Genomic DNA, 57,671 nt, shown 5'->3' on the forward strand with positions numbered 1-57,671 from the left:
GCAGAATATTAAAAGATTTTTTCTCTTTTTCTATAAAACAAGACAAAGTAATCGCTTTTCTTTCAGATTTATTTTTGGAATACCAATACCCTGAAAGTGTTGTGATAAGAAGTGATAATGGAAGTCAATTTATTGCCAAAAGTGTTCGAGAATACCTTGGACTCATAGGAGTTCAGCAAGAATTTACACATGTAGCAACACCCGAAGAAAATGCGCATATTGAAGCCTATCATGGAATATTAAAAAAAGAAGTGTTCCAAAGAGTTGATTATAGAACTTTTGGAGAAATTGAGCTAATATTAAAAAGATATGTAATTTTCTATAATAATACTAGGCTACATGGCCTTTTAGGACGCATTACACCAATAGAGAAATGGAACCAGGACAAGCATCTAATTTTAATGAAAAAATTAACCGCATAAATAATAATCGAAATTTAGAATAATACTCTTGTTTTATAGGGGTCAAAACACTACTTTTCACGTTTCTGCATTTCAGATTCTAAACATCAAACTCAAAAAAAAATCGCTTTTATCGTTAAAAACTTCCTAACAAAAATCTCCAATTTTTGTCACAAAATTTCGATTTTCTGCACAACTAAATGTCTTTTAAAAACCTGATTTTCTTCTGTTTTCCGTTCAACTAGCCACTAACGTTCTGGTACTACAGCGGGTTTGGGTTCTAAATTAAGATTTATTTTTCGGTTATCACTAAACATCCAAATACAAAACCATTTTCCCATTAAGCCAATTGCCCAAATCCGTTGTAGTAGCTGTTAGTGGCTGGGCTTATTCAGCTTTCCAATTCTTCCCATTCATTTTTGTCTGGAATCATTCTTAAATTTCTAAATTCATTAAAGTCTTTAAAAAAATCAGTTCCTGGAAATCCATCAATTTCCTTTTTACCTTTCCAGGTCAAATGAATAACAGCAAACTGCTTTTCAAAGTTTTGATTTCTAACTTCAAATAAAACATCATCATCAGATTTATATTTACAAAGTGCAGAAAATTTAAAATCTGAAAGTTTATGTTTTTCTTGTTTAGGTTTTAAAAAATCAAACATAGATTTTTCTTCCAAACCGATTTCTTTACTTAATTCTTCTTCAAAACCAAATTTTTGATTTATTGTAATATCTTCCCAAGGCTCTTCAACAAAAAGGTTGGAAGAGTTTTGTAGAGAAAAAAAATCTAATACATCTCTGTCAATTCCCGCAATATCAATTCGCTTTGGTTCGGTAGGGAAATCAGGATTATCCTCAAACGTATAACCACCAATTGGATAAAGAAAATAGCCATTCTCTAATTGTACATTAAATCGCAAAGAACTCCATTTTTTATAATCAGGTTTATTTGCTTTCCAAAATTTCCAAACAGATTTTTGTATGTATTTAAAATAATTTTCGGTTGGAACAAATTCTCCAAATATGCAACCCATATTTTCGTCTCCGATTTGTAAGTCGGTTGTTCCTATAAATAGTTTATTTGAATATATTTTTGCTTTCAACGTTCTCTTTTTTTAGCCTTGCCACTAACGTTTTGGGGCTTTGCGAAGGTGGGGAATTAGAAGTACAAATGTTCATATTAGCACAAATGTTGATTAGAATTCCAAATGTTCAAATTTAGCACAAATGCCCCACTTTTGCAAAACCCCTGTTAGTGGCAGTTTTTATAGTCTTGAGTAGATTGCTGATGGAATTCCTTTTAATATTGTTGCTATTAGTCGCCAGCGTTTTGTTATATACGCAGTTTTTCTTCTCTTTTTTATGCTTATCCATATTTGTTGGGCAGCTTTTGTTGGTTCGGCTGTCCAAGGTAAATCTTTTCTTTCTAACATATCGGTTTGAACAAATCCAGGTCTAATGTCAGTGATTATTATATCATTATTTGTCTTGTAAGATTTTTGTTTTAGTCCTTCTAAATAATTAATTTGGAATGCTTTTGATGCAAAATAGCTAGGTGCAACACGGTTTCCTCTTAGACCTGCAATTGAAGTTATTACTGCAATGTGACCGTAAGTTTGTTTCTCAAAAAAATGGTAGAACCAGTTCACGATAAAAGTAAATCCTATGACATTCGTTTTTGCAATTTCAATTTCTCTTTCTGTATTGAGTTGCTCATTATCACCACCTAATCCTGAACATAGAACAACTATGTCAATTTTTCCAAGTTTCTGGCTAATGTTTTCTAATTGCAGTTTTGCTTGCTCAATGCTAGTAATGTCAATTTCTAATGGCAAATATGAGTTTGGACATTCTGCATAAAGATTATTCAATAGTGCCATTCTTCTACCTGCAATAACTACTTTGTGATTGTCTTCCTTTATTTGTCTAGCTAATTCCTTTCCAATGCCTGACGATGCTCCTATTACAACTACATTTTTCATTTAATTTTTAGGTTTGTTCTAAAATTGCCACTAACGGTTCGGGGCTTTGCGATGGTGGGGCAATCGAAGCACAAATCTTCAATTTTGCACTAAAGTTCAACCGAAGAACAACCGTTGAACTTTGCAGTTTCGCCCCACTATTGCAAAACCCTTGTTAGCGGCTGGCATTTTAGTGTGCTGCTGATTTTGAGAAAAAATTCATTACGATAACTCCTGTCACAATTAAAATAATTCCAATAATTGCTGGAATGTCTAACGATTGCTTAAATACCACAACCGAAATTATAGCTGTCAAGACAATTCCTAAACCACCCCAAATTGCATAAGCTATTCCCAAAGGAATGGATTTTAAAGCTTGCGAGAAAAAGAAAAAGCAAGCAATATATGCCACAATTGTTATCGCTGTTGGCAATAATTTTGAAAAACCGTCTGATGCTTTCATAAAGCTCGAACCTACAACTTCAAGTACGATTGCTAATGATAAAAATAAATATTTCATTGTTCTTTTGTTTTAACTGATGCAAAGAAACAAAAATTAAAAAGTGCTTTTTTTGACAAATGTCAAAATCGTTATTTCTTTCTAATACGGCTCAATGTTTCTTGCGAAATACCCAAATAAGAAGCAATATGTCCTAAAGAAATTCTTTGCAAAGCTTCGGGTTGGTTTTTCAAAAGCCAATGATAATGCTGTTCTGCGGTATGTGTTTGTAATAAAAAAGAACGTTCCTCTAAAATTTTGCAATATTCTTCTGCCATTTTTCTACCAATCGTATTCATTTCCTGCGATGATTTGTAGAAACTTTCAAGGTCATTGCTTGAGATATAATATAAAGTGGTGTCTTCTAAAAACTGAATGTTTTCAATTGAAGGTTGGCTAAAAAATAATGGCATTACTGAACCTAAAATTCCGCTCTCAAAACCAAACCAAACATTAATTTCTCTTTCATTGATATTATAAAACGAACGAACAAGCCCTTTTTCAATTACGAATAAATTTGAAACAATTTGTCCTTCTTTGAGCAAAAAATCGCCTTTTTGTTTTATCAGACTTTTAATTTTTTCGTTAAGTTCTGTTTCGATTTCAGAGGTCAGATTTCCGTATTTTTTAAGTTGTTTTATGAGAGGGTTCATTCTTTGTTCGGTGTTGATTTATGCTTGCCGCTAACGGGTTGCGGCTAAAAGAAGTGGCGGCTTTGGAACACTAAACTGTCTAAACGCACAATGTTTATTAGTTGCACAACTGTTTATATTCGCACTTCGCCCGCCATTTTTTTTAGGTGCTGTTAGCGGTTCGTTGTTTTCTGTCTATATGGTCATTACTTGTCCACCGATTTTATCAGTCTATTTGATTTTTTAAAACTTTTAAGAAACAAAATTAAACTAATTAATGTCAATATTGAAGCAATTAAAAAAGGAATTCCTGGAAAATAAATCTCGGATTGTTTTCCCGTAAAGTAAGAAAAACTGCTTGTCATTAACGGTGGTGCAATCAGAGTTGTCAAGCCCATTAAACTGCCTAAAGCACCTTGAAGTTCACCTTGTTCGTTGTCGGGCATTGCAGAAGACATAATACTTTGAACGGCTGTGCCTTGAATTCCACCAACTATGAAAAGTAATAAAGCGGTAAAGAGCAACCATTGCCACGGTGTAAAAGCAAACAGAAAAAAGCCCGTCATCATAAGTACAAATCCTAATACTGCCATTCGTTTGTCGCCCAATTTTTTTGCCAAAATACTGACTAACCATAACTGAACGATAATTGATAGAATGCCTATAAATGCTAATGAGTAGCCAACAAGAGAGGTGCTCCACTTAAATTTTTCAATGGTGAAAAATGCCCAAACACTTTCCATACTGTGATTAGCGATGGAAACAAAAATCATTGATAGCACTAAAGTTTTTATCAATGGGAATTTCTGTAAGTGTTTGAGGGAACCAAATGGATTAGCTCTTTTCCAGTCAAATTTCCTGCGGTTATTTGCTTTTAACGATTCCGGGAAAAAGTAATAGCCGAAAATAAAATTGATAAAACTTAAAATAGCAGCAACAATAAAGGGTGTATGAGTTCCGAATTGTACCAATGTTCCGCCAATTATGGGTCCAATTATAAACCCCAAACCAAAGCCTGCGTTTATAAGTCCGAAATTTTTAGTTCTATTATCGTCTGTGCTAATGTCGGCAACACAAGCAGATGCAACGGAATAGCTTGCTCCTGTTATACCTGCAATTGTCCGCCCAACAAAAAGCCACAAAATACTTGGTGCAAAAGCAAGAAAAATGCAGTCGATGCTAAACCCAAACAATGAGCTTAAAAGTACTGGTCGCCTGCCATATTGGTCGCTTAAATTCCCTAAAACTGGTGCAAAAACAAATTGCATAATTGCATAAGCAAATGAGAGCCAGCCTCCGTATTTGGCGGCTGTGCTGATGTCTGAATGAAGTAGATTAATTAGTAGTTGTGGTAGAACTGGAAAAATTAGTCCAAAACCTGCGGTGTCAATTACGACAACTATTAATACAAATATGAGTGTTGATTTATGATTTGATTTCATTTTTATGAAGCGATAAATTATAGCATTACTCTGAAAAGTATAATGCAGTTTGTTAATAATAAATTCAATTAAGAAGAGTATCAACCATGTACGTCTTCAAACTAAAGTGGACTTTTCCTAAGAGAGTATTTAGTTAATAATTCAAAGATAAATGTTTTTTTTGATTTGTTGTTAATTTTAATTTTTGGTACTCATTTCTTCGGCCAATAATAGCCATTTTCTTTAATCGTTCACGTTCTTTTAAAATCATTTCACCTCTTCCAAAATAGACATCTGCTGGGGTTAAGTTGTTTAATGATTCATGATAGCGTTCATTGTTATAGCGATAAACAAACTTTTCTAAAGCAGCTTCTAATTCTTCGGGAGCAAAGTAATTATCAAGTTTTACCACGTTTTTCATAGTTCTGTGATAGCGTTCAATTTTTCCTTGTGTTTGTGGATGATTGGGTCTGCCATGTACTTGTTGCATTTGATAATTGTCTTTTAAATACGTTTTTAATTCGCTTGCAATATAGCACGAACCATTGTCTGACAAGAGTTTTGGTTTTTGTTTAGTTACCAATTTTGCTTTTTTAATGGCAGTATCCACAGTTCTTTTTACATCATCGGCTTTCATGCTTGAGCAAAGTTCCCAATGCACAATGTATCGGCTGTAATCATCTAAAACCGTACTCAAGTAATACCAACCCCAACCCAATATTTTAAAATAGGTAAAATCCGTTTGCCACATTTGATGAACAAAGCCTGTTTTGTCTGTAAATTCATTACCTGCACTCAGAAAAATATGAGCTGGAGCTGTAATTAAACCTCTTGACTTTAAAATCCGATAAACACTTGATTCTGATAGGAATATCTGTTGTTCATCAGTGATTTTATAGGCTAATTCTCGAGAAGACAAATCAGGATAATCTAAAGCTAATTTTACAACCAAATTCTTCTGCTCTTGTGGAATGCTATTCCATTGCCTGTTTGCTGCTCTTTTGGTTGGAAGCAATCCTTCAACACCATTTTCGCTGTAAGCATGATACCAATTGTAAAACGTACTTTTATTGATTCCAATCTCCCGAAGTGTTCGATTTACGCCAATTTCTGAACGAGTAACCATGTGAATGATTTCTTGTTTTTCGGATACTGTAAGTCGCATATATTTCTTAAACTTTTCAGTTAATCCAGCATGTCCAAGCTTTTTTTTACAATATCGTAGCGTAAAACTAAATCGGCAATCATTACTTTTAAAGACTGATTTTCTTTCTTGAGCTCTGATACTTCATCACTCGTAGCTTCTCTTGTTACATCGCCTGCTAAACGCTTTTTACCTGCTTCCAAAAATTCTTTGTTCCACTTATAAAACTGAGATTCATTAATGGAATACTTACGACACAATTCTGCAACTGACATTTCTGCTCGTAAAGCTTCCATAACAATCTGAATTTTTTGTTCAGAACTAAAGATTCTTCGTGTGTTTCTACGAATGTCTTTGATGAAATTCTCTGCTGTTTTTTTCTTGGGTGTTTTCATAATAATTCAAATTTAAGGATTTTGAAAACACTCTCTTAGTTTTGAACTAAATCAGTCCACTTTTTGCTGACGATTTACATCAACCAGATTTGGTTAAGAAAAAAAGCGTAGAACGCTATGAAAATATTATTGCCTCATAATGGCACAAATATAAACAAAGTTTAAGACGTCAATGTCGAGTTGCGAAAAATAATTAACAAGACCAACGAAGTGTTAGTTTTTTTGTCGGGCGTTTAATGCTTGTACATTTACAATGACCGCTAACGTTTTGCAGCTTGGCGAAGTGGCGGATTTAGAAGCACTTACTTTCAATTTAGCACTAATGTTTATTAGAAATCCGAATGTTCAATTTAGCACTGAACCCGCCATTTTGCCAAACTGCTGTTAGCCGTTCGGTGTTTTGTTTTCCGCTATTTTCCACTCTTTATTCGGTTGTCGTGTTTACAAAGCATTTGACAATTTTCGGCTGTCGTTTTTCCGCCTTCGTGCCAAGGTGTAATGTGGTCGGCTTCCATTTCGTTAATTTCAAATTCAACGCCACACTTTACACAAATTCCCTTTTGTCGTTCAAACGCTTCACGCTTTTGTTTGTCTGTAAATGCTCTAATACTTAAATACTTTTCGTTTCGTGTCAAAACGTATTCGTAAATGCCTGACTTTTTTGTAACGTCTTCGTCTTGCATTAAGGTCGTTATTTCTTCTTCTAATTTTTTAGCGTCAAAATTTTGGTCTTTGTAGTTGTTGTAAAGAAAACCATAATTTATACCTTTCATTTCTTTGCGATATTTTGGAAAAACTACTTTTATCCAATTCATCAAACTTGTAAAGTACAACCACAATTCACTTGCATTTGGCTTGTGTTGATTTTCAGCCATATATTGCTCAATGTTGTCTTTGCTTATCCAGCTAATTACAGTTTCTAAATAATCTTGTCGAATAGGTGAACCTGTTATGTAATCGTTACCAATGTTGTAAGCTGGACAACCTGTTTTACTGAAATACTTTTTAGCTTCTGTTAGCCAAGTTCCTGTATAAATTGCGTTTCGCAATTCTTGTGCAGTTAGTTTTTCGCCTGCAATATTTATGGTTTTGAACCAATCTAATTTTTCTTTGTCGTTACCTTCGCAGAAGTAAACCATAAGTTTGTAGTCCAAAATTTGGTTTTGTTCTACATCAGTAAGATTGTTGAAGTACATTGAGTTTAAAGAAAAACTTCCCGAAACATATTCGCAAAGACTTATTGTTCTTTGTTGTCCGTCCAAAACTTCGTAAGTGTCATCTTCATTTTTTACCCAATACATTACGTTTAATGGAAAATTCTTTTGCACCGTTTCAATTACAGAATCACGCTGTTTGTCTTTGTAAACAAATTCACGCTGATATTTTGGACGAATATTTAGTAAGCCACCAAAACCAACAACGCCTTCTTCGTTGTCGTTAAAATAGCCATTTGCAACTTCGCTTATTTTTATTTCCTTAAGTTCTATTTTCATATTCTTCTATTCTTTATAAATACACGTGCAAAGGTGTTAACTCCTTTAATTATTGGTCTTGCATCTTTGTCGCCTAAAAATGGTATTCCTACAACTTCCTCGTTATAACCTGCTGAAGAAGCCATACCTAAAATTTCAAATTGTTCAGGATTATATTTGTCTAAAAATGATATTGGCACGCCCATAACACCCTTGAAATCCATAGGAATATCTTTAGTTTTATCTACATTTATTGCGTCATAATTATCATAAAATGGATATTCACTTTCATTGCCTAAATAAGTTTTGTATAGTATAATATCCTCGTGTCTTTTTCTATTGTCAATATTAGTAAACCATATTGCTTGAGCTCTCGCTTTAACTTTACCATTGATAATTTTGTAGCCACTACCTTCTTTTTTTGTTTCAGTTAGAACTTTTGAGTAATCAGTTGGTACATCAAACAACATATCAGTACTCATTGGTGTAACTCCAACCCACATTTTATTTTCTTTAATTAATTGAAAACTTTCCTTATATGTTATAGCGTTTTTATTTCCAATTATTAAGAACTTTTTATTAAACTCAATAAGTTGCGTAACATATTCACGAAATAAAGAAAAAGGCGGATTAGTAACAACAATATCGGCTTGCGTTAGCAAGTCGATACTTTCTTGGTTTCTAAAATCACCATCGCCTTTTAATTTATGTATTCCAATTTCTTCTGGATTTGGAACTCTATCGCCATTTTTGTCGCCTGTATATTCAAGCCAAATTGCACTTTCAGAGGAATGTTCACTAAATAAATCACGTTCTTGGTTTTTGTAACAAGTTGTAATTAAGCGTTTCAGTCCTAAGTCTTCAAATTTGTGAGAGAAGTAATGAAAGAAATTACTAATTCTTGGGTCGTCACAATTACAGAAAATTGTTTTTCCCTCAAATTGGGTTTTATAGTGTCTTAATTCTTTTTCAATGTCCGAAAGTTCAGTGTAAAACTCGTCATTCTTTAGTGCTTTTGCGTTTTTTAAACTTTTATTTTGTGATTTCGCCATTGATATTTTGTCATTTCGTTAAAGTCGCAAATTTACGCTTTTAATTTCTGTTTTTGTCGGTTTGTCTGTCGGTTTTTGCTGTTCGCTACACTGACGGCTAACGTTTCGGGGCTTTGCGTTCGGGCGGGAAATCGAAGCACAAAGATATAAATTTATTACTAAAGTTCAATTGAAAAACTGCCGTTGAATTTTGCACTTCAGCCCGCCTGACGCAAAACCCTTGTTATGTGTAGCCTTATTTGTAGTTTTTCTCATCAAACATCCAAGGAGCAAATCCTCTTGTTTTTATTGTTCCCCATTTTAGTATACTTTTAGCTTCTTCACTTACCTTTTCAGATTTGTCTTTTGTCATTTTTAAAACAATTTCTTCTGGATATTCGTATAACATTCCAAGTCCTAATAATCCTAACCAACGAGTGGTTGCATTTTTGCTTTCAAGGGCTTTTAAAAAATAGGATTGCGTTCGTAAATCGGGTAAATGTCTATCACAAATAAATGCAACAGCCCATATAAGTTGTTGGATTACTTTATTGTCTGCCTCTCGGTCAATTGCTTCCAGAAAATAGGTTATAGTAGTAGGGTGTGATAAATAGTTGTCCCAACGTCTTATTTTTGTACGTGCTTCTGAATTAATCTTTTTTGAAGCAATTATTTTATCTTCACTTGTTCCGTTCACTATGGCGTTCAAATATTCTTTTTGCTTACGAGATAACGCAGGGTAGGGAACATTTTTATAAAACTCATCTTGCATTTCTTTATCTAAGTCTATCACAAATCCTTTCAGTAAAAGTTTTTCTGCATCTTCCAAGGGTATTAAAGGTTTGGTATTTTCTACTGGTAAATGTTGCTTTTCATTTCCTGTAATTTGTTGCAATAGATTAGATAATTTAAGAAGCGAATTTTTATTTACAGAATACGCACAGAACATTCCTGCCTCACTATCAAAACCAATTTCTTTTTGAATGTTATGTTCTTTGGCAAGTTTCTTTGCTAATCTTTCAATGGTGTAACCACCTCCACCTTTATCTCCAAGATAATCATCGAAATAATGAAAGTCTGAACAAATAATTGAAAAATTATCTTCGTGTTCTACTAAAATACAAGGGAAAAATTCATTCATAATTTGTTTGTTGTTTTACGTTTGTCAAAGGTTACACATAACGTTCTGGCACTACAGCGGGTTTGGGACTAAATTAAGCTCTATCTTCGGATTTGCCAAATATTCCAAATACAAAACCAACTTTCTATTAAGCCAATTGCCCAAATCCGTTGTAGTGGCTGTTATGTGACGTAGATTTAGGTTCTTTTAATAAGTACTTTTACTCTTTCAAAAACAAATTCCGCCTTTTGGTCAATAATAATCATATCAAAATCATTACTACCTTCATTAAAATCTCCTGATTTTTTTTCTTCTGAATAGACTTTTTGGAAATATTTATCACGTTTTTTTAACCATTCCAATTGTTCCTTTTTTAATTTAGATTGTTCTTCAGCACTTAGTTTGAGTTTTAATTTCTTATACACTACGTTAAGTAAACTGTCCGCTTGGTTATAATATTCGACTGAACAACCTTTCATATATTCACCTTTGTCTAAACAATTTTGATGTGTTAATTCAATTTTTTCAATTGTTTTAAGCGTTTGTGAATTACAATTAAAGGAAAGTGTAATAAGAATTATAATTATTAATTTTTGTATCATAAATCATTTTTTGATTTTACGCATTTTTGGTTCTATGTCACATAACGGTTTGGGGCTTTGCGATGGTGGGGAATTAAATGCACAAATGCTCAATTCAACACAGATGCCAAATATAAGCACAAATGTTGAATTAAGCACTGTCGCCCCACTATCGCAAAACCCTTGTTACCTGCCGTTTTTATTGTTGCAGTTCGGTGGCGTGTTCTATATTCCATTCTCCCATTATTTGACGATGGATGTAACAGGCATCTGCTTGCTTTAATAGCTCGTCTTTTTGTTCTTGGGTGATGTTGCCTTCTATCTGAATACCTATTTTTATATTGGTTTTTAGCCCATCTGTTTCACGTTTTACTTCTTGAGATAGTTCGGCTTTTACTTCGCCTATTTCCCACCCTTTTTGTCGAGCAATATATCGAACGGTTGCTACTTTACACATTGCCAAACCACTCAACACCAATTCAGAAGGACTTAAACCTAAGTCTGTCCCTTTGCTTTTTACAGGCTCGTCTCCAATTATGGTATGAGTTCCGTTGGTTATGATGCTTTGATACCCTTCGGGTAAATTCTTGATTTTGATTATTGTTGCCATATTGTTTTTTCTTTGTTAAAATGATTTAAACCTAAACCTAATAATGAACCAAATAATGCAATATGAATCATTATATTCATCCAATTTCCCGATGGAATGTGTATGGTTAATAATGCTACAAGCATAATAAAGGCTAGGAATGTAAATGCGAAGAATAGTTTTTTGTTTGCTAAAAGTAATATTGCAGCAATCAATTCTAATGAAGACAAAATGATGGCTAAAACAAAAGTTCCAGAATCACCGAGAAAGCTCCAACCTGAAGATTTTAAAAACCCTGCCGCATTCTGCAGACCTACTCCTCCAAGAAATCCTTCAAAAAACTTTTCCAGACCGCCCCAAACAAACAACAACCCGAATGCAATTCTAATAATTATATTTCCGATATTCATTTTATGATATTTTAAATGTTAAAAATTAAAGCTCAGGTGCAATTGGAAAATCAATTGGAAAGCCAGTCAAATTGTGGATATAGTTGCTGATTATTTTATCGCCAACCACAATTACCACATCAATTAGATTCGCTTCGGTGTAACCTGCTGCAAAAAATGCTTCTTTACTTTCTTCTTTGGTGTTGCCACGGTTTTCTACCACAGATGCAGTGAATTTCACCAAAGCATCTAATTTAGAGTCAAATGAAGCTGAACCTTTACGCAGTTCAATTACCTGCTCATCTGTAAAACCATTCATTTTACCCAAAACGGTGTGAGCCGACTGGCAATAACGGCAACCATTAATTTGACTTGTTATTAAATTAATTACCTCCCTTTCCTTGGCTTTTAGTGTTGATTTGCGATTTTGTAAAGCAAGATAATCGCCTAGTGCCGTTTCGTTTTTTGCGTAATAGGCATACAAATTGGGTACAAAGCCTAAACCTTTTTGCAAGTTGTCAAAAATGGCTTGATTGTTTTCCGATACTTCTCCTCGGGTGGGAACTGTGAAATTTGTCATCTTTTTAATTTTATATTGTTTATAAATTAATTACGATGCAAAGATGCAGTCTTAAAGAGGCCTTCTGTTAGGTCATTAAACCCGATGAGTTGGCAATATTTCCCAAAAATGAATTTTTGAAGTCGGAAGGGCTAATATTTTCCATTTTTTTAAAAAAACGGCTAAAAGTCTGTATATCTTCAAAGCCCAATTCGTAGGTAATTTCTTTGATTGCTTTGTCGGTATATCGTAACATTCTTTTGGCTTCCAAATGTTTTCTTTCGTGTATGATTTGCAGCGGACTTTTGTCTGATAATTGTGAGAAAGTGTTGGATATTGTCTTAGGCGACTTTATCATCAGGTCTGCATACTCTTTTACGGTGTGCTTGGTTTTAAAGTGCTGTTCTACCAAAAAATTAAACTCTCTAATTATATCTACCTCTTTATTATCAAGTTTAGAAATATTATATTGGCGTTTATGTATACGAGTACAAAGTATAATAAACCTTTTGAGCATCATTTGTAGCATTTCTAGTTGCAGTTCATCTTTTGATTGCATTTCTATATTGAACATTTGCCAAAATGTTTCAAATTTTTCTATTTCCTCTACTGGGATTTGAAAATATGGAAGTTGAGTAGCACCGTAAAATAATAAACCTTTACAACTTACTTCGCTGCCGTGGTCTAAAACACAATAAAACTCCCGGTTAAATTTTATAATTCTTGCCGTTTCCAAATTGTTGAACTCAATTCTATGAAAAACTGTCAAGCATAAAATAGTATTGTCTTTTATGATTTGAGTTGTTCCTTCATACTTTATTTCACAGTCTTTTCCCTTAACCCAAATAAATAAAAGCGGATTATTTAAGTCTTTTTCAAGCCTTAACAGCTCATCCTTTTTATATTCTTTGAGTTCTAAAATTTCGTTATTTTGTCCTGTATAATTCATTGTTGTGGTTTGTTTTTCAAAATGGCAGGTAACGTTCCCTTGCTACAAGCGGTTTGGGACTAAATTAAGCCTTATTTTCGGATTCGCCAAATTCTCACAAATACAAAACCATATTTAAATTAAGCCAATTACCCAAATCGCTTGTAACAAGTGTTACAGGATGGTTGTTGCCAACCGATATTCCTATTATTAATCGATTTTAATCCTATTTTTGGCAGGCTAAAATCCCAATTCTTGCCTAAATATTGGCTAAATTTTATTCTCCTTTTTTCATTTCAACTTGAAAATCAAAACGAGTGTTTGCTTTTATTCCCATTAAAAACTCCAAAATTTTCGTTTCTGTTTTTCCTTTTCCGATTAGAAGCTCCAAAATTCAAGCTTTGTATTTCAAGTTCTGCTTTTCAGATTCAGTTTAGAGACTCCAATATTCAAGCTTTGTATTTCAAGTTCCGCTTTTCAGATTCAGTTTAGAAATTCCAATATTCACGCTTCTGCTTTTCAAGTTCCAATTAGAACCTCCAATTTTCAAGTTTCTGCTTTTCAAGTTCCGATTAAAAACCCCAATATTCACGTTTCTGTATTTTGATTTTTCTGCGCAACTAAATGGTTCTTAAAAACCTGATTTTAACTGAAAAGCTCTTTCTCAACTATCCTGTAACGTTTTGCGGCTACACGAGGTTTGGGACTAAATTAAGACTAATTTTTCGGTTAAACACTAATTTTTCAGATACAAAACCAACTTTAAATTAAGCCTAAAACCCAAATCTCGTGTAACCGCTGTTAGGCGGGGGTTGTTTTGTCGGAATTGCGATTAAACCTCTAATTTTTCACACTTTTATTTTTCAATTTTTTGCTTTTCAGATTCCAACTTTCACGCTTCCGCTTTTCAAGTTTCTACTTTTTAGACTCCAACTTTTACACTTCCGCTTTTCAAGTTTCCACTTTTCAGATTCCAACTTTCACGCTTCCGCTTTTCAAGTTTCTACCTTTCAGATTCCAACTTTCACGTTTCCGCTTTTCAAGTTTCCACTTTTCAGATTCCAACTTTCCACTTTTAACTTTTCAGATTTCCGCTTCTAAATTCCAACTTTCACGTTTCTGCTTTGTAAACTTCTTGAGGAAACCAATTCATTTTCTAATTGTTTTCATCTGCGTAATTTCGGCGCAACTCACGCCTAACGTTTTGCAGCTACACGAGGTTTGGGAAAAAGTACGCCTTAATTTGCGGTTAAAGACTGAACTTTCAGGTACAAAACCGACTTTCAGTTTATGACCGAAACCCAAATCTTGTGTAACTGCTGTTGTGCGTTCGCTTTTATTTTTGAAATTGAGTTAAAACCTTATACTCAATGTTTGTATTTGTTGCAGAAATCACTTCTATTCTCAAACCACGAAAGCCAATAATTTTGCTTTCAGACAAATCATATTGTAAATCTTGAGTAAATGCTGGTCTTGCAAGGTCATCAATGTATTCTCGGTAAATAAATTTTAACGCATTTGCAACTCTACCGTTATATATAAATTCTTGTTTAAAATATTCTTTTTTTGGAACTGGTGCATAGGTTTCAGTATATTCTATTATATCTTTAGTTTGGAGCATAGTTATTCCCATTCCATTATTAGCAAAAACTACTGCTTTTCCTCCATTTTTTGGTACGGCAATTCCAAAAGTTGGGTCAGAAATATTAGTGTATAAATTAAATTTGGTGGTAAAACTATCGTTGATATAAACATCACCTTCTTTAATTTCTTTGATAATATATCCAGGTTTAGCTTTTCTTCCCTTTGTAATTCTGATGGCATTATATTTATATCCTGTTTCTTTGGAGACTAATGTTATTCCAATTTCTGTATTATTTATTTTGTTTAGTTCAGGTATAAATGTAGTTAAGCTTTCTGGTGTAATTAATTTTGTTTGAACACCACAAGAAATAAAGAATGAGGAAACTAAAAGCACTAATGATTTTTTCATATTTATTATATTAATTATTATTATTTCGGTTTTCTGTCGCTCGAAAGTGACGCACAACGTTCTCGCGCTACAGCGGGTTTGGGACTAAATTAAGCCCTATTTTCGGATTTGCCAAATCACTCCAAAAACAAGACCATTTTTCCATTAAGCCAAATGCCCAAATCCGTTGTAGCGTGTGTTACCTGCAGTGCTTTTTTTTATTGTTCAATTTGTTTTAATTCATTCCCAACAAAATACAAACTAAAATCAAAACCATAATACCATCTTTCAATTGTACCATTTTCGTTTGTTATTTTATTAGACCATATTGGAATTCCCCATGATTTTTTACACATTTCTTTAGACATACCTATTTTAAGTTTACCTAAAGCAATTAATTCTCCATTTACATTTCCGAACATTTCAATACATTCTTTTTTCCTCTTTTCGAATGCGATTTTTTCTTTTAGTTCAATATCTTTAAATTCTTTCTCTTGTTTTAGTTTTAAATTTTGTTGTGAAATTTTTTCCTGTCGTTCTTTTTCCAAAATATCTTTTTCTAATATCCAATCTCCTATGTCATTTATGGCTACTGTTTCATCTTTTTGATTTTTAAGAATATAACTTATCCACGATGATCCTTCCAAAATTGTTACGTCAATACAGTTCCAACGATCATTTGGCTCAATTTTAACTTTTTTTGGTATAATAATGGATTTGCCATTTTCATCTTCAATTGTTGACATTTTTTTTAAATCTTGAAGTTCAATTTCCCCGAAATTTGGTAAAAGATTTTCTCCAACATATTTTTGTTTCTGTTTGATAAAATATGAAACTAAAATCAATCGGCTTCTCCAATGAATATATCCACTTTCTTTTTTTTCCCAAAAATATAATATTTCTCCAGTTGCTTCATCCTTTAATTCAAAAGCAATATCTGAATTATTCATATCTATATTTTTTGAAAAAGTTTCATTTGATTTTTTTTCATTGCTTTCAAAACTATAAAAGTATTCTGTTGAAAAATTCATCTTTTTTAGTTTGTCTCCATACAGAACATCTGTTATCGTAAAATATTTGTTTCCCACCATATCATTATTGGCGAATCTAAAATCGTATGCTACATCACGTTCATAATTATTAAAATAGCCATAATATAGATATGGTTTGTAAATATTAGTATTTATAGATTCTATTGTTAATGTTTGATGATATTCTCTACTGATATTTGAAGGCCTAAATACAAAAGTTTTTGACAGCCCCTTTTTGGTGTTTGTAGAATCTAATACTATTGTTTCCGAATTACGTTTAAACAAGAAAGGATAAAAATCTTTGATTTCTACATTACGGACATAAGTTTGTGGAACTATATCTGTATATCTATTTTTTTTGAGCGGTAAATATACTTTTTGTCCAATATATTTTTTATAATCGCTTAATTTAGGAAGTGACTCCCAATTGGAAAGACTATCATACGGAACTGATTTTTCGACTATTTGTTCTTCTTCTTTTTCGAATTTTGAAATAGTAATTTGTGAAAAAATACTAGAAGAATTAAATGTCAGAAATAGAATTATTAAGAATTTTAGGTTTTTTAATTGACTTTTCATTAGGTAGGATGAATATATTATTTAGTTGGTGTCGTTTCTTTAAGTTTTTCGTTAATTAGTTTAGCAACTTTCTCAATGTCTATTATATCACTAAACCTTCTTTTGTACCCTATTATGTGAACTTCTCCATATTTAGCGTAGGAAACATTTCCATTTACAGTAATTTGGCATTCATTATTTTTTAAAAATCTATCGAATGAACTTTTGCCTTCACAAATAATTATTTCAGGTTGTACAATTGCCACAATTTTATCAACCCAAGTTTTGGATCTACTATAAACTTTTAGGTGCTTTAAATGACTTAATAGTTTATACAATTCAGTTTCTTTGGTTGTTGCAAAAAAGAAATGATTAGTTTTTACTGAATTTTCCAAATACTCGGTACAATTAGCTAATTGAAATAATTTTCTTGTGTTTCTTGCTAATGCGTATTTAAAATCTTTGTATGAGTATTCCAATTTTTTTTGAATTTCTAGCTTCTTGACTTTTTCTCCATTATTATGTTTGTAATATCCAGCGCCTGGATTTATTCCTATAAACATAAATTTTGGTTTATTATGAAGGCCTGACAAAAGAATTTGTGTCCCTTTATAATATTTATCTAATCCTGTTGTCAATTCATTATCGTTCTCAAATTTATTTATAAATTCTTGCACTTCACTTTTTAATTCATCATATGAATTTTTCATAATTATTCTTCTTCTTTTTTCGCTTCTATTACTCTTACAAGATCCTTTTCTCCTTTTACTTTTGTTATTATTGTTTCTTTATTTGTAGTATCGTCAACTTTGTGATTTTCAGATTTATACATGTAAAATTGATTTTTATATCGGATATCTTTATTCTTGAAATAATATTGGTCGTATTCACAACATCCATTATATTCAGTTGTAACTATTTCTTTGTTTATTGTATCAAAAGTAGAATTTGCATAATCATTAAAAACAGATTCCTTTATTTCGTCTAAAGTATTGTTATGAAAATCTGCATTTTCAATGACTTCGAAAATGCGATACACTTTTCTGTCAAAATCTAAAAGTCCAGTTTCTGAAATAATTAATTCTTTGCTTTTGTCAAAATTTACATCTTCAAAGAAAAAAGGGTCTTTTTCAGCATTAAATTTTCTTTGAATATATTTTGGAGTAAAGCTCTTAACAAATTCATTATTCATTTTTAAGTTTGGAATTGTAATGTCAATTGAAAAGTTTGTGAAATTTGCGTAAAATGTTTTCCCATCCTTTTTCAATTCTAAAATTGCTGGACCTACTATATTTTCAATATCATTTGATGCTATTTTATTTGGTATCCATAATATTTTTACTTTATACCCATTAACTAAATTCAAATATTCAATTGTTATTTGTGGAGTTTTGTTTAACTTTTCTGTGTCAAGGTTCTGACTTTGACAACTTTTTGTAAAAAGTAATAGTAATAGTAAACTGTATTTCATTGTTTTTTCTTTTAGCCGGTTCGAGAGCATTGCAGGTAACGTTCTCGCGCTACAAGCAGTTTGGGATTAAATTAAGCCATATCTTCGGATTTGCCAAATCTTACAAATACAAACCAATTTTTCCATTAAGCCAAATACCCAAATTGCTTGTAGCGTGTGTTAGCCGATCGCCCCTTTTTTCTCAAGGTTTAGTTCTGTTTTATATTCAGTTTTTGGTTCTTCAACAAGTAATAAATTAAATTCATTTTTGTCGTTGAAACCACCAACTTTTTGTTTATACGTTGCCGAAGTTTTAGGGTTTTCTATTTCAATTTTTCGGTTTTTGCTGATAGTCAAAAATTCTTCTTCTTGGTCAATTCCTAAAAATCTTCTGTTTGCCAAATTGGCTGCGATTCCTGTTGTTGAACTACCTGTAAATGGGTCTAAAATCCAAGCATTTGGCTTTGTCGAAGCCAAAATAAGTCTTGTTAAAACCGACAAAGGTTTTTGTGTTGGATGTTTTCCACAAGATTTTTCCCAAGGTGCAATTGCTGGCAATTTCCAAACATCTTTCATTTGTTTGTCGCCATTAAGTTTTTTCATTAATTCATAATTGAAGTAGTGAGGAACTTTTTCACTTTTCCTTGCCCAAATTATTTGCTCTGTCGAATATGTGAAATATCTACACGAAAAATTTGGTGGTGGATTTGATTTTTCCCAAGTAATTACATTAAGAATTTTAAAACCTAATTCATTGAGTATTTGACCAACGGAAAAAATATTGTGCATTGTTCCACTAATCCATATTGTTGCATCATCTTTCATTTTGTCACGAACCAATGAAAGCCATTTTCTATTAAAGTCATTTATATATTCAAATCCTTCAGATTTGTCCCATTTTCCTTTATTAACACTTACAATTTTTCCGCTCTGAATAGAAAGCCCATTGTTTGACAAAAAGTATGGTGGATCGGCGAAAACCATATCAAACTTATGGTCAAATTGAGGCAAAAGATCCATTGTATCGCCGTGAAGAAGATAAAAATCTTTGTCGCCTGATTTAAAATATGGGTTTATCATAAAAAATATTTTGTGTCAGCTAATTTAGAACATAATATTTACATTACAATATTAATGAAATGATACTTATTGTATGTGGTCTATGAGTTTTATTTTAATGAATTTTAACAAATGAAAAGTGAACTTTTAATCCATTTTGGAGAACGTATCAGAGAGCTTCGTAAAGAAAGAAATTGGTCTCAAGAAACTCTTGCTGAAGGAACAGGATTTCATAGAACTTATATTGGAATGATAGAACGAGGAGAAAGAAATCTATCATTATTAAACATCCAAATATTTGCGAAGACTTTTAAAATAACCCTTCAAGAACTATTTAATTTTTATGAATGAAATTGATTTAACCACGAAAGATTTTCCTTTTGACAGAACTGAATTAAGAAAAAGTATTATAAATATTTTTTTAGATGAATTACCTGGAACAGGAAAAGGAGATTTGTGTAGCAAGTATGAGTATATAGTTTATAAAGGAAATAACAATGAAGTTTATTTAAAACGACCAGCTCAATTCAACAACGGATTTGATTTTACAATTCACGTTAAAGGAATTAATTTCAATCCTAACCGCTATACAACACGTCCGACACATCAAAATATTTTTGATGATTTGAAAAATAAAAAAATAGAAGATCCAAAAATGTATGAGGATTTAATGATAGAGATTGAAAATATTTTTAACGTCCTTTCATTTGATTTAACTAATATAAATTTTACTTCAGGAATTCCCACTGATATTTTGTGCGAAACAATAAAATGGCTTTTTGTTGAGCAAGATGTAACATATTGGAATTTTTCAGGAAGAAATATGTTTTATAATGGAATTTTAGAAATTTAAAAAATGAGAAAATTTAATACTGTTGGTGGAGGAGCGAGAACAAATGTGAATGGTTTGGAATTTGAAGCAAGAACGCATTTGTATGAAGCAATCGAAAAACATCCTGACTTTATTGTTGATGGAAATGAGATCAAAAAGAATAATATAACAGTTGCGTATTACTATGAAAAAAATAGTTTGTACAAGAAATTATTAGAAGTTAAAGGTGTAAAATATAATGAAATCATTTCAAAAAAATTACTACCTGACGGAGCTATTTTGGTAGATAATACTTTATATATAATTGAGAAAAAATTTCAAAATGGTGCTGGTTCTGTTGATGAGAAATTGCAAACTTGTGACTTTAAAAGAAAGCAATATCTCAAATTATTCCTGCCTATAGGAATTAATGTTCAATTTTATTATGTTTTAAATGATTGGTTTAATAAACCATCATATCAAGATGTATTTGATTATATTAGAAGTGTTGGATGTGATTATTTTTTTGAGGAACTTCCTTTGAATAGAATTGGTTTAGAATAATTTTATTGTTTTAAAAGTTGGCAATTAAAAGTTCTGTTAATTTTCCTCTTTTTTCTGGATTCGCATTTATACTTCTTCTTGCATTTACTCTTTGAATGTTGAAATCAGAATATAAGTCGTCAAAGAAATTATCATTTTTGTCTTTCCCTTTCACATCTGAATTGCTTAAAATCCAAGTGTGGTTTAAAGCGTCCAATTTTGAGCAAAAATCTTTTAGGCGAATTTGTTCGCTGTCATTAAATTCATCTTTTGCATACGAATTAAAACTTGAAGTTTCACTTAAAGGCTTGTAAGGTGGATCAAAGTAAAAAAGAGAATTTTCTTTTGAATGATGTAAAGTTACTTCATAATCGCCACAAAGAATTTCAACTTTTTGCAAAGCATTACTTACTGCAAAAATATTTTCTTTGTCGCAAATGGTTGGTTTTTTGTAACCGCCCATTGGAACATTGTACAAATTTTTACTATTCACTCGATATAAGCCATTAAAGCAAGTACGATTTAGAAAAATAAACAAAGCGGCTTGTCCGCTTTGTTCTTCTTTTCTTGTGTTGTATAATTCTCTTTTTTGGTAATAATAGAGTTTTTTGTTTTCTTCATTACCCTCCAAAGAATGAAATTCATTTTGTAAAATTTCAAGTATTGAAATTAGTTCGTTTGGATTTGAAGCAATAGTTTTATAAGTGTTTATTAAGTCTTCGTTGATGTCGTTTATTACAGCCTTTTCAAGTTTTGGAAAATTGTTAAGCATCCAAAATAAAACCGCACCGCTTCCAACAAATGGCTCAATGTATGTAAATTTTTCTTTTGTGATTTCAGTCGGCAAAGTCCGTTCGATGTCGTTTATTAACTGGGTTTTTCCACCTGCCCACTTCAAAAACGGTTTTGCAATTTTAATATTTGTCATTCTAATTTAATTCAGTTTTACGTTTCAAATTTACAATATTTTTCCGTCTTAAAAGTCTGTTTGGAAGTCGATTTTTGTCCGAATGTTAAATTTTTAGTATGTTCGTTTTGGGGTGTCGGCTAACGTCTTGGCACTACAGCGGGTTTGGGACTAAATTAAGCCCTATTTTCGGATTTGCCAAATCATCCCAAGTACAAAACCATCTTTCCATTTAGCCAAATGCCCAAATCCGTTGTAGTGGCTGTTGGCAAATCGGCTTTTCGGTCTAACTTTCACACCGATTTTTAAGTGAAAGTGTTTTAAAATTAATTATTATGATTTCAGGTAAAGCTAAAGAACTATTTTTAAAATGGTTTAAAGAAGAAAAAGAACTAACAGGGTTTGAAAGTAAACCGATATTAACTCAAATTTTTGCATTGAGTGAATGGCTTAAAATTCAAGGATATGCAATATCAACAAAATCAAGTTACTATAATTCAGAATATTCGGCTACGGTTTCTTTTAACGAAGGCGATATTAGCACTGGCGGACTTGACACTTTGGAAAATGCTTTGATAAAAGCTATCGAAATTTCAGTTGATGAATTTAACGATAGATTCTCATAAGCTGTTTGCCAACGTTCCCACGCTTGGCGTCAGTTGCGAGCTTCGGAACTGATTATTTTCCACTAAGATAATATTTCTTGCGAAACGTTAACGTGAATTTACCACAAAATTCGCAATTGCGCCAAACGTGTGTTGGCAGATGTTTTTTTATCTCCACCTTTCATTTGTCCAATTAGGTCGGCTATCAATTATCTTTCGTTTTTCTTCTTCTGTTGGATTTGGTATATAATTTACATCTTCATTTGTAATTATTTTGTCAATGTAATTTGACATCGAAACAGGAAAGTCCATTCCAATGGTACTAATCATATTACCATTTAAAGATGAATTTAATATAAGTATATTTTTGTGAAGTAATCGTGCTACGATTTCATCATCTATAGGCATAGATATTGAATTTTGTCCGCGAAGAAAAAACTCTCTTAAAACGGCTTTTTCTTTATGATCTAATCTTTTTATATTTTCTTGATATTCTTTTTTAAGCTTATTGTACTTGATTTTATAGTCAACTTTTTTAAAACACCAAATTAAAAAATTGACAATTACCAATATTGTCGAAAACAGAAATACTAATCCAATATATTCTGCAAAATGTTCAAATTTATCTAGCCTTAATTTTTTAATAATTTCATCATTTGAGAATAAAAAAATACCAGATGTTACTGAAATAACAATAAAGAATTTAGTAGGTAGTTTTGAAAAATCAAAGAAAGATTTGAAGAAGTCCATATTGTGTGTTTTACCAGTTACCTTTATATTTAATTTTATCTTCCCAAGATTTTCTGTTAAATGCACATTCAACAGTTTTTCTTATAGTTTCTGCATCTTCTTTCGTTATGTCAATTTGATAAAATGTTGTTCGTGTATCAATTCTGATTGTTTTAATAATCTCATTTCTTAATAATTTTTCATTTGTTCCATTATTTATGATTAGTCCAGTATAACCATCACAATTATATTGAAAAACATAATTTGCAGTTTTTATTCTTTTCTCATTTTCAAATAATATGTAAATAGGTTGATAATCATCAATACAACCTTCTCTCGTTTTAAAAATAATTTTTGGATAAGAACCTTTTCGAGTACCAGCAATAACTGTCAGGCTAAACTTTTCAAAATTTAAAGTTTCTGATGATATTGTTGTCTTTTCAGTTACTTCATCGTTTGTAACTGTCATTTCTTCACAAGTTTGTTGACCAAGACAAATTGAATTTATTAAAATCACAATAATTAAAGAAAGTTTTTTCATAAGTAATATTTTCGTTGTTTTTCGGCAAAATATCTGCCAACGTTCCCACGCTTTGCGAGGTTGCGAGCTTCGTAACCGAGTATTTTCTGTTACTACTAAATTTCTTGCGAAAGATAAACGTGATTTTACCACATAATTCGCAATCTCGCAAAACGTGTGTTGGCAGATGTTTTTCTTATTTCACAAGTGTTGTTATTAATTCTTCAAATTTACCTGTTGATTTTCCATTAAAAGTTAAATTTCTTGCTGGACTGTATTGAGAACCTGCAATAAATGAAGTTGCATCTATATTTGTTAGATTTACATTTACAATTGTTTTGCCATTTCCATTATCTTTAATTCGGATATTCCATTCGCCTGTAATTTTCTCAGGTTTTACAGATTGATTATAACCTGAATAAGTAATTTTTTCAATTACAACTGATGCGTTTGGATTTTCAAGTTTTCCTGTTTTGTCTTCAAAACTATAATCATTAATAAATGAAGTTTTTTCAGAAATTATTAGTCCACTACTTTTATCAATTAATTTTATTGATAAACCTTTAGTTGCAAATAAATCTATGATATTTGTCCAAACTTGTTCAAACTTTTTGTCAGATACAACTTCATAAGGTTTGTCCAAATATGTTCCTTTCAAAGGTAAAGGTTGTAAAGTCATACAACTTGTAAGTAAAAGACTTGATGCAAATAAAAATACAGTTTTTAAAATAATTTTTTTCATTTTTTTGATTTTAGATTTATAATTAAGTTTTGTTTAAAGTTCATTTTTTCGTCATTTTCGGTCAAAATATCTGCCAACGTCTCGTGGCTTGGCGATGTGGCGGATTAAGGAAGCCTAAACTTTCGGTTTAAGACTGACTTTGCAAGTACAAAACCAACTTCAAATTAAGCCCTAAACCCGCCATATTGCCAAACCGCTGTTACCTGATGTGCTAATTTTTTATTCAGTTTCGTTATTAAATTCGGTATATGTGTTCGTTTTCATAATGTCAATTTTGAAATCTCCGTTTTTGTCTTTTGTAATTATTACGCTATCAAAACCTAATTTGTCTAACTTTTCCATCGTTGCTAATTCGCCTTCTTTTAACTGCAAAACTCTACGCAATAACCAATCAGACAATGCTTTGTTCGGATTTGTCATCAATGCTTTCGAGTTTTCTTGACAAACTTTTGCAGTAAAAACTTCACCCGTTGGTATTTGTAAGTTAAAATCTTTGTCACGTTTTGGAAAGAAATTTGGATATTTTCTATGCAATTCCGCAGGAATTGGAATGTAAATTTCGCCAAAATCTCGTTTTCTTCCGTTTGCATTCCACTGATTTAAACCGCTACGTTCAAAAATAAATTTCTCTTTTTTCTGAATTCCGTAAAGTGGCAAAATCACATAATTTTCACCTTTTACAAGTTTGTCGGTTGCAGTTTTTAAATTTTTGTTTTCTTCAAAAAGTTCAAGCAACAAAGAATATGGGTCTTCAATTATCTCAATTGGTAATCTAAACGCATTTTGTGGAATTATAAACTTTCTAAAAAGTGTACTTTTTGAATAATTAAATGAATATAAATTGTTTCCATCTTCAAATTGTAAACTTGCTTTGTTGTCTTTTACAGAATGAATATTAGCAACATCAATGATGTTGTAATCGGTTTCATAAAGCAATAATTCTTTTTCTTTTCGTGCAACAATATGATAAAGTGAGTTTTCAATATTGTAAACACGATTAGCTAAATTTATTCTGTCATTTCTAAATTCGCCAAGTTTTAAAGCTAATTCTTTGCCTTTAAAATCCTTTAATGTTCTTGATAATGAATTAAATTCCGCTACTTTTTCTGTGCTTGAATTTCCATTACAAACAAAAGTTTTCAGACCAACTCCAACAGAATTATAATTTGCATCAAAAGCTGTGTCTGAACGTGATAAATTTCCTGCATCAAAACTTCTACAAAAAATATTCTCCGCAACACGATAATTTATGAAAGGAACAGAACTTTCACTAAATAAACCCGAAAGTTTTGAAACTGCTGAAAGCAGTTTCAAATAATTTCCGTTTTTTTCGATGTCAATTTCTGCGAATGATTTCATAAAACATTTATGATTTCGTTACTAATTCGCTCAATTAAAGTTGTAGTTACAGAATTTCCTGCTTGCATATATAATTTACTATTTGCCAAATTTGGCAAAATATAATTTTCTGGATAACCTTGAAACAAAAAACATTCTTTTGGAGTTAATTTTCTAATCCCAAAATCGTCTTTTATTAATGGAACATTGTGTCCGCCTGTTCCCATATTTGCAGTCAAAGTAGGGCAAACATTACTTTTGTTTTCTCGTGCGTAAACTCTACGCCATTGATAAACTGTGTCTTTTGAAACCATTGCTTTTTCCAATTCAGGATAATATTGATGGTCTTTTTGATAATATAAATTGTCTGCTTGTTTTCCTTTTTCCAAAATATCGTGAATAGTTTTTGTCAATTTAATTTCCGAAGGAAATTTAAAATCAGCATAGTTTTCAACTTGATTTGGGTCAAATGCAACTATAAAAATTCGTTCTCGATTTTGAGGAACATTTGCGTGTGTCATTGAGTTCAAAATTTTTGTAAAAACTTTGTAACCTAATTTGTCTTCTAAAACTGAAATAATTGTTTTGAATGTATTTCCGTTATCGTGAGAAACTAAATTTTTTACATTTTCCAAAAACACAACTTTTGGTTTGTGTTTAACAACGATTTGTTCAATGTCAAAAAACAGAGTTCCTCTTGTATCAGCAAAACCTTTTTGATTTCCTGCAATCGAAAATGCTTGGCAAGGAAAACCTGCACACAAAATATCAAATTCTTGTGGAATATAATTTTTAACACGTTCTTTTGTAATGTCGCCAAATGGAATTTCTCCAAAATTTACTCTGTAAGTTTTTTGAGCAGCAATTTCCCATTCGCTTGTAAACACACATTTTCCTCCAACATTTTGCATTGCTAAACGAAAACCTCCAATTCCTGCAAAAAGGTCAATAAATTTGAAAGTATAATTTTGTGGAGTTGGAAACGGAACGTTTTCAACTTCAAAAAGTAGTTGTTGCAAAGCATCTTCTGCAACAATATTTATTTGTTCTTCAACTTGTTTATATTCAACAAAGTTGTTTAAAACTTTAACAGCATCTTTTTTATAATGCTTTGAAACTCCGTTGCGATAATTGTGTAAATAGTGCGTAATTAATGCTTTGTCGTATGGTTCAACAAGTTTTATTTGATAGTTTTTACCATCAAATTCTTCAATACTTATTTTCTCTTTAACTGCTGTCAATTTACTTTTATTTATCGTTTTAGCAAAATTACAATTTAATTTTTAAAATTCGTAAATAAAATATTTCTCGTTTCCGATTTCGTTCTGGCGAAGCAGCATATCAGGTAACGTTCCCTTGCTACACGAGGTTTGGGATTAAGAATTCGTAATCTTTCGGTTAATGACTAATTTTCCAAATACAAGACCATTTTTAAATTAAGCCAAATACCCAAATCTCGTGTAGCAAGTGTTATAAGGCGGTTTTATTGACGGTTTCGTGTTTTTTATTGATTCTAAAACAAAGCTCGTTAAAAATAACGAGCGATGTCTAAATAAAGATAATAACTAAGTCTAGCTTAATTATTTTTTGGCTTCGCATACAATTAAGTATACAAATGCTAAAGCAATAATTGTTTCCATGTTGTCGCAACATTAAAAGTTAAACTTAGATTATCTCAGTAGGCGAGACGCCTTAAAAAAAACCTCGTTTGTAACGTAAGCGAGGTTTTAACCGCAATTAAAATCTAATTGTAATGTTGATTATTTTATCATTTTCGGTTTCGCTTCCGCACCGTTTTAAAGTCGGAAACAATTTTAAAATTAAATATTATGTCAATTTCAAAAGAAACAATAAAAGAAGCTAATACATATCTTTTAAGAATAAATAAACTTCTAAAAAAAGCAGAAAAAATAAATAAAAAACTCAGTCATTTTGATCTCGAAATATTAATCGTTAAAATCGGAAGATATGCTTCTCATAAACTTTAAATAGTAATCATTTCGTATAGTTGTCAATTCTTCCAAATCGCTTTCGGAAAGATTGTTTTCTTTTATAAACTTATCAGATATTTCAGTTATAATGTCTTTTACTTTTTGGTCGTTTTCAATTACGTAATTACTTCTATTAATCATCCCTTTAATAGTAGGGTCTCCGTTATAAGGATTTGAATTAGCGATTTTTGAAATTTCGGACTGTAATAATTCTTTTATTCTTTCCATTTTTAAATTTTCTGTTGTTTTTCGGTTCTTCTAAACTGCCTTATAACGTTCCCTTGCTACAAGATGTTTGGGATTAAAAAAGCCTAAATCTTCGGTTATACACTAAAAATTCAAGTACAAGACCGTTTTTAAATTGAGCCAAATACCCAAATATATTGTAGCAAGTGTTAGGCATTCGGTTCTTTATTTATTACAATTTTCGGTTTAGTTTCTGCACCGTTTTAAAGTCAGAAACACAATTTAAAATTATTTATTATGTCAAATTTATTTAAGTCGGTTTTATGCAAAATAAAAAATTACTTGTATCGAAGTAAACACCAAAAAAATGCAGAATATTCAGAATGCTATCGATGGCAACAACAACTGCTCCAAAAACCAACCAAAGATTTAACCGAAGAAGAGAAACGGCTTGTTTCTGCTGTTCGCTCTTCAGAGCGTCATACTCGTTTTCTTTTCTTTGGGCTTCCAACGTCGCTTGATGATAACCACCATTTTTGATAAAGAACATTCCTTCAAAAGAAATGTAATAATAATTATCAGTTCTAGGAGAATTAAATATAGGATCAGTTGTGTTTTTAGAATTTTGATTTACATAACCATCTTTTACTAATTTAAGTAAAGCCGAATAAAATGTAGAATTATCAATATCTTTTAAAAAATCTGATTTTTTATTTGCATCATTTTTAATAAAAGCAAATGTGTCGTGTTCAGTAATTAAAAGATATTTTAATATTTCGTCTAATATTTTTAGTTCCATAACTTAATTATTTTTATCTGCGTCAGTTCGGTTGAACTGATGCCTAACGTTATGCCACTTAGCGAGGTTGTGGACTTTTGAAAACGAGTACTTTCGGTTGAACGTAAACGTCATTAATAACGGCAATTCCACTAGACCCACAATCTTGCTAAATGGCGGTTGGTGGCAGTTTTTTACTTTTCAGTATAGTAATTCCAAGTCACTTTTGATATGTTTGCAATTATTTCTTCTCCGTCTTTAAATATTTCGGTAGTGTTATGTACAAAAACTGAAATAATTAATCGATTTCCATTTGGTAGTTTGACAATCCCAATGTCATTTATTGCTCCGGTCATTCCTGCTTCATTTGTAAAAGAACTACCTGTTCTATGAGCAACCTCCGTCTTTGATGGCAATTTTCCTTTAATTCTATTTTGTCCTACCGATGTTGCCACCATTGTTTCATAAAGAAATTTAGTAGACTTCTTTGTCAATAGTTTCTTTTCAAGAAAACGATTTAATAGTTGATTTGAAAAATTTGGTGTTATTGTATTTAGAAATTGTGCATCCCAATTTTTGTGCATTCCCTCTTCATCATTTTTTATAATAAAATCCGAATTGCATATAAAATTATCAACGGTCTTTACGCCTCCCACAAGGCGAATTAATATGTCGCATAAATTATTATCGCTTAATGAAACAGTCCATTCTAAAGCCTCTTTAAGAGAAATGGATATATCTCCGTTTGGATATCTTTCTTTGAATGGACTCCAAGTATCTCCTAGCAACTCGTGTTTTTTGATAAAAAGTTTTTGGTTTAATGAAAGTTCACCTTTATCAATTTTATTTAAAACGGTTAAAGCAACATGAAATTTAAAAGCACTAAGCATTGGATATTGTTTGTTTCCATTAAAGCTCAAAGTGTCTCCATTTTCTAAATTCAAGATTGAAATACCTACGTCGGCTTTTTTAGATGAAATAATTTGATTAATTTCTTTACGTAGTTCATCGGTATTTTGGGCGAAAGATTGAACTGAAAGAATGTAAAGACAGGTGAATAATAGCAATTTTTTCATAAATAAATCTATTTCAAAAGGTTACTTTCTTTAACTATTTTTCTAATTTCCTGCTCGAAATAATAAGCAATTTCAAAGTTTTCATTGGCTTGATTTTCCATCACTACTACACTTGTTTTGGTTTTTGGGTAATATAAATTTACTGCAGTAAATCCTTCGCTGGGATGAAAACCAGTATGTCCAATTTCGTAGATGTCGGCTTTATCATTAATTCGCAAACCATAACCGTAACCAATAGGATTTTCACTAAAAAGTTGATGTTTGTTAGTGATAGAATAATTAGTCATCAGTTTGTAAGTGGCTGGTTTTAATAGTTTTCCATTATGCAAACATTCGTTCCATTTGGCTAAATCTGATGCGGTAACAATTAAATGACTTCCCCAATACTTGTCAGGTGTAAAGCTGATTTTTTCAAATTGCGTTATCGTTCCATCTTTTTTTATAAGGTGTCCTTTGGTCAAAAAAATACTATTGGTTTTGTTCGGATAATAGCTATTGTTCATTTTACATTTCTTAAATAATGCCGTTACTAACGTTTCAAAACTTTTTCCACTTTGCTTTTCCAAAACCATTCCAGCGACATAATAACCAACGTTAGAGTAGTTGAATTCTGTACCTGGTTTAAATTTCAAAGGCTTGTCCATACTTTCGCTGTACAAACCCGAAGTATTGTTAAGTAATTGATGAACAGAAACGGTGTCTGCCCAAGAATATTTTAAATCGGGTAAATATTTACGAATAGGTGTCTGCAAATCAATCGTTCCTTTTTCAACTTCTTGTAAGATAAGCGTAGCCGTAAATTGTTTTGCTATCGACATTGTAGAGAATTTGTCGTCGATTTTCAAAGGTGTTTTTTTGTTTAAATCAGCAAATCCGTATGCTTTAGCATATTTCAATTTTCCGTTTTGTTGAATGTAAACTACTCCGTTAAAATCTCTCGGATTTTTAGTTTTTAGTAAACTGTCAATTTTTGTGACGTAGTTGTCTTTTTGTTGTGCTGATAAATTGCAACTTGTAAATAGAATTGTTGTTGCAAGTATTGTTAGTCTAAAAAATTGTTTCATTTATGTTCTAATAATTGTTTAATATTAATGTTTGTCCTGTGTTTACGGTTCGGCAAAATTGCCACCAACTTGTATATATGCGAAGCAAACCTTCGTGTGTACACCCAAATTTGGGTAGATTGGCGAAGGTTTGTTTCGCTTTTTGTTTTTTCAAATATAGTAAATTTCTCTTATAAATCATCAAACGGACTTTTAATTTGTTGCAAACTTTTCGTACTTACGTGCGTGTAAATTTCGGTAGTTTTACTGCTGCTATGCCCTAGTAATTCTTGAATGTAGCGTAAATCGGTACCACTTTCTAGTAAGTGTGTAGCAAAACTATGTCGCAACCAGTGCAAAGTGGCGGGCTTTGTTATTCCTGCTTTTTTAAGTGCCTGTTTCAATATCAGTTGTAAACTTCTGGCATCATAGGGTTGACCTTTGATTTGTCCTTCAAATAAGTACTTCATGGGTTTGTGCATGATATAATATTCCCGAAGCATTTCTAAAATTTTGGGCGACAATGGGGCAATGCGATCTTTTTGACCTTTAGCTTTTTTAAGTAAAACCAAGTTTCTTTTGGAATCGATATGAACGGGTTGCAGTGCTAATAATTCACCACAGCGCAAGCCACAACTATAAATCAAGGAAAGCATTGTTTTGTGTTTGAGGTTGCTGTGGGCATTCAAAATTAGTTTTACTTCTTCTTTGCTTAATACATTGGGTAATACTTTGGCGCGTTTTGGTCTATGTATTTTGTCAATGTCAATTTTAGTGTCCATTACTATTTTAAAAAAGAGTTTGATGGCGTTTACAATTTGGTTTTGATAGGATTCAGACAGGTTTTTATGTAGGATGTAATTGTTATTGAATAGGATTACATCATTATTGTCAATGTCGGGGATGTTTTTTTCTGGAAAAAAGAGCAAAAATGTTTTTAGGGCCTCAGAGTAGGTGGTTATGGTGTTTTGGCTATACCTTTTGGATTGCAGCCATTGTTTGAATTTTTCTAAATAATGAATTGCTTCTAGAGAAATTTGCTGTGTGGGGTCTGCTTGAATTTGAAACTGGATTCGGTTTTCAATAGTATCGGGTATGTGCCACAGTTTTTTTTGTTGGCTCCATCTAGCGCCGCTTATTTGCTTGACTTGTTGAATAAGATCTGGGTTTTTTTCAAAATAGAGAGCAATTCTATTTTCGTCTTTATGTTTTAAGGGTGCTGCTTTCCAGTTCATTGTGTCTCTTTTTTGGGGTTTAAAGATACAATTTTTTTAAGATTTTTACTCCATCTTGTAGAATTAAGGAGCGTCTTTTTTTTGTGTAAGGGATGATCCCGAGACTTCGGGAGGTATCCTTGTAGTGTAACGGAAAGATAAAGCCGAAAGCCCGACCCGAAGTTTTTACGTAGGGGTACACCCAAAAGGAATTGAATGCTATTTTGTGGGAATGTAGTGTAGGAAGGTGTTTTTTGATTTGGATTTTGTTTTTTTACCAGTACCAAAAAAAATCCCACCGAAGTGGGACTCTTAAAATGTGGATTGATTTATAAGATTTCGGTTTCTGAAACGGCATGAATTAATTTTTTATTTACAAATTCATCCATCCCCAATGCAGAAAGTTCTCTACCATAACCTGATCTTTTTGTTCCGCCAAAGGGTAAACTTTCGTTTGATTTTGTGGGTTGATTGATGAAAACCATTCCAGAATCGATTTGTTTGGCCATATTTTTTGCTCTTTCCATGTCTTTTGAAAAAATGGAACTTCCTAAACCAAATCGAGTAGCATTGGCCAATTCAATGGCTTCTTCATCATTTTTTACGCGGTAAAAACTGGCTACGGGACCAAATAATTCTTCTTGATACGCGAGCATATCTGGTTTTAAATGTGTTAAGATGGTAGGTTGCATGAAAGCGCCTTTTAAATTTGCTTGCTTTCCACCAGTAACAACCGTTGCACCTTGTTTTATGGTGGTGTTTACTTGGTCTAATAAGGTGTCTAGGGCATCTTGACTGGATAATGGCCCCAGTTGTGTTTCTTTGTCCATGGGATCGCCCAGTTTTAAGGCTTCCATTTTTTGAGTGAATTTTTCTAAAAATTCATCGGCTACTTGCTCTAAAACGATAAATCTTTTTGAAGCCACGCAGCTTTGTCCGTTATTGATCATTCGGCCTTTAATTGCTAAGTCGGTTGCACGGTCAATATCGGCATCTTCCAAAACAATAAACGGATCATTTCCGCCCAGTTCTAGTACTGATTTTTTAATGTTTTTCCCAGCAAATTGTGCAAGTGATGCGCCTGCTTTTTCACTTCCGGTTAAACAAGCACCTTGAATTTTTGGGTTTTCAATTAGTTTCTCAATCTTTTTGGAAGATAAAAACAAGTTGGTGTATAAACCTTTTGGAGCTTGTATTTCAGTAAAAATATCTTGAAATGCTTGTGCACATTGCGGCACGTTTGAGGAATGTTTGAGTACAATGGTATTACCAATCATTAAATTTGGAGCAACAACGCGGGCAACTTGATAGAAAGGAAAATTCCAAGGTTCAACTGCAAGAATAACACCAATAGGTGCTTTGGTCAAAACGGCTTCGCCTACTGCAGTAGTTATTTTTTGATCGGCTAAAAATTCAGCACCATTTTTGGCATAATATTCAAAAATATTGGCGCAATATTCAATTTCATATTCTGATTGTCCAATTAATTTCCCCATTTCGGTGGTGATCATTTCAGATAATTCTTTCTTTTTTGATCGAAAGGTGGCAGCAATTTTATGTAGTAATGCTGCACGCTCTTCGTAGCTTGTTTTTTTCCAGTCTAAGTAAGCGTCATGTGCATTGTCAATTGCTTGTTCTAAATGGGAATCTGTAATTTCGTCAAACGTTTTTAGCGTTTCTAAAGTATATGGATTAACGGATTTGATAGCCATAATTATGTTTTTAAGGGATTATTTGGTGTCGCTTTCGCTGTAAAAATTATTTTCTTCGTCTTCACTGCCCACTTGTTCTTGAGCGTCATCCAATTCTGAACCGGGAATGTCTAAATCACTTCCAATTCCTTGTGTTGGCAGCGCATTTTCGTCTCAAAGTTCTGGTTTATTTTCTAATTTCTTATTATTCGGAATCGCATCTATATCCATTTCTTTGTCTTGGTCCAATTGAACAAAAATATCTTCGGTGGCTGGATACTCTAATTTTTCCAGGTTTTTCTCAATAGTGCTTTTAGAACTTTCGGCAGCAACCTTAGTGGAATCCTTTTTCATGATTTCTATGTTTTATTTTTTTGTAATTCGGCTAATAATCCAAACGATCACTGCTATTAAGGCAATGACTATAAATATGCCCACTCCCATTCCTGCTTTAAAGATACCTTCTACTACCGAGCAACTTGTAAAAAAGAATGAAATTGGAACTAACGGAATGATTTTTTTGAGTACCGTTTGCATGATTTTAGGGTGTTTAAATACTACTCCAAAGATCAGTATTTTTTACTTTAAGAGTGTTACAGCATTTCTTAATTAAGTTGTAATATTCTTGTCATAAGTGCTATTATTCATTCAAAATAAGAAATCAGTATTAAAAAAGCAGAATTAGGTATTCCCAAATTGTAATTCTGTTATCTTTGCCAACAGTAAAAAAGTTATATGAAGTTTGATTTATTAAAAAATGATCCGCTATCTAAGGCCAGAGCGGGAACAATTACAACAGATCACGGTGTGATTGAAACGCCAATTTTTATGCCTGTAGGTACTGTGGCCTCTGTAAAAGGAGTACACCAAAGGGAATTAAAAAACGATATTAATCCAGATATTATTCTGGGAAATACCTATCACTTATACTTGCGTCCGCAAACTGAAATTCTTGAAAAAGCAGGTGGTTTGCATAAGTTTATGAACTGGGATCGCAATATTTTGACTGATTCTGGTGGGTACCAAGTATATTCTTTGAGTGCCAATAGAAAAATTAAGGAAGAGGGAGTTAAGTTTAAATCCCACATTGATGGTTCTTACCATTTTTTTACGCCTGAGAATGTTATGGAAATTCAGCGAACTATAGGTGCTGATATCATCATGGCATTTGATGAGTGTACACCTTATCCTTGTGATTACAATTATGCCAAGCGCTCTATGAAAATGACGCACCGCTGGCTAGACCGTTGTATCAATCACCTGGATAAGCTTCCGTTTAAATATGGGTATGAGCAAACTTTTTTCCCAATTGTTCAAGGAAGTACGTATAAAGATTTACGAAGACAATCAGCAGAATATATTGCCAATTCTAACCAACAAGGTAATGCCATAGGCGGTTTATCTGTAGGGGAACCAGCTGAGGAAATGTACGCCATGACCGAAGTAGTGTGTGAAATATTACCTGAGGATAAACCAAGATATTTAATGGGTGTGGGAACGCCAATTAACATTCTTGAAAATATTGCGTTGGGTATTGACATGTTTGATTGTGTGATGCCTACACGTAACGCCCGTAACGGAATGTTGTTTACGGCTCATGGTACCATAAACATTAAAAATAAAAAATGGGAAGCTGATTTTTCAGTCATTGATGAAATGGGAATCACCTTTGTAGATACAGAATATACGAAAGCGTATTTGCGTCACCTTTTTGCAGCAAATGAGTACTTAGGAAAACAAATTGCTACCATTCACAATCTTGGATTTTACATGTGGTTAGTGCGCGAGGCTAGAAAACACATCTTAGCAGGAGACTTTAAACCTTGGAAAGAGATGATGGTTAAAAACATGAGCCAACGACTATAAAATAATTATGAATTATAAATTATGAATTATCATGTAGTTCATAATTTATAATTTATAATTCATAATTTAAATTATGCTTACAATAATAGACAAATACATTCTTAAAAGATATTTAGCCACATTTGCGGTTATGTTGTTGTTGTTTATTCCAATAGGGATTGTGGTGGATGTATCTGAGAAGATTAATAAAATGCTTGAAAACAAGGTTCCTATTCTTGAAATAGCGCTTTACTATTACAATTTTACGGTTTATTTTGCCAATTCTCTTTTTCCTATATTTTTGTTTTTATCGGTGATTTGGTTTACCTCAAAACTTGCCAATGATACTGAGATTATAGCTATACTGAGTTCGGGTATTTCCTTTACCCGATTTTTGAGGCCTTACATTATGGGTGCTTTTATAGTGTCTCTATTTGTACTGTTGATGGGATTTTTTGTGGTACCATCTGCTAGTGAAGGCTTCAATAATTTTAGGTACATGTACTTAAGAGGAGGCGGTAAAGAGGCCATGAGAGGTGATAATACCGATGTGTACAGGCAAATAAATGATACCGATTTTATTTATGTAAACAGTTTTAATACCGATACCAAGACGGCTTTTAATTTTTCACTAGAGCGTTTTAAAAACGATAAACTGGTACATAAAATTACAGCGAGTAGAATTACTTGGAACCCAAAAGACAGTACCTACTCTATGTATGATTATACTAAAAGAACAGTAGGCCCACTGAATGATGTCATTATAAAACTCCCAGAAAAGAAAGCCGTTTTTGAATTTGACTTAGAGGATTTAACCCCTGTAGTGTATATAGCGGAGACCTTAAGTTTAGGTAAACTGAATGCTTTTATAGACAAAGAACGCGAGCGAGGTTCTTCAAACATAAATGTATATCTCGTAGTATTGTATAAAAAATATAGTGTACCCATTTCAGCATTTATTTTAACCATTATTGCAGTCGCTGTTTCTTCTATGAAACGAAGAGGAGGCATGGGAACCAATCTAGCCATAGGAATTGCAATTGCTTTTTCATTTGTATTTTTTGATAAAATCTTTGGGGTACTAGCAGAGAAGTCCAGTATTCCGCCATTACTAGCCGTATGGCTGCCCAATATTGTTTTTGGAATATTAGCCATTTATTTACTACGCAATGCAAAACGATAATTTAAAAAGTTATTTAAACCTCCATTTAATTGTTTTTATCTGGGGTTTCACTGCCATTTTGGGCGCTTTAATTACTATATCTGCTGATGCATTGGTATGGTTCAGGATGTTATTTGCAGGGATTTTTATAGCCGCTTTTTTAGTGATTTCAAAAAAATCTTTTAAAGTTCCGGTAAAGTCATTATTGAAATTAATGTTTGTTGGACTTTTAATCGCCTTGCATTGGATCTTTTTCTTTAAAGCCATTCATGTCTCAAATGTATCCATAACATTATCGGTGTTTTCACTAGGTGCTTTTTTTGCATCCATATTGGAGCCCTTGTTTTACGGTAGAAAAGTTTTATGGTACGAAGTTTTTTTTGGACTCATCATCATAGCGGGGTTAGCCTTAATTATGCAAGTAGAAATCAACTATCTTGATGGGATGCTGTATGCACTTGTGTCAATATTGCTAGGTGTTTTATTTACCTTGATGAACGGTAAATTAATCGCTAATCATGATCCTTCGGTTATTTCTTTTTATGAGTTTGTAGCTGGAGTTGGATTTATATCTGCCTACTTTTTTATAGAAGGAAAGTTTACAGCCGCTTTTTTTGAAATGACAGTAAACAACTGGATTCTAATATTAATACTTGCCTCAGTGTGTACCGCTTATGCTTTTACCGCCTCGGTTAAAGTAATGCAAAAACTCACGCCTTATACCGTGATGCTTACCACAAATTTAGAGCCTGTTTACGGGATAATCTTGGCTTATTTTATTTTGGGTGGCAAAGAAAAAATGAGTTTTGAGTTTTACATTGGCGCCATAATAATTGTCATTACTGTGATACTTAATGGAGTGATCAAACACTACCAGAAATCCAAAACAGCATAGCTTTTGGCATGCTTTAGGAATCAAAATTTTTCACATAAATAGTAAATTAACCTTTTTGAACGATTTAAAATTTTATATTTGCTGTTCGAAATAAAAACAAAAACGCAAAAATCCTATGGAATATTTAGATTTTGAGCTTCCAATAAAAGAACTTGAAGAGCAATTGGACAAATGTCTTATTATTGGTGAAGAATCAGATGTTGATGTAACGAATACTTGCAAACAAATCAGCAAGAAACTAGAAGAAACTAAAAAGAATATTTATAAAAATTTAACGGCTTGGCAACGTGTTCAGCTATCTAGACACCCAAATAGGCCTTATGTTTTAGAGCATATTACGAATCTTACCAAAGGTACTTTTTTAGAGCTTTTTGGAGATAGAGGGTTTAAGGACGACAAAGCCATGATAGGTGGTTTGGGGCAAATTAATGGACAATCATTCATGTTTGTTGGTCAACAAAAAGGGATCAATACTAAAATGCGTCAGTTTCGTAATTTCGGGATGGCAAATCCAGAAGGTTATAGAAAAGCGTTGCGCTTGATGAAAATGGCCGAGAAATTTGGTATCCCAGTAGTGACACTTATTGATACTCCGGGAGCTTATCCAGGACTTGAGGCCGAAGAGCGCGGACAAGGAGAAGCTATTGCGAGAAACATTTTTGAGATGATTAACTTGAAAGTGCCAATTATTACTATTATTGTAGGTGAAGGTGCTTCAGGTGGCGCATTAGGAATAGGAGTAGGGGACAAGGTATACATGATGGAAAACACATGGTACTCGGTTATTTCGCCAGAATCTTGTTCGTCTATTTTATGGAAAAGTTGGGAGTACAAGGAACAAGCCGCCGATGCTTTGAAACTGACTTCAGCTGATATGAAGAGGCAAAAATTAGTTGATGATATCATACCAGAACCGCTAGGTGGAGCTCATTATGATAAAGAAACTACCTTTAAAACAGTAGAGCAGTATATCTTAAAAGGCTATAATGAACTGAAAGACTTATCAACAGCTGATCTTATAGCTCAGAGAATGGAGAAATACAGTAAAATGGGAGAGTTTAAAGAATAAAATCTTATAAATTTATAGTTCATCCGTCTCGTACTAAAACCTAGGTCGAGACGGATTTTTTTTGGGTTATGAACAAAAAATAGTTGGTTATCAACATTTTTTTGTAACAACTCATCACTGATTTTTTTTAAATTTATGTTACTTTCGCGTTATGGAAAATTTCAGAAATATTAATCCTGTAAAGGTTGATAAAAGCACAATAATAAGCTTAGAAAAAGGAAAATTGCAGCCTCAAGTACTTGAACTAGAGGAAGCTGTTCTAGGCGCAATGATGATTGATAAAAAAGGGGTTGATGATGTAATTGATATTTTGCAACCTGATGCTTTTTACAAAGAAGCACACAAGCATATTTTTGAAGCCATCGTTCAATTGTTTACTGAGACACAACCTATAGATTTATTGACGGTATCGGCTCAGCTGAAGAAAAACGCAAAACTAGAGTTGGCCGGTGGCGATTTTTATTTAATCCAGCTTACGCAAAAGATATCCTCATCAGCACATATTGAATTTCACTCTAGAATTATACTTCAAAAATTTATTCAACGAAGTTTAATTCGGATTTCAACTGAAATTATTGAAGATTCTTATGATGAAACTACAGATGTTTTTGATTTATTAGATAGAGCTGAATCTAAGCTTTATGAAGTTACTCAAGGAAACATAAAACGAAGTTCAGAAACAGCACAAAGTCTTGTACTGCAAGCCAAAAAACGTATTGAAGAAATTGCAGGTCAAGAGGGATTAAGTGGTGTAGCCACTGGTTTTGATAAGCTAGACAAAATTACTTCAGGATGGCAGCCAAGTGATTTAATTATTATTGCTGCAAGACCTGCTATGGGAAAAACAGCATTTGTATTGTCAATGGCTAGGAATATGGCTATTGATTTTAAAATGCCGGTTGCCTTATTTTCTTTAGAGATGGCATCGGTGCAATTAATTACACGTTTAATTTCATCCGAGACTGGATTATCATCTGAAAAATTGCGTACAGGTAAATTAGAAAAACACGAGTGGGAGCAATTAAGTACCAAAGTTAAAAATTTAGAAAAAGCACCTCTTTTTATAGATGATACTCCTTCGCTTTCCATTTTTGATTTACGTGCCAAAGCAAGACGTTTGGTATCGCAACACGGAATTCGAATCATAATTGTAGATTATTTGCAATTAATGACTGCAGGAGGTAGTGGTAAAGGTGGCGGAAACAGAGAGCAAGAAATATCTACTATTTCCCGAAATTTAAAAGCATTGGCTAAGGAGTTGAACGTTCCCGTTATTGCGCTTTCTCAACTTTCGCGTGCGGTAGAAACCCGTGGTTCTAGTAAACGTCCGTTACTGTCTGATTTACGTGAATCTGGAGCTATTGAGCAGGATGCTGATATTGTATCCTTCTTGTACCGTCCGGAGTATTATAAAATTGACGAATGGGATGATGACGAAGCTTCGCCAACCACAGGTCAAGCCGAAATCATGATTGCAAAACACCGTAATGGTAGTATAGAAAACGTGAGACTTAAGTTTATAGGGCATTTAGGTAAATTTGACAACTTGGAGGATTATAGTGGCGGCTATGATGATTTGCCTTCTAGTATGAACCAAGACGACAATCCTTTTGTTACAAAAAATTTGCCATCAGCTAATGAAGCTTTTGGAAGTAATTTTAATGATGATGAAGATGATAGTGATGTACCCTTTTAATGGTGTATCGTAAGTATATAAAAATGCCCTCAAATGAATATTTTTGAGGGCATTTTTTTTGGTAAAATTATCATTACATTATTAATGAAATTATAATGTTCTTTTTTGAAAAAAAATAAATATCTTAGCACTGCTTATTTAATACAGTAAGTACTATAAACTAACTTATAAAAAAACAATTATGGACAACGAAAATTTTGGAGAATCAATTGAAGTTTCATTACAAACTGCTGAAAAGTGGACCAAAGCTTTTAGAGGTAAGCAAGAATTAGAAGGAAATAAAAAGAAAGTAGATGCTTTTTTAATTCCAAGAGAAAGTCTTGAAGCGGTATTAGCTCTTAAAACAGATGCTGTGCGTGCCTACCTTGGGATTAATAATAAAAAAGAAGAAACACTTATCTTTGTAGGAGCAAATAGAGACGAAAAAGGTATTTACAGAGATGTTTTTGGAACTTCGAAAACTGCTGTCGAGGGTAATTCAGATGAAGGTGGTATTGTGTATGATGCTTCAAGACCTTGCCCTCCACACGGCGACCCAGACAGTCCATTACAAAATTAATAGGAATGGGTTTAATTTTAGTATATATAGGATATTTTCTATTAGTACTAAATTTTATTTTATACTGGGGAGGTTTTTCTAAACATGGGAAAACCTTCCAATATCTTACTTATTATCTAACAGTTTTAGTTATTGTACAAGTAAGTATGGAAATTTTAGTATTACAAAGTAAAAATAACTTATTTCTAATTCATGCATATTTTATCGGACAGTTTTTTTGTTTGGGTTTTTTTTACAAATCATTAATGAAGACTAAAGCACAAGTTGCTATAATAAAATACACTATGATTGTGGGTTCTTTATTGTTATTGCTGGATTATTGCTTCTATCCTGAGCAATTTTTTAAGTTTAATTTATTTGAAATTGCTCTTACTTCATTGCTTGTAGTTTTGTATGCCGTCATGCATTTGTACAACATGTTGTTAGAGAATAAGGAGTATTATTATTTAACCATAGGAATAATTTTATATTTACTGGCAAGTACCGTTTTGTTTTTTGTAGGAAACTTAACAATAGGTTTGAGTGTTGAATTTAAGTTATTGACTTGGAACGTAAATTATTTTTTAATAATTTTTTTTCAATTGCTTATTTTAGTTGAATGGAAAAAAAGTTTTTCTAAAAAAGTATTAAAAAGTAACCATGAAAGGAAGTCAAATATATGAAAAAGAGATTGTTGCAATAATATTGTATACGTCTCTATTTTTTATACTGCTAGCTGTAGGTCTAATCGTTTTTTTTTATTTTTCTCGTAAACGAATAATCAAAAAAGAATTAGAGAAAAAAGATTTAGAAATTCAATTTAAACAAGATCAAATTCAAGCCGTAATTTTAACTCAAGAAGAAGAAAGAAAAAGAATTGCTCAGGATTTGCATGATGATATAAGTTCAAAATTGAATGTGGTAGCCTTAAACAGTCATTTGTTAAACAGTCCTAATTTGACTGTGAACGAAGTTCAGGAAATAACGCAAAATATAATTGAGTTAACAGGCAAGGCATTGGACAGCTCTAGAAAAATTGCACACGCGTTGCTACCGCCTGTTTTGGAAAAATTTGGTTTACACGCAGGAGTCGAAGAATTGTGTTTAGAGTTTAGTACTTCAAAGGCTGTAAATGTAAATTACAGCTCTAGAACAGCATTCAATATAGCAGAAAATGGTCGTCATTTACATGTGTTCAGGATTTTACAGGAACTAATGAATAACTCTTTGCGTCACGGCAAAGCTACTAAGATTGCTATTCTTTTTGAAGAAATAGAAAATAGAAAGCAATGTACGTATACGGATAATGGAATTGGTTTTGTAATCGATAGTTCTGATAATATGAAAGGATTAGGGATGAAAAACATTGAAAGCCGAATTGCTTTTTTGAAAGGTGCTATGGATGTAAAATCTGCGCCAAACGAAGGAGTTACAATAATTTTTAATTTTGACTAATGAAAAATAGTATTAAAATTATTATAGTGGATGATGAAATTCTTTTTAGAAAAGGAATTTCATTTTTATTGGATAGAGAAAAAAACATTGATGTAATTTATGAAGCTTCAAGTGGCGGAGAGCTCTTGGGTTTTCTTGAAAGCAATCAGGACAATCATCCCGATATTATCATAATGGATTTGAAAATGCAGGGTATAAATGGTGTAGAGGCTACAAAAATAATTCATACCGTTTATCCTGGTATAAAAATTATTGCTTTAACAAGTTACAATACAAAATCTTTTATATCAAATATGATTTCTGTAGGGGCAGTGGCTTACTTAGTAAAAAACACAACTCCACAAGAACTTTTGATAACGATAAACGAAGTAGCTACAAGAGGATATTACTACACAGATTACATTATGAAGGTAATTCAAGAGGATATTTCAATGGTGAAAAAAACCAAGTGTTTATTAGACTCTAATTTTTTAACTACTAGGGAAATTCAAGTTTTGAAACTTATATGCGATCAAAAAAGTAGTACAGAAATAGCAGACGATTTGTTTATTAGTCCAAGAACTGTTGAAGGACATAGAAATAATTTACTTTTAAAGACAGAGTCAAGAAATATTGCAGGTTTAGTATTGTTTGCAATTCAAAATGATATAATGAGTATGGAGTAGTATAATTTAAAAGCTAAAAATGTACAGAAGTTCTAAACGAATTTGTTTTTATTAATTATTATTGAAATGAAGAGGTTTGTTGCATTTTTTGACTAATAAATAGTTTCATAGTTTCTTCAAGCTGCTCGTTTAGTAGTTCGCTATCATAATAATTGAGTATAGTTTTTTTTAAGGTAATACTTTGTATTGCAAAATGAATCCTATAATCCATTTCTTGTATAGACATTGTTTTTACAAACTTAGAGTGGAAGGGATTCACAAAATAACTTAAACCCAAACGCATTGTTGATTTTTTTAAAATCCCAAACTCAATATCATTCAAAGAAATTTCAGTACGTGCAATTCGTATCCTTTTTAAATTATACCTGCTGTTTAAGTCAATATTTTCTTTTTTCATGATTAAAAAGTAGGCGTAATAAATATTGATCCAAAATGTTTTTTTTAGATCATCTGTATTTAAACTTTTTTCCAATTTGTCAGCACGAGTAAAATATAGCTGACGTCTTAACAAACTTGTATCTCCGTTTGCTTGCACTACGGATAAAATTTTAGCAGATAAAGAGGTGTGATAATTTTTCAAAATTTACGTATTAACATTATTAATTTATGCGAGGTATTGAAAACACAACACGTAAAATAAGATTATGAATATGACCAGTAAGCATAAACCTATTTTTTTTAAAACATTCAAAGGATTTATTGGTGTATTATTGAAATTGTTATTCCAAGTTTCATTTTTCATGGTTAGTTTTTTAATATGCTGTGCAAGTTAAGTTTAAACCTATAATTGATAATGCGTAGTTTTACGTGTTTTTATTCTTGCAGTTAAATTAAATAGTTAAATTATTTAACTAGGAGTAGCTTAGTTACTATATTTGGGTTATAAATAGATTTAACATGCTAAAACGTTTTATTATTCTTGTATTATTTTTGTTGTCTTGTACCATGAAGGCTTCCTTTTTATTGTTACCAATGGATGAAACGGTTCAAAAAAACCATTTAAAAGCATACGGAATAACATTTTGGTGTTTGAATAAAAATTATAAAGCTAGTTGGTTGCTGAATTATAGAGGTGGTTCTTTTTTGTTGCCAGACGCTGACGAGATTAGAAAAGAATGCCAGATCCGTGGGGTGAGTTTTGAAATTCTTTCAGATCAAGAACAAGCCACTATTTTAAGTGAAATTTCCAGTCCATCACAAAATATGGAATCAGTAGTTCTTGAAAAAGCGCCTAAGATTGCAGTGTATACCCCAAAAGGGAAACAACCTTGGGATGATGCTGTAACGCTTGTGTTAACTTATGCGGAGATTCCGTTTACGCCTATTTATGATGAAGAGGTTTTATCTGATCAATTATTGCTTTATGATTGGTTGCATTTACATCATGAAGATTTTACGGGACAGTATGGGAAATTTTACAATGCCTTTAAGAATGTTCCGTGGTATATCGAGCAAAAGAAAGGAGCTGAACTGCTTGCAACCAAATTAGGGTACACAAAAGTTTCACAACAAAAAGGAGCTGTTGCTAAAAAAATTAGAGATTTTGTTATTGGTGGAGGATTTATGTTTGCCATGTGTTCAGCCACAGATAGCTTTGATATTGCACTAGCAGCAGATGGTGTTGATATTTGCGAGGCTATGTTTGATGGAGATGCTAGTGAAGGCAATTATCAAACGAAGATGAATTACAGCAGTTCGTTTGCTTTTAAAGATTTTACGTTAGAACGCAAACCAGAGGTATATGAATTCTCAGATATTGACATGACACCTAAACGTAGAATACCTGTTGATAAAGATTATTTTACACTTATGGAATTTTCAGCAAAATGGGATCCCATTCCTAGTATGTTATGCCAAAGTCATACGCAACTAGTAAAAGGATTTATGGGGCAAACTACTGCTTTTGATGCTGGATTGATAAAATCAAATATTTTAGTCATGGGAAGCTGTGAATTAAATGGTGAGGCAAGGTACATTCATGGTCAAAAAGGGCAAGGAATGTTTACTTTTTATGGAGGTCATGATCCTGAGGATTTTCAGCACCAAGTGGGTGATCCACCTACTGTATTGGATTTGCATCCAAATTCTCCTGGATACCGCCTGATATTGAACAACGTATTGTTTCCGGCTGCCAAAAAGAAAAAATTGAAAACGTAAATAGTATTGAAAACAAAAAAACCAGTCTTGTGAACTGGTTTTCTGTTTTTTTAGCCCTGATGGCAGTGGCATCTCCCGATTTTGAAAAACAAGGCTTTTTTGCCGTAGTTTTTTAAGCGGGAATATAACGGACAGCAGGAATAGCTCCAAGAAAAAAAGAAATTAAAACGTCTCTTTTTCGTTTTCTTTGTCAAGGTATTCTTGAACTATTTCAATGGCATTGGTCACTACATCACTCAATGCGGTTATAAAACTGCCCTCTTCGGCGCAATTGATAGCGTGTTTTATGGCTTCAGTTTCTTTTGGAATAATTTCGTAGGTAACATCTTTACCTGAGGTTTTAATACCTTCAAGAATTAAATTGATAATTTCTTCTTCGGTTCTGCCTCTTAAAAACTTTTCTTGTCTGATGATAATGTGATCAAACATGCACGCTGCAAGGTAGGCACATTCTCTAATATCTTCATCTCTACGATCTCCTACGCCTGCTATAATTCCTATTTTTTTGGATGCAGTTACGCTTTCCAAATAATCAGCAACTCCTTTATATCCACATGCATTGTGTGCGAAATCAATAAGCACTTTGAATTTTTTAAACTCGAAAATATTCATACGTCCAGGCGTTTGCGCAGCACTGGGAATAAATGTTTTTAAGGATTGACTAATATCACCCGTTTTGAATCCCCATAAATAACTGGCTAAGGTTGCAGCAAGAACATTGGCAATCATGAATTTAGCTTTTCCTCCTAATGTTAGCGGGACTAGTGTAACTTTTTCCACTCTTATTTTCCATTCCCCCTTTTTAATGGTTATAAAACCATTTTCATAAACGGCTACTGTTTTTCCTTCAGCGCATTGTTTTTTTATGAATTCGCTATTTTCATTTAAACTAAAGTAGGCTACATTACACTGGAGTTCTTTTGCAATTTTAATGCAATGTTCATCATCTCCATTTAAAACTGCCCATCCATTCTTTTTAACGCTCCTAACCACAGTTGCTTTTACTCTGGCAAGATCACTCAAGGTGTGTATGTCACTTAAACCCAAGTGGTCTTCTTGAATATTTGTAATAATACCAATATCGCAACGGCTAAATCCTAATCCAGATCTCAGGATTCCGCCACGTGCTGTTTCTAGCACTGCAAATTCTACAGTAGGATCTCTTAGAATATACTCGGCGCTTAATGGTCCTGTTGTATCACCTTTTTCCATCATGTGGTTTTGCACATAAATACCATCAGATGTGGTAAAACCAACTTTGAATCCATTGTTTTTTACAATATGTGCAAGGAGTCGGGTAGTGGTCGTTTTACCATTTGTTCCTGTCACCGCAATAATAGGAATTCTACATGATTTTCCGGGCGGATATAACATGTCAATCACTGGAGCGGCAACGTTTCTTGGCAATCCTTCTGAGGGAGCCAAATGCATTCTAAAACCTGGTGCTGCATTAACCTCTAGAATAACTCCGCCATTTTCTTTTAAAGGTTGTGTTAAATTCTCGGCCATGATATCAACTCCGCATACATCAAGTCCTATAACTCTAGAGATACGCTCTGCTAGAAAAATATTTTCAGGATGCATCATATCAGTCACATCAACTGATGTGCCTCCAGTACTTAAATTTGCAGTTGATTTTAAAAATACGGTTTCACCATTGTTAGGAATGGTTTCAAGTGTGTAGTTTAGTTTTTCTAGTAAATCTTCGGTATCACGATCAACATCAATTTGAGTTAATACATTTTCATGACCATAGCCTCTCCTTGGATCTAAGTTAGTAGTATCTATTAATTGCTGTATGGTATCAACGCCATTACCTACAACATGAGCCGGTACTCTTTTTGCTGCTGCTACTAGTTTATTGTCTATGACAAGAACTCTAAAATCAAAACCTGTGATAAATTTTTCTACAATCACCCGTTTGCCATAGGTTTGAGCAAATGCAAGTCCTGATACAGCATCTTCCCAATTGGTTACGTTTATAGAAGCGCCTTTTCCGTGGTTGCCTCCCAATGGTTTAAGCACAATAGGATAGCCTATTTTTTTGATCACATCGGCTAGGCTTTCTTCATCAACACAAATACTTCCGCTGGCTACAGGAATAGAAGCATTCTCTAGCATTTTTTTTGTTTGTTCTTTATTGCAAGCTATATCAACTGCTATACTGCTTGTTTTGCAGGTAATTGTAGCTTGAAAGCGCATTTGGTTTATGCCATATCCTAATTGTACTAATGAGTTAGTTCCTAGACGTATCCAAGGAATATCACGCGAAACGGCCTCATCTACAATACTCCCTGTACTTGGTCCTAACCGAACGCGTTCTCTAATTTCACGCATTTTTTGCAAGTCGGCATCAATATCATATTCCTTACCCGCAATTAAGGCTTCGGCAATTGCCACTGAAGATTCGGCAGCAAATAAACCTACATTTTCTTCAGTGTAACTAAAAACAACATTGTAAGTTCCTGGGGTTTTAGTTTCTCTGGTTCTACCAAAACCAGTTTCCATTCCTGCTAAAGTTTGAATTTCGAGCGCAATGTGCTCAATAACATGTCCCATCCACGTACCACGATCTACCCTTGAGAAAAATCCACCTCTGCAACCTTCAGAGCATCTATGTTCTATCATGCTGGGCAACATAGCTTCTATTCTTTCCCTAAAACCTTGGATTTTATTGGTAGGAAATTGTTCCATTTCCTCCAAATCCAATCGCATTTGGATTAATTTTTTTCGTTGAATACTCCAAATATTCGGTCCACGTAGGGCTTGTATTTTAATAATTTTCATAAAAGCAAAATGATTTTTTTAGGTGAAAGCCAAACAGATGTTTTTATTCTAGAATTTGAGTTTTGAAATATTTTTCAAAAACAATGTATTAGAAATTAAAATAAAAGCAAGGATTTTACTAATGTAGCCATTTTTGATATGAAATAAAAATTTTATGCAATAATATGCTTCAAATTGTATTTTTTTTAAATAAACGCCCTTGCAAATGGTAATTTTTAAGTTTTTAGTTATTTTTGCCAAATGAATATACTTGGAAAACTGATAATTATAGGTGGTGCTGTAGACAAAGGAAGTTTTACAGAAACTGATTTAGATAAAAACGCAAATACCAATTTAAATTTTTTTGAAACTGGAATTTTAAAAAGAATTCTTAACGAGTCAAAGTATAAAGAGGAATCTAGAATAGAGATTGTTACAACGGCATCAGTAATTCCGCGTGAAATTGGTCCCGAATATGTAAAAGCATTTACTTATTTAAATGCAAAGAACGTTGATATACTGACCATTGAAAGAAGAGAGCAAGCAGCTGATCCCGAAGTTTTGGCACGATTAAAAGCGGCTGATATTGTAATGTTTACAGGAGGTGATCAATTAAGATTAAGTTCTATTTTAGGCGGAACTCCTTTTCACGATATGTTGCTTGATAAATATCATAATGAAGAGTTTATCTATGCTGGAACATCAGCAGGTGCAGCAGCAGCGTCAAACAATATGATTTACCAAGGTAGCAGCTCTGAAGCCTTGTTGAAAGGAGAAGTAAAAATAGCGAGTGGTCTAGGACTTATTGATGGCGTAATTATTGACACTCATTTTGTTCAGCGCGGTCGTATTGGTCGATTATTTCAAGCAGTTGTGGGGAATCCAAGAGTTTTAGGAATAGGACTTGGTGAAGATACTGGTTTGTTAATTACCAATAATAAAGAGATGGAAGCCATCGGGTCTGGACTTGTAATTCTAGTAGACGGTCGAGAAATAAAAGATACTAATTTAACCAAAGTAGAATTGGGTCAACCCATATCCATTTCGCATTTGGTCACACACGTAATGAGTAAGTTTGACACTTACAACTTGGATACACATAAAATGCACATTCAATCTTCGCATTATTTATAGATTCTTCAGACTTTAATTCTAGAACTCCATTATGAAACTAATTATACACGGCGGTTTTTTTTCGGAATCATCAACTTCAGATGTTACTAAAATTGCAAAACAGAAAGCACTAGAAGAAATAGTAATGCGTTCTTATGAGTACTTAAAAACTCATACTGCTTCAGAAACTGTTGTTTATGCTGTAACTCAACTTGAAAATGATACTCTTTTTAATGCAGGAACGGGTTCACAAATTCAAAGTGACGGAAAAATTAGGATGAGTGCTGCAATCATGGATGGCGAAACCCAAAAAATGAGTGGTGTAATCAATATAGAAGCTGTAAAAAATCCTATTGAGGTAGCGGCTCTATTAATGCAACAAGACGATCGTATTTTAGGAGGATCTGGAGCTACTAATTTTGCTAGAGCGAATGGGTTTGAGTATTTTTCTACAGAAATTCCGCAACGTAGAGCTGAATTTGAAGCCAAACTAAAAGCTACGGGAACAGGAACTGTAGGATGTGTAGCATTAGACCAAAATGGGAAAATTGCTGTAGCTACATCTACTGGTGGTAAAGGTTTTGAAATTCCAGGTCGAATTTCAGATTCGGCTACTGTAGCAGGAAATTATGCCAATGCCTTTTGTGGCGTAAGCATGACAGGAGTAGGAGAAGATATTGTAAGTAATGCTACGGCTGTAAAAATTGTTACCCGAGTAACTGACGGAATGCAACTTAAAGATGCTTTTGCTAAAACCTTCAATGAGTTACTACCTTATGATGGTTTTGCGGGTGCTATTGCTATAGATCACAAGGGTACTATTTACCATCAAGATTCACATCCTAGTATGGTTTATGCTAGTTTTGACGGAACCGAATTTAAGGTTTTTGAATAAATTAAAGCACCTTAAATGACATCCAAATAGGAATGTGATCAGATACTTTTCTAGCTTCTTCTAGTGAATTGAATTTATTGTAAAAATGAATTACTCCTGTATTTAAAAAAGAAATTCGATTTGAATTGTAAAAGATATTGTCAAATTCTGACGCCAAACAAGTATTGTTTTGACACTTCCTTTTCAAAGATGTTTTTTGGTTTTGTAACGCCGATTTATATCCTAATTTTTTTATCGGACCAAAAACAGAATGCGACTGCGGACAATTAAAATCACCTAAAAAAATCAAATTGAGATTGGAATACAAAGTAGGTAAAAACCTGAAATACTTGATTTCAGTCTCGGGTTGCTTGCTTTTTGTAATGGCGTGAAAATTTACTAATGTGAATTGTTTTTTATCAATTTCAAAAGTGGCGTAATACGGTTCTCTATCTATTTCTAGATGGTATTTTTTTTCTAGCCAAGGAGTTCCAATAAGTTTTACTCTACTTGTTTTCCACAAAAAAGCATATCGCTCTGTTTTATAAGCGCTACTAGACGTAGGGTTGCTGATGGAGTAATCCCATTTAGATCCTTTTCGATTTAGCTCATCTGCAAGCCTTGCCACTGCTTGCGCACCACCGTAACCCGCAACTACTTCTTGTATGACAATAATATCATAATCTCTGGTGGTTTGAGCAATAAAGTCTACAGTTTCATTGCTCTTTGATTTACCAAGATTTTCAATATTCCAAGAAATAATTTTGACTTGTCCAGTTAAAGACAACTGAACAAGTAACAGTACAAATAAAAAAAATGATTTCAATGGTAAGTGTTTAATAAGGGTAAAAATCTTCGCAATTCTTAGTTTAAAAAATCAATTTTCGGATAACTGGATATTAAAAAGGATCAGCAGTAACTCTAAATTTCATATTGGCTTTCACGGTTATATCCTCAGTCAAAGTTTCTTTTACTACCGCTCTTGTTCTAATGGTGTAAGATGGAGCTTTAACGTATTTGTCAAGTTTTGCCGTTGTGCAGGTCAGATTCAAAGTAGTAGCAGTTGAATTAATATCTTCTAGAAACGCAAGTTCTATCTCGTCATTTGCATCTGTTGAAATAAACAATCTAATGGATTTTAGAAAACTAAATGATTTATTACTAGGTTTAGTAATAGTTAATTTTAATTCGGAGATTTTTACATCCTTAACTAAATCGGCCTTGGTTTTATTGTTTTCAAATGTGGCACTTGAATTTGTTGTGACTTCAGGAGTGATAATTGTAAAGGCCGTCCCTACAGGTAAAGTACTGTCAATTTTTATACTTGTTTCATTGTCAATAGTAAAAGTGAGTATATCATCAATGACATTGCAGGAAGTTGCTACTAATAATAGTATCGCTATGGCTAAAGAAATTTTTGATTTCATAATTATTGGAGGTAATTTTGTTGGGATATACGTAAATTTCTGTAGGTTGGATTTTAGAAATTTTAAGCTTACAAGTTGAGAATAGCATGGCCAGCAAATTAAATGAATATTTTTCAAAATTCAATTTTTCAATTCAAAATATAAAAAGTATTTTTGCGCATGCAACACAACGTACTTATTTTAGATTTCGGATCGCAATACACACAGCTTATTGCGCGTAGAGTTCGCGAATTAAATATATTCTGCGAAATTTTCCCATATAATCATTTTCCGAGTGATTTATCATCTTATAAAGCAGTAATTCTTGGAGGTAGTCCATTTTCTGTTCGCGCAGACGATGCTCCCCATCCAAATTTATCTCAAATAAGAGGCAAGCTTCCTTTATTAGCAGTTTGTTATGGAGCTCAATATTTATCTCATTTTAGCGGTGGTGAAGTAGCTGCATCTAATACAAGAGAATATGGTAGAGCTAATTTATCATTTATCAAGGAAGATGAGATTTTCTTTGAAGGTGTTTCTGTAAACAGTCAAGTTTGGATGAGTCATAGTGATAGTATTAAAGCGCTACCTACTAATGGTGTGAAACTTGCTAGTACTCATGATGTTGAGTTTGCTGCTTATAAAATTGAGGGCGAAACTACTTATGCAATACAATACCATCCTGAGGTTTTTCACTCAACAGATGGTTCTAAAATGTTAGAAAATTTCTTGGTAAAAATAGCTGAAGTTCCTCAAAATTTTACACCAAATGCTTTCGTTGAAGAAATGGTATCTGAATTGAAAGAAAAATTACAAGACGATAAAGTTGTTTTGGGTCTTTCTGGAGGTGTAGATTCAACAGTAGCAGCAGTTTTATTGCATCAAGCTATTGGTAAAAATTTATATTGTATTTTTGTAAATAATGGTTTGTTACGTAAGAATGAGTTCCAAAATGTATTAGACCAATACAAAGGAATGGGTTTGAACGTAAAAGGAGTGGATGCTGGAGATCGTTTCTTATCTGAATTAGCCGGTGTAAGTGACCCAGAAACCAAACGTAAAATAATAGGTCGTGTATTTGTAGAAGTTTTTGATGATGAGTCAAAAATTATCGAAGATGTAAAATGGTTGGCCCAAGGAACCATTTATCCAGATGTAATTGAGTCGGTATCTGTAAAAGGACCTTCTGCAACTATAAAATCACATCACAATGTAGGAGGTTTGCCAGATTACATGAAATTGAAAATTGTGGAACCACTGAGAATGCTTTTTAAAGATGAAGTAAGAAGAGTTGGTGCTTCATTAGGTATAGATCCAGAATTATTAGGAAGACATCCTTTCCCTGGACCTGGATTGTCAATACGTATCTTAGGAGATATTACACCAGAAAAAGTACAAATTTTACAAGATGTAGATGCTGTTTTTATTGACGGATTAAAATCTTGGGGATTGTATGATAAAGTTTGGCAAGCAGGAGCAATTCTTTTACCTGTTAATAGCGTAGGAGTTATGGGTGATGAACGTACTTATGAAAAAGTAATTGCATTGCGCGCCGTAGAATCTACTGATGGTATGACTGCTGATTGGGTTCATCTTCCGTATGAGTTTTTAATGAAAGTTTCAAATGATATTATTAATAAAGTTAAAGGCGTAAATAGAGTGGTGTATGATATTAGTTCTAAACCACCTGCAACAATTGAATGGGAGTAATTAAACTTACATAAAACTAGTATTACTTGTTGCGCACAGTATTAACGGTGTCAAATTTTAAAGCAAAATTTGGTACCGTTATTTGTTAAGGATTTAAAATTTATAAAAAAACGATGAAATATTTTTTAGCAGTCTGCATGGCTGCATTTTGGTTTAATTTGAGTGCTTTAGCACAATCTAAAGCAACAACTCACAAGGTTGAAAAAGGGGAAACGATTAGTATTATTGCGCAAAAATATAAGGTAACACCTTATGATATCTATAAATTGAATCCAGATGTTCAAAATGGATTGCAATTGAATAGTATTTTATTGATTCCAGAACCAAGTTCAAAAAAAGCTATTGCTTTACCAGTAAAAAAAGAGGTAACAGCAACAAAACATGTCATGGCTCCAAAAGAGACTTTGTATGGAATTTTGAAAAAATATGATGTTACTACAGAGGAATTGCAAAAAGCAAACCCATTACTGGATGTTCAGGCTTTAAAAATTGGACAAGTTCTAGTGATTCCGTCTAAAGCCGCTTTAAAAACTAATGTTCCTATTCCAGAAAAAGTGGTTAAACACATTGTTTTAGCCAAAGAGACTAAATATTTTATCGCTAACAAATATGGTATTAGTATTGAGGAATTAGAACGAAAAAATCCTGAAGTTATATCCAATTTACCTATAGGTTATGAGCTAATTATTAAAGGTAATCCAGGTAAAGTTGCTAACGTTGCAGCTGTATCAGAAGCGAAAAAAGAGTCTGTACAAATAGTTTCTAAACTGGTTTCTCCAAAAGTAAATTTTATAAGTTATGTTGTAAAGCCAAAAGAAACACTTTACAGTTTGTCAAAAATGTCTGGGTTAACACAAGATGAACTATTGAAGGAAAACCCTGCATTAGCTATCGGAGTTGTAGCAGGAATGGAGATAAGAGTACCTGAGTCTTCAAACATGATGTCGTTGTTAGGAGCTAAAAAAGAGTATGTTGCACTATCAAAGAAAAGTAGTGATAGAAAAAAATTAGCATTATTGCTGCCTTTTAACGTCTCTAAGATTGAAAGCGATACTGTCAACTCAATCACTTCCCGTTTAAAGAAAGACAAATTTCTAAATATGACTTTAGATTTTTATTCAGGAGCTCTAGTTGCGATAGACTCGGCTAAAACGCTCGGATTGAATGTTGAAATAAAAATAGTAGACTCGCAAGAGACAAAAAATAGTTCAGCAGTACCGGCATTAGTAAAAAGTAATAATCTTGATGAATCTGATGCTATAATAGGGCCGTTTTACCAAGCTAACGTGGAGAAAATGGCAGAGATTGTTTTACTAAATAAAATTCCTGTAATTTCTCCTTTGTCTAAAGAAAACGAAGTTAAATTCGCTAACATTTTTCAGTCAGTTCCTAGTCCAGACGCTGTAAAAAATGCCATGTTCAATTACATGCGTACCAAAGGAGGTAATGTTATTGCTGTGGTTGATAAGAAAAAAGGTTCGGTTATTAAGTTTATTTCGGACAATCATAAAGACGTACGTTTTGTACCTCTTACTGCTACAGGAGGCGTAACTGCTGAGAGTATTAAAAGTTTATTAGTAAAAGACAAGGTGAACTATGTAGTCATGGAAACCGAAAACACAAGCATGATCAAGGCTACACTTGCTACTTTGACAAATGCTATGGCAACTTATAAAGTACAGTTGGTCAATTTAGAACCTAATGAAACATTAGATACTGATGAAATTAATTTTTCGAGTTTAACAAAGCTAAAACTCATGTACCCTTCTGTAAGCCGTGAAAATCAATCACCAGAAGCTTTAATTTTTGAAAAAGAATATAAAAAGAAAAATAAAGTGTACCCAAGTGTTTTTGCAACACGAGGATTTGATGTGACCTTTGATGTGCTATTGCGCTTGTCACAAGGTAAAAAGTTTGAGCAAACAGCTCTGGAAGTTGCAACAGAACAAGTAGATAATAAGTTTGATTACTCAAAAAACACCACGGGAGGGTATAGTAATAACGGAATTTATATCTTATATTTCGATACAGATTTATCTATAAAAGAAGCAAAGTAATGACATCAAGAGTAACATATTTAGGAGATTTAAGAACATCGTCGATTCATTTACAATCTGGAACAGAAATTCTTTCGGATGCACCAGTAGACAATAACGGAAAGGGTGAAGCTTTTTCCCCTACTGATACGGTTGCAAATGCTCTTGCTACTTGTATGATGACTATTATGGGTATAAAAGCCAGGGATTTAAATGTTGATTTAAAGGGTTCTATTGCAAATGTTACTAAAATCATGAATGCAGAACCAAGAAGAATAGGTGCAATTAAAATTGAATTTGATGTTTTTGGTACTCAAAACGAGAAAGAAAAAACAATATTAGAAAGAGCAGCCTTAACATGCCCTGTCTTTTTAAGTTTACATCCAGAAATAGAAAAAAATATTTCGTTTAACTGGAAATAATACATGGTAATCAATAATTATAAAGCAAGAGATTTATTTCTTGCTTTTTTCTTTTTATAAAATGGATCAAAACCAAAAACAACTGATAAAATTAGCTCATACTAAAATGCCCTTTGGGAAATATGAAGGCTGGTTTTTAATTGAAATACCTGAATATTATATTGTTTGGTATGCCAATAAAGGATTCCCAAAAGGGGAGCTCGGGCAACAGTTGCAATTAGTTTATGAATTAAAACTTAACGGCCTAGAGGACTTGATTCGAAATATAAAAATGAAATATCCCAAACCATAGTTCTTTATTTTTATGTTTCAAAACAGATGGTGCATAGTAAAGTTTGGTAATTTTTAAACTATAAAATCTCATAAGTATATATTCTAATAGTCCAATTAAATTTGTACTTTTGCCACGTTTTTTACACAACTACAACACAAAACTCAACAGAATGAATCAAACAAAATATATTTTTGTTACAGGAGGTGTGACTTCTTCTTTAGGAAAAGGAATCATTGCAGCATCTCTTGCAAAATTGTTACAAGCAAGAGGATATCGTACTACTATTCAAAAATTTGATCCGTACATAAACGTTGATCCAGGGACTTTGAACCCTTATGAACATGGAGAATGTTATGTTACTGATGATGGAGCTGAAACAGATTTAGACTTAGGCCACTACGAACGTTTTTTAAATGTTCCTACATCTCAAGCTAATAATGTTACCACAGGTAGAATCTATTTGTCTGTAATTGAAAAAGAAAGAAGAGGAGAGTTTTTAGGTAAAACAGTACAAGTTGTACCGCATATTACCAATGAAATTAAAGAAAGAATGCAGTTGCTAGGCAATTCTGGGGATTATGATATCGTAATCACTGAAATTGGCGGAACTGTAGGAGATATTGAATCTCTACCATATATTGAGTCCGTGAGACAATTGGTTTGGGAGCTTGGAGAGCACAATGGAATTGTAATTCATCTGACTCTAGTTCCTTTTTTGGCTGCAGCCGGAGAATTAAAGACAAAGCCAACGCAGCATTCAGTAAAAACATTGATGGAAAGCGGTATTAAAGCAGACATACTTGTTTGTAGAACCGAGCATGAGTTATCAGAAGAATTGCGCAATAAACTGGCTCTTTTTTGTAATGTAAAACGTGAAGCAGTAATACAATCTATCGATGCTTCAACTATATATGAGGTTCCAAATTTAATGCTCGAAGAAGGATTAGATGTGGTAGCTTTAAAAAAATTAGATTTACCAAAGAAAACAGCACCAGATTTAAAAAACTGGAATATTTTCTTAAAAAGATTGAAAAATCCTAAGCATACTGTCAACATTGGTTTGGTGGGAAAATATGTTGAAATGCAAGATTGTTACAAGTCTATTTTGGAGGCTTTTATTCATGCAGGCGCAGCCAATGAAACGAAAGTGAATGTAATTTCAATACACTCGGAACATTTAGATGCTAGTAATATCAAAGAAAAATGTGCAAACTTAGATGGAATCTTAGTAGCGCCAGGTTTTGGAGAAAGAGGAATAGAAGGTAAAATTGCTGCCGTACAATATGCTAGAGAAAATAAAGTTCCGTTTTTCGGAATTTGTTTAGGAATGCAAATGGCGATCATTGAACAGGCTAGAAATATTTTAGGTTATGCTGACGCCAATTCTACTGAAATGAATGAACACACCGCACATCCTGTTGTAAATTTGATGGAAGAACAAAAAACAGTTACGGACAAAGGAGGTACCATGCGATTAGGAGCTTGGAAATGTGACATCAAAAAAGATACACTTGCTTATAAAATTTATGGAAAAGAAACTATATTTGAGCGTCATCGTCATCGTTATGAGTATAATAATGCCTATGTGAACCAGTTAGAGAGTGCAGGATTAATATCTTCTGGAGTTAATCCTCAAACAGGACTGGTGGAGATTGTTGAGATTAAGGATCATCCTTTCTTTATAGGTGTTCAATACCATCCAGAATACAAGAGTACAGTGGCAAATCCGCATCCTATTTTTGTTAATTTTGTTGCAGCTGCAGTGGAAGCAAAGAAAAAATAGTAATGATAAAGTGAAACATTTACTGAAACTTGCTACTAATAGATTAAAAACTTTTAAATATTAAAATGGAACAAAAAAAATTTGACCTCAATTCAATTATCGGTTTTGCCTTAATTTTTGTAATCTTGATTTTTATCATGTATCAAAATCAGCCAGATCCAAAGGTGGTTGCAGCAGAAAAAGCGCAAAAGGCATTACAAATTAAAGAGGCAAAAGCAAAAGCTCTAGAAGTAAAAAAAGTTGAAATTGCTGCTCAAGCTGTTGCCGCAACTGGGGATACAAAACAACTAGCACAATTAGAAAAATCTTTAGGAAGTTTTGCTTATTCTGCAACTTTGCCATCTGCAAAAGCTAGCGTAACAACAATTGAAAACGAACTGGTAAAACTTACAATTGCTAATAAAGGAGGTTATATTGTTGAAGCTACTTTAAAAAAGTTT

Annotated in this window: 60 protein-coding genes (1 of these 60 running past the window's edge); 23 read left to right on the forward strand and 37 right to left on the reverse strand. The window is 32.8% G+C overall.

All coding sequences use genetic code 11. From position 1 onward, the window contains the following. Positions 1-422, forward strand: a 422-nt coding sequence (locus FJV36_RS06485) for an integrase core domain-containing protein (RefSeq protein WP_158728933.1), incomplete at its 5' end; no start/stop codon positions are given. 370 nt (positions 423-792) lie between these two features. Here FJV36_RS06485 and FJV36_RS06490 read toward each other — a convergent pair. The 19 genes from FJV36_RS06490 to FJV36_RS06580 all read right to left on the reverse strand — a co-directional run bounded on the left by FJV36_RS06490 (position 793) and on the right by FJV36_RS06580 (position 19,212). Further along, on the reverse strand, positions 793-1,503 hold the full coding sequence (locus tag FJV36_RS06490; RefSeq protein ID WP_158728185.1) for a hypothetical protein: 711 nt from the start codon (positions 1,501-1,503) through the stop codon (positions 793-795). Positions 1,504-1,665: 162 nt separating this feature from the next. After that, a complete protein-coding gene (locus tag FJV36_RS06495) occupies positions 1,666-2,382 on the reverse strand; it encodes an SDR family NAD(P)-dependent oxidoreductase (protein WP_158728186.1) in 717 nt (238 codons plus the stop codon). Between the two features lie 169 nt (positions 2,383-2,551). Further along, positions 2,552-2,881 (reverse strand): multidrug efflux SMR transporter, encoded by a 330-nt coding sequence (locus FJV36_RS06500; RefSeq protein WP_158728187.1) that lies wholly within the window; start codon positions 2,879-2,881, stop codon positions 2,552-2,554. 71 nt (positions 2,882-2,952) lie between these two features. Further along, positions 2,953-3,513: a Crp/Fnr family transcriptional regulator gene (locus tag FJV36_RS06505; RefSeq protein ID WP_158728188.1), complete on the reverse strand. Its 561-nt coding sequence runs from the start codon at positions 3,511-3,513 to the stop codon at positions 2,953-2,955. Between the two features lie 185 nt (positions 3,514-3,698). After that, a complete protein-coding gene (locus FJV36_RS06510) occupies positions 3,699-4,934 on the reverse strand; it encodes a TCR/Tet family MFS transporter (RefSeq protein WP_038503344.1) in 1,236 nt (411 codons plus the stop codon). A 133-nt stretch (positions 4,935-5,067) separates the two neighbouring features. Continuing rightward, positions 5,068-6,452 (reverse strand): IS3 family transposase gene (locus FJV36_RS06515; protein WP_370515718.1). Its coding sequence is split into 2 segments (ribosomal slippage): positions 5,068-6,137 and positions 6,137-6,452, totalling 1,386 coding nucleotides; the frame shifts between segments, so codons are not numbered across the junction. 410 nt (positions 6,453-6,862) lie between these two features. Beyond that, positions 6,863-7,945, reverse strand: a complete 1,083-nt coding sequence (locus tag FJV36_RS06520; protein ID WP_158980926.1) for a DUF262 domain-containing protein — start codon at positions 7,943-7,945, stop codon at positions 6,863-6,865. Beyond that, complete coding sequence (locus tag FJV36_RS06525; protein WP_158980928.1) at positions 7,942-8,976, reverse strand: adenine-specific methyltransferase EcoRI family protein; 1,035 nt, start codon at positions 8,974-8,976, stop codon at positions 7,942-7,944. The genes FJV36_RS06520 and FJV36_RS06525 overlap by 4 nt, the downstream gene beginning before the upstream one ends. Before the next feature lie 235 nt (positions 8,977-9,211). Next, positions 9,212-10,096 carry an Imm51 family immunity protein gene (locus FJV36_RS06530; protein WP_158980930.1) on the reverse strand — a complete coding sequence of 295 codons (885 nt, stop codon included), beginning with the start codon at positions 10,094-10,096 and terminating at the stop codon, positions 9,212-9,214. A gap of 176 nt (positions 10,097-10,272) precedes the next feature. Then, on the reverse strand, positions 10,273-10,677 hold the full coding sequence (locus tag FJV36_RS06535) for a lysozyme inhibitor LprI family protein (protein WP_158980932.1): 405 nt from the start codon (positions 10,675-10,677) through the stop codon (positions 10,273-10,275). A gap of 178 nt (positions 10,678-10,855) precedes the next feature. Further along, complete coding sequence (locus tag FJV36_RS06540) at positions 10,856-11,266, reverse strand: OsmC family protein (protein WP_158728192.1); 411 nt, start codon at positions 11,264-11,266, stop codon at positions 10,856-10,858. Then, a complete protein-coding gene (locus FJV36_RS06545) occupies positions 11,254-11,655 on the reverse strand; it encodes a DoxX family membrane protein (RefSeq protein ID WP_158728193.1) in 402 nt (133 codons plus the stop codon). Before FJV36_RS06545 ends, FJV36_RS06540 begins: the two co-directional genes overlap by 13 nt. Before the next feature lie 25 nt (positions 11,656-11,680). Beyond that, the gene (locus FJV36_RS06550) at positions 11,681-12,214 is read right to left on the reverse strand and encodes a carboxymuconolactone decarboxylase family protein (RefSeq protein ID WP_158728194.1); all 534 of its coding nucleotides are present in this window, start codon (positions 12,212-12,214) and stop codon (positions 11,681-11,683) included. A 67-nt stretch (positions 12,215-12,281) separates the two neighbouring features. After that, on the reverse strand, positions 12,282-13,142 hold the full coding sequence (locus tag FJV36_RS06555) for an AraC family transcriptional regulator (protein ID WP_158728195.1): 861 nt from the start codon (positions 13,140-13,142) through the stop codon (positions 12,282-12,284). Between the two features lie 1,315 nt (positions 13,143-14,457). Then, the gene (locus FJV36_RS06560) at positions 14,458-15,114 is read right to left on the reverse strand and encodes a hypothetical protein (protein WP_158728196.1); all 657 of its coding nucleotides are present in this window, start codon (positions 15,112-15,114) and stop codon (positions 14,458-14,460) included. A gap of 197 nt (positions 15,115-15,311) precedes the next feature. Beyond that, positions 15,312-16,703 carry a hypothetical protein gene (locus FJV36_RS06565; protein ID WP_158980934.1) on the reverse strand — a complete coding sequence of 464 codons (1,392 nt, stop codon included), beginning with the start codon at positions 16,701-16,703 and terminating at the stop codon, positions 15,312-15,314. Between the two features lie 17 nt (positions 16,704-16,720). After that, positions 16,721-17,392: a hypothetical protein gene (locus FJV36_RS06570; RefSeq protein ID WP_158730422.1), complete on the reverse strand. Its 672-nt coding sequence runs from the start codon at positions 17,390-17,392 to the stop codon at positions 16,721-16,723. 2 nt (positions 17,393-17,394) lie between these two features. Further along, a complete protein-coding gene (locus FJV36_RS06575; protein WP_158730423.1) occupies positions 17,395-18,153 on the reverse strand; it encodes a hypothetical protein in 759 nt (252 codons plus the stop codon). Positions 18,154-18,312: 159 nt separating this feature from the next. Then, positions 18,313-19,212, reverse strand: coding sequence for a site-specific DNA-methyltransferase (locus FJV36_RS06580; RefSeq protein ID WP_158730424.1), 900 nt, complete (start codon positions 19,210-19,212; stop codon positions 18,313-18,315). A 111-nt stretch (positions 19,213-19,323) separates the two neighbouring features. Here FJV36_RS06580 and FJV36_RS06585 point away from each other — a divergent pair, with 111 nt between their 5' ends. Genes FJV36_RS06585 through FJV36_RS06595 form a run of 3 tightly spaced genes read left to right on the forward strand, consistent with a single transcriptional unit; the run spans position 19,324 to position 20,566 of the window. Beyond that, the gene (locus FJV36_RS06585; RefSeq protein ID WP_158730426.1) at positions 19,324-19,542 is read left to right on the forward strand and encodes a helix-turn-helix domain-containing protein; all 219 of its coding nucleotides are present in this window, start codon (positions 19,324-19,326) and stop codon (positions 19,540-19,542) included. After that, positions 19,535-20,044 carry a DNA adenine methylase gene (locus FJV36_RS06590; protein ID WP_158730427.1) on the forward strand — a complete coding sequence of 170 codons (510 nt, stop codon included), beginning with the start codon at positions 19,535-19,537 and terminating at the stop codon, positions 20,042-20,044. The genes FJV36_RS06585 and FJV36_RS06590 overlap by 8 nt, the downstream gene beginning before the upstream one ends. Before the next feature lie 3 nt (positions 20,045-20,047). Next, a complete protein-coding gene (locus FJV36_RS06595; RefSeq protein WP_158730429.1) occupies positions 20,048-20,566 on the forward strand; it encodes a hypothetical protein in 519 nt (172 codons plus the stop codon). Positions 20,567-20,576: 10 nt separating this feature from the next. Here the strand turns inward: FJV36_RS06595 and FJV36_RS06600 are convergent, their stop codons facing one another. Continuing rightward, positions 20,577-21,473, reverse strand: coding sequence for a DNA adenine methylase (locus FJV36_RS06600; protein WP_158730430.1), 897 nt, complete (start codon positions 21,471-21,473; stop codon positions 20,577-20,579). A gap of 314 nt (positions 21,474-21,787) precedes the next feature. On the opposite strand from FJV36_RS06600, the gene FJV36_RS06605 reads away from it, so the two are divergent. Continuing rightward, positions 21,788-22,078: a hypothetical protein gene (locus FJV36_RS06605; protein WP_158730431.1), complete on the forward strand. Its 291-nt coding sequence runs from the start codon at positions 21,788-21,790 to the stop codon at positions 22,076-22,078. Between the two features lie 147 nt (positions 22,079-22,225). Here FJV36_RS06605 and FJV36_RS06610 read toward each other — a convergent pair whose 3' ends face one another. From FJV36_RS06610 to FJV36_RS16330, 13 genes are all read right to left on the reverse strand, one after another. Further along, positions 22,226-22,807, reverse strand: a complete 582-nt coding sequence (locus FJV36_RS06610) for a super-infection exclusion protein B (RefSeq protein ID WP_158980936.1) — start codon at positions 22,805-22,807, stop codon at positions 22,226-22,228. Between the two features lie 10 nt (positions 22,808-22,817). After that, positions 22,818-23,327 carry a hypothetical protein gene (locus tag FJV36_RS06615; protein ID WP_158730433.1) on the reverse strand — a complete coding sequence of 170 codons (510 nt, stop codon included), beginning with the start codon at positions 23,325-23,327 and terminating at the stop codon, positions 22,818-22,820. A 175-nt stretch (positions 23,328-23,502) separates the two neighbouring features. Beyond that, the gene (locus tag FJV36_RS06620; protein WP_158730434.1) at positions 23,503-24,048 is read right to left on the reverse strand and encodes a hypothetical protein; all 546 of its coding nucleotides are present in this window, start codon (positions 24,046-24,048) and stop codon (positions 23,503-23,505) included. A 219-nt stretch (positions 24,049-24,267) separates the two neighbouring features. Beyond that, positions 24,268-25,407 (reverse strand): restriction endonuclease, encoded by a 1,140-nt coding sequence (locus tag FJV36_RS06625; RefSeq protein ID WP_158980938.1) that lies wholly within the window; start codon positions 25,405-25,407, stop codon positions 24,268-24,270. Continuing rightward, entirely contained in the window at positions 25,404-26,627 is a 1,224-nt protein-coding gene (locus FJV36_RS06630; protein ID WP_233264939.1) for a DNA cytosine methyltransferase, read from the reverse strand. Before FJV36_RS06630 ends, FJV36_RS06625 begins: the two co-directional genes overlap by 4 nt. 705 nt (positions 26,628-27,332) lie before the next feature. Beyond that, a complete protein-coding gene (locus tag FJV36_RS06635) occupies positions 27,333-27,605 on the reverse strand; it encodes a hypothetical protein (protein ID WP_158980940.1) in 273 nt (90 codons plus the stop codon). A gap of 268 nt (positions 27,606-27,873) precedes the next feature. Beyond that, positions 27,874-28,362, reverse strand: a complete 489-nt coding sequence (locus FJV36_RS06640; protein ID WP_158980942.1) for a hypothetical protein — start codon at positions 28,360-28,362, stop codon at positions 27,874-27,876. A gap of 173 nt (positions 28,363-28,535) precedes the next feature. Further along, positions 28,536-29,417, reverse strand: a complete 882-nt coding sequence (gene bla / locus FJV36_RS06645) for a class A beta-lactamase, subclass A2 (protein ID WP_158730437.1) — start codon at positions 29,415-29,417, stop codon at positions 28,536-28,538. An 8-nt stretch (positions 29,418-29,425) separates the two neighbouring features. Further along, on the reverse strand, positions 29,426-30,481 hold the full coding sequence (locus FJV36_RS06650; protein ID WP_158730438.1) for a serine hydrolase: 1,056 nt from the start codon (positions 30,479-30,481) through the stop codon (positions 29,426-29,428). A gap of 170 nt (positions 30,482-30,651) precedes the next feature. Further along, the gene (gene xerA / locus FJV36_RS06655) at positions 30,652-31,695 is read right to left on the reverse strand and encodes a site-specific tyrosine recombinase/integron integrase (RefSeq protein ID WP_086453919.1); all 1,044 of its coding nucleotides are present in this window, start codon (positions 31,693-31,695) and stop codon (positions 30,652-30,654) included. 308 nt (positions 31,696-32,003) lie between these two features. Continuing rightward, positions 32,004-33,386: an NAD-dependent succinate-semialdehyde dehydrogenase gene (locus FJV36_RS06660; RefSeq protein WP_158730440.1), complete on the reverse strand. Its 1,383-nt coding sequence runs from the start codon at positions 33,384-33,386 to the stop codon at positions 32,004-32,006. Between the two features lie 153 nt (positions 33,387-33,539). Then, positions 33,540-33,719 (reverse strand): hypothetical protein, encoded by a 180-nt coding sequence (locus FJV36_RS06665; protein ID WP_158730441.1) that lies wholly within the window; start codon positions 33,717-33,719, stop codon positions 33,540-33,542. Positions 33,720-33,731: 12 nt separating this feature from the next. Next, positions 33,732-33,902: a hypothetical protein gene (locus FJV36_RS16330; protein WP_199250938.1), complete on the reverse strand. Its 171-nt coding sequence runs from the start codon at positions 33,900-33,902 to the stop codon at positions 33,732-33,734. 198 nt (positions 33,903-34,100) lie between these two features. On the opposite strand from FJV36_RS16330, the gene tgt reads away from it, so the two are divergent. From tgt to FJV36_RS06710, 9 genes are all read left to right on the forward strand, one after another. Then, positions 34,101-35,231 (forward strand): tRNA guanosine(34) transglycosylase Tgt, encoded by a 1,131-nt coding sequence (gene tgt, locus FJV36_RS06670; protein ID WP_158730442.1) that lies wholly within the window; start codon positions 34,101-34,103, stop codon positions 35,229-35,231. Positions 35,232-35,304: 73 nt separating this feature from the next. Next, entirely contained in the window at positions 35,305-36,393 is a 1,089-nt protein-coding gene (locus FJV36_RS06675) for an LptF/LptG family permease (RefSeq protein WP_158730444.1), read from the forward strand. After that, complete coding sequence (locus FJV36_RS06680; RefSeq protein WP_158730445.1) at positions 36,380-37,267, forward strand: DMT family transporter; 888 nt, start codon at positions 36,380-36,382, stop codon at positions 37,265-37,267. Before FJV36_RS06675 ends, FJV36_RS06680 begins: the two co-directional genes overlap by 14 nt. A gap of 115 nt (positions 37,268-37,382) precedes the next feature. Continuing rightward, on the forward strand, positions 37,383-38,336 hold the full coding sequence (locus tag FJV36_RS06685) for an acetyl-CoA carboxylase carboxyltransferase subunit alpha (protein ID WP_158730447.1): 954 nt from the start codon (positions 37,383-37,385) through the stop codon (positions 38,334-38,336). A gap of 151 nt (positions 38,337-38,487) precedes the next feature. Then, positions 38,488-40,032 (forward strand): replicative DNA helicase, encoded by a 1,545-nt coding sequence (gene dnaB, locus FJV36_RS06690; protein WP_158730449.1) that lies wholly within the window; start codon positions 38,488-38,490, stop codon positions 40,030-40,032. Between the two features lie 181 nt (positions 40,033-40,213). After that, positions 40,214-40,591, forward strand: a complete 378-nt coding sequence (locus FJV36_RS06695; protein WP_158730450.1) for a hypothetical protein — start codon at positions 40,214-40,216, stop codon at positions 40,589-40,591. Positions 40,592-40,836: 245 nt separating this feature from the next. Next, positions 40,837-41,253 (forward strand): hypothetical protein, encoded by a 417-nt coding sequence (locus tag FJV36_RS06700; protein ID WP_233264622.1) that lies wholly within the window; start codon positions 40,837-40,839, stop codon positions 41,251-41,253. Beyond that, the gene (locus FJV36_RS06705; RefSeq protein WP_158730451.1) at positions 41,231-42,025 is read left to right on the forward strand and encodes a sensor histidine kinase; all 795 of its coding nucleotides are present in this window, start codon (positions 41,231-41,233) and stop codon (positions 42,023-42,025) included. The genes FJV36_RS06700 and FJV36_RS06705 overlap by 23 nt, the downstream gene beginning before the upstream one ends. Then, positions 42,025-42,690, forward strand: a complete 666-nt coding sequence (locus FJV36_RS06710; RefSeq protein ID WP_158730452.1) for a response regulator transcription factor — start codon at positions 42,025-42,027, stop codon at positions 42,688-42,690. Before FJV36_RS06705 ends, FJV36_RS06710 begins: the two co-directional genes overlap by 1 nt. 58 nt (positions 42,691-42,748) lie before the next feature. On the opposite strand, the gene FJV36_RS06715 is transcribed toward FJV36_RS06710, so the two are convergent. Then, positions 42,749-43,270, reverse strand: coding sequence for a DUF547 domain-containing protein (locus FJV36_RS06715; RefSeq protein ID WP_158730453.1), 522 nt, complete (start codon positions 43,268-43,270; stop codon positions 42,749-42,751). Positions 43,271-43,587: 317 nt separating this feature from the next. Between FJV36_RS06715 and FJV36_RS06720 the strand changes: the two genes are divergently transcribed. Further along, a complete protein-coding gene (locus FJV36_RS06720) occupies positions 43,588-44,847 on the forward strand; it encodes an asparagine synthetase B (RefSeq protein WP_158730454.1) in 1,260 nt (419 codons plus the stop codon). Between the two features lie 162 nt (positions 44,848-45,009). Here the strand turns inward: FJV36_RS06720 and cphA are convergent, their stop codons facing one another. Continuing rightward, positions 45,010-47,634, reverse strand: a complete 2,625-nt coding sequence (cphA, locus tag FJV36_RS06725; RefSeq protein WP_158730455.1) for a cyanophycin synthetase — start codon at positions 47,632-47,634, stop codon at positions 45,010-45,012. Positions 47,635-47,874: 240 nt separating this feature from the next. Here cphA and FJV36_RS06730 point away from each other — a divergent pair, with 240 nt between their 5' ends. Both FJV36_RS06730 and FJV36_RS06735 read left to right on the forward strand, forming a co-directional pair. After that, complete coding sequence (locus tag FJV36_RS06730; protein WP_158730457.1) at positions 47,875-48,747, forward strand: cyanophycinase; 873 nt, start codon at positions 47,875-47,877, stop codon at positions 48,745-48,747. Between the two features lie 31 nt (positions 48,748-48,778). Beyond that, positions 48,779-49,621: an isoaspartyl peptidase/L-asparaginase gene (locus tag FJV36_RS06735; protein WP_158730459.1), complete on the forward strand. Its 843-nt coding sequence runs from the start codon at positions 48,779-48,781 to the stop codon at positions 49,619-49,621. Position 49,622: 1 nt separating this feature from the next. Here the strand turns inward: FJV36_RS06735 and FJV36_RS06740 are convergent, their stop codons facing one another. Together FJV36_RS06740 and FJV36_RS06745 are read right to left on the reverse strand one after the other, a co-directional pair. Continuing rightward, positions 49,623-50,426 carry an endonuclease/exonuclease/phosphatase family protein gene (locus FJV36_RS06740; protein WP_158730460.1) on the reverse strand — a complete coding sequence of 268 codons (804 nt, stop codon included), beginning with the start codon at positions 50,424-50,426 and terminating at the stop codon, positions 49,623-49,625. Between the two features lie 73 nt (positions 50,427-50,499). Next, positions 50,500-51,027: a hypothetical protein gene (locus tag FJV36_RS06745; protein ID WP_158730461.1), complete on the reverse strand. Its 528-nt coding sequence runs from the start codon at positions 51,025-51,027 to the stop codon at positions 50,500-50,502. A 159-nt stretch (positions 51,028-51,186) separates the two neighbouring features. Here FJV36_RS06745 and guaA point away from each other — a divergent pair, with 159 nt between their 5' ends. The 6 genes from guaA to yidC all read left to right on the forward strand — a co-directional run. Further along, positions 51,187-52,716 carry a glutamine-hydrolyzing GMP synthase gene (gene guaA / locus FJV36_RS06750; RefSeq protein ID WP_158730463.1) on the forward strand — a complete coding sequence of 510 codons (1,530 nt, stop codon included), beginning with the start codon at positions 51,187-51,189 and terminating at the stop codon, positions 52,714-52,716. Positions 52,717-52,829: 113 nt separating this feature from the next. Further along, positions 52,830-54,773, forward strand: coding sequence for a LysM peptidoglycan-binding domain-containing protein (locus FJV36_RS06755; protein WP_158980944.1), 1,944 nt, complete (start codon positions 52,830-52,832; stop codon positions 54,771-54,773). Next, on the forward strand, positions 54,773-55,174 hold the full coding sequence (locus FJV36_RS06760) for an OsmC family protein (protein ID WP_158980946.1): 402 nt from the start codon (positions 54,773-54,775) through the stop codon (positions 55,172-55,174). Before FJV36_RS06755 ends, FJV36_RS06760 begins: the two co-directional genes overlap by 1 nt. 61 nt (positions 55,175-55,235) lie before the next feature. Beyond that, complete coding sequence (locus FJV36_RS06765; RefSeq protein WP_158730468.1) at positions 55,236-55,466, forward strand: DUF3820 family protein; 231 nt, start codon at positions 55,236-55,238, stop codon at positions 55,464-55,466. 151 nt (positions 55,467-55,617) lie between these two features. Further along, positions 55,618-57,231: a CTP synthase gene (locus FJV36_RS06770; RefSeq protein ID WP_158980948.1), complete on the forward strand. Its 1,614-nt coding sequence runs from the start codon at positions 55,618-55,620 to the stop codon at positions 57,229-57,231. Positions 57,232-57,296: 65 nt separating this feature from the next. Then, positions 57,297-57,671 carry the 5' portion of a membrane protein insertase YidC gene (yidC, locus tag FJV36_RS06775; RefSeq protein ID WP_158730471.1) on the forward strand. Its footprint extends 1,533 nt past the window's final position, so 375 of the gene's 1,908 nt are visible here — the first part of the coding sequence; the start codon lies at positions 57,297-57,299; the stop codon falls past the right edge of the window.

This window comes from Flavobacterium sp. I-STPP5a, assembly GCF_009764685.1.
Lineage (GTDB): Bacteria > Bacteroidota > Bacteroidia > Flavobacteriales > Flavobacteriaceae > Flavobacterium.

Excerpts from the sequence above, each read along its gene's own strand:
- FJV36_RS06560 (WP_158728196.1), bottom strand. The coding sequence starts at position 15,114 with ATGAAAAAATCATTAGTGCTTTTAGTTTCCTCATTCTTTATTTCTTGT.
- FJV36_RS06705 (WP_158730451.1), top strand. The coding sequence starts at position 41,231 with ATGAAAGGAAGTCAAATATATGAAAAAGAGATTGTTGCAATAATATTG.
- FJV36_RS06720 (WP_158730454.1), top strand. The coding sequence starts at position 43,588 with ATGCTAAAACGTTTTATTATTCTTGTATTATTTTTGTTGTCTTGTACC.
- FJV36_RS06760 (WP_158980946.1), top strand. The coding sequence starts at position 54,773 with ATGACATCAAGAGTAACATATTTAGGAGATTTAAGAACATCGTCGATT.
- FJV36_RS06550 (WP_158728194.1), bottom strand. The coding sequence starts at position 12,214 with ATGACAAATTTCACAGTTCCCACCCGAGGAGAAGTATCGGAAAACAAT.
- FJV36_RS06710 (WP_158730452.1), top strand. The coding sequence starts at position 42,025 with ATGAAAAATAGTATTAAAATTATTATAGTGGATGATGAAATTCTTTTT.
- FJV36_RS16330 (WP_199250938.1), bottom strand. The coding sequence starts at position 33,902 with ATGCAAACGGTACTCAAAAAAATCATTCCGTTAGTTCCAATTTCATTC.
- FJV36_RS06770 (WP_158980948.1), top strand. The coding sequence starts at position 55,618 with ATGAATCAAACAAAATATATTTTTGTTACAGGAGGTGTGACTTCTTCT.
- FJV36_RS06675 (WP_158730444.1), top strand. The coding sequence starts at position 35,305 with ATGCTTACAATAATAGACAAATACATTCTTAAAAGATATTTAGCCACA.
- FJV36_RS06650 (WP_158730438.1), bottom strand. The coding sequence starts at position 30,481 with ATGAAACAATTTTTTAGACTAACAATACTTGCAACAACAATTCTATTT.
- FJV36_RS06555 (WP_158728195.1), bottom strand. The coding sequence starts at position 13,142 with ATGAATTATACAGGACAAAATAACGAAATTTTAGAACTCAAAGAATAT.
- FJV36_RS06620 (WP_158730434.1), bottom strand. The coding sequence starts at position 24,048 with ATGAAAAAAATTATTTTAAAAACTGTATTTTTATTTGCATCAAGTCTT.
- guaA (WP_158730463.1), top strand. The coding sequence starts at position 51,187 with ATGCAACACAACGTACTTATTTTAGATTTCGGATCGCAATACACACAG.
- FJV36_RS06545 (WP_158728193.1), bottom strand. The coding sequence starts at position 11,655 with ATGAATATCGGAAATATAATTATTAGAATTGCATTCGGGTTGTTGTTT.
- FJV36_RS06495 (WP_158728186.1), bottom strand. The coding sequence starts at position 2,382 with ATGAAAAATGTAGTTGTAATAGGAGCATCGTCAGGCATTGGAAAGGAA.
- cphA (WP_158730455.1), bottom strand. The coding sequence starts at position 47,634 with ATGAAAATTATTAAAATACAAGCCCTACGTGGACCGAATATTTGGAGT.
- FJV36_RS06745 (WP_158730461.1), bottom strand. The coding sequence starts at position 51,027 with ATGAAATCAAAAATTTCTTTAGCCATAGCGATACTATTATTAGTAGCA.
- FJV36_RS06500 (WP_158728187.1), bottom strand. The coding sequence starts at position 2,881 with ATGAAATATTTATTTTTATCATTAGCAATCGTACTTGAAGTTGTAGGT.
- FJV36_RS06755 (WP_158980944.1), top strand. The coding sequence starts at position 52,830 with ATGAAATATTTTTTAGCAGTCTGCATGGCTGCATTTTGGTTTAATTTG.
- FJV36_RS06510 (WP_038503344.1), bottom strand. The coding sequence starts at position 4,934 with ATGAAATCAAATCATAAATCAACACTCATATTTGTATTAATAGTTGTC.
- FJV36_RS06525 (WP_158980928.1), bottom strand. The coding sequence starts at position 8,976 with ATGGCGAAATCACAAAATAAAAGTTTAAAAAACGCAAAAGCACTAAAG.
- FJV36_RS06735 (WP_158730459.1), top strand. The coding sequence starts at position 48,779 with ATGAAACTAATTATACACGGCGGTTTTTTTTCGGAATCATCAACTTCA.
- FJV36_RS06625 (WP_158980938.1), bottom strand. The coding sequence starts at position 25,407 with ATGAAATCATTCGCAGAAATTGACATCGAAAAAAACGGAAATTATTTG.
- FJV36_RS06695 (WP_158730450.1), top strand. The coding sequence starts at position 40,214 with ATGGACAACGAAAATTTTGGAGAATCAATTGAAGTTTCATTACAAACT.
- FJV36_RS06575 (WP_158730423.1), bottom strand. The coding sequence starts at position 18,153 with ATGAAATACAGTTTACTATTACTATTACTTTTTACAAAAAGTTGTCAA.
- FJV36_RS06685 (WP_158730447.1), top strand. The coding sequence starts at position 37,383 with ATGGAATATTTAGATTTTGAGCTTCCAATAAAAGAACTTGAAGAGCAA.
- xerA (WP_086453919.1), bottom strand. The coding sequence starts at position 31,695 with ATGAACTGGAAAGCAGCACCCTTAAAACATAAAGACGAAAATAGAATT.
- FJV36_RS06680 (WP_158730445.1), top strand. The coding sequence starts at position 36,380 with ATGCAAAACGATAATTTAAAAAGTTATTTAAACCTCCATTTAATTGTT.
- FJV36_RS06615 (WP_158730433.1), bottom strand. The coding sequence starts at position 23,327 with ATGAAAAAACTTTCTTTAATTATTGTGATTTTAATAAATTCAATTTGT.
- FJV36_RS06600 (WP_158730430.1), bottom strand. The coding sequence starts at position 21,473 with ATGACAAATATTAAAATTGCAAAACCGTTTTTGAAGTGGGCAGGTGGA.
- FJV36_RS06570 (WP_158730422.1), bottom strand. The coding sequence starts at position 17,392 with ATGAAAAATTCATATGATGAATTAAAAAGTGAAGTGCAAGAATTTATA.
- FJV36_RS06565 (WP_158980934.1), bottom strand. The coding sequence starts at position 16,703 with ATGAAAAGTCAATTAAAAAACCTAAAATTCTTAATAATTCTATTTCTG.
- FJV36_RS06730 (WP_158730457.1), top strand. The coding sequence starts at position 47,875 with ATGAATATACTTGGAAAACTGATAATTATAGGTGGTGCTGTAGACAAA.
- FJV36_RS06505 (WP_158728188.1), bottom strand. The coding sequence starts at position 3,513 with ATGAACCCTCTCATAAAACAACTTAAAAAATACGGAAATCTGACCTCT.
- dnaB (WP_158730449.1), top strand. The coding sequence starts at position 38,488 with ATGGAAAATTTCAGAAATATTAATCCTGTAAAGGTTGATAAAAGCACA.
- FJV36_RS06640 (WP_158980942.1), bottom strand. The coding sequence starts at position 28,362 with ATGGAACTAAAAATATTAGACGAAATATTAAAATATCTTTTAATTACT.
- FJV36_RS06535 (WP_158980932.1), bottom strand. The coding sequence starts at position 10,677 with ATGATACAAAAATTAATAATTATAATTCTTATTACACTTTCCTTTAAT.
- FJV36_RS06520 (WP_158980926.1), bottom strand. The coding sequence starts at position 7,945 with ATGAAAATAGAACTTAAGGAAATAAAAATAAGCGAAGTTGCAAATGGC.
- FJV36_RS06635 (WP_158980940.1), bottom strand. The coding sequence starts at position 27,605 with ATGGAAAGAATAAAAGAATTATTACAGTCCGAAATTTCAAAAATCGCT.
- FJV36_RS06530 (WP_158980930.1), bottom strand. The coding sequence starts at position 10,096 with ATGAATGAATTTTTCCCTTGTATTTTAGTAGAACACGAAGATAATTTT.
- tgt (WP_158730442.1), top strand. The coding sequence starts at position 34,101 with ATGAAGTTTGATTTATTAAAAAATGATCCGCTATCTAAGGCCAGAGCG.
- FJV36_RS06540 (WP_158728192.1), bottom strand. The coding sequence starts at position 11,266 with ATGGCAACAATAATCAAAATCAAGAATTTACCCGAAGGGTATCAAAGC.
- FJV36_RS06765 (WP_158730468.1), top strand. The coding sequence starts at position 55,236 with ATGGATCAAAACCAAAAACAACTGATAAAATTAGCTCATACTAAAATG.
- FJV36_RS06595 (WP_158730429.1), top strand. The coding sequence starts at position 20,048 with ATGAGAAAATTTAATACTGTTGGTGGAGGAGCGAGAACAAATGTGAAT.
- FJV36_RS06580 (WP_158730424.1), bottom strand. The coding sequence starts at position 19,212 with ATGATAAACCCATATTTTAAATCAGGCGACAAAGATTTTTATCTTCTT.
- FJV36_RS06660 (WP_158730440.1), bottom strand. The coding sequence starts at position 33,386 with ATGGCTATCAAATCCGTTAATCCATATACTTTAGAAACGCTAAAAACG.
- FJV36_RS06585 (WP_158730426.1), top strand. The coding sequence starts at position 19,324 with ATGAAAAGTGAACTTTTAATCCATTTTGGAGAACGTATCAGAGAGCTT.
- FJV36_RS06590 (WP_158730427.1), top strand. The coding sequence starts at position 19,535 with ATGAATGAAATTGATTTAACCACGAAAGATTTTCCTTTTGACAGAACT.
- FJV36_RS06665 (WP_158730441.1), bottom strand. The coding sequence starts at position 33,719 with ATGAAAAAGGATTCCACTAAGGTTGCTGCCGAAAGTTCTAAAAGCACT.
- FJV36_RS06605 (WP_158730431.1), top strand. The coding sequence starts at position 21,788 with ATGATTTCAGGTAAAGCTAAAGAACTATTTTTAAAATGGTTTAAAGAA.
- bla (WP_158730437.1), bottom strand. The coding sequence starts at position 29,417 with ATGAAAAAATTGCTATTATTCACCTGTCTTTACATTCTTTCAGTTCAA.
- FJV36_RS06700 (WP_233264622.1), top strand. The coding sequence starts at position 40,837 with ATGAAGACTAAAGCACAAGTTGCTATAATAAAATACACTATGATTGTG.
- FJV36_RS06610 (WP_158980936.1), bottom strand. The coding sequence starts at position 22,807 with ATGGACTTCTTCAAATCTTTCTTTGATTTTTCAAAACTACCTACTAAA.